Source organism: Thalassospira sp. MCCC 1A02491 (assembly GCF_001613785.1).
In the GTDB taxonomy this organism is placed as follows: Bacteria; Pseudomonadota; Alphaproteobacteria; order Rhodospirillales; family Thalassospiraceae; genus Thalassospira; species Thalassospira povalilytica.
Map to the genome: position 1 here is coordinate 172,351 of NZ_LPVX01000023.1, position 57,671 is coordinate 230,021.

A 57,671-nucleotide genomic window follows, 5' to 3' on the forward strand; every position below is an offset into this window, starting at 1 on the left:
TGTCGGGCGGGTTTCGATGGATGCGATCACGGTTGATATCACCGACCTTCCGGGCAAGCCGCTTAAGGCTGGCGACATGGTATCGCTTCTTGATGACAAGATGACGGTTGACGATGTCGCATCTGCTGCTGGTACAATCGGTTATGAAATTCTAACTTCGCTTGGACATCGCTATCGGCGGGTTTATACAGAAAGCTGATCCATAAAAACTGGCCGAACCACCGGACAATACAATCTTGGCGGGCCGATAACAGGGGACTTCGAAGTACAGATGCCGATCTTTGCGCCGGTTGGGCATATCTTTTTGACCTTTTTGGCCCTTGTTGGTCGCGTGACGGTGTTTGCAGGTCGGACAATTGGCCACATGGTCACCCCGCCGATCTATTTTCGCCTGATCTTCAAACAGATGCGCGAAATCGGCTATTTCTCGTTGCCGGTTGTCGCCATGACCACCCTGTTTGCCGGGATGGTTCTTGCCCTGCAATCCTATTCCGGGTTCTCGCGCTTTTCAGCCGAAAGTGCGGTTGCCACCGTCGTTGTCATTTCCATGACCCGCGAACTGGGACCGGTTCTGGCCGGTCTTATGGTGGCGGGCCGCGTTGGTGCGGCGATTGCAGCTGAAATCGGCACCATGCGCGTCACCGAACAGATCGACGCGTTGGTCACGCTTTCGACCAATCCGTTCAAATATCTGGTGGTTCCGCGCGTTGTCGCGGGTCTGGTTACCCTGCCCGTACTTGTTCTGATCGGCGATATTATCGGGGTGCTTGGCGGATATCTGGTCGGGGTCAACAAGCTTGGCTTTAATGACGGGTCCTATATCCGCAATACGTTCCAGTATCTTGAACAGCTTGATGTGATTTCCGGTCTGGTGAAGGCCGCCGTATTCGGCTTTATCATCACGCTGATGGGCTGCTATCACGGCTATCATTCGCGTGGCGGGGCACAGGGTGTCGGTCAGGCGACGACCAATGCGGTTGTTTCAAGCTCCATCCTGATCCTGATTTCGAACTATATCGTCACCGAACTGTTCTTTACGCGTTAAGGGCCGGACCGCATCATGAGCAATCCCGCCAAGATATCACTGCGTAATGTCCACAAGGCATTCGGCCCGAAAAAGGTTCTTCAGGGCGTCGATCTTGACGTTGCCCCGGGGGAGTCGGTTGCCATTATCGGCGGATCGGGCACCGGAAAGTCGGTAACGCTGAAATGTGTTCTGGGCCTCCTGACCCCGGACCAGGGATCGATCACGGTCGATGGCATTGATATGACCAATGCCAGTCAGGCCGAACGCGATGCGATGCTTGCGAAAACCGGGATGCTGTTTCAGGGCGCTGCCCTTTTTGATTCCCTTTCGGTCTGGGAAAATGTGGCCTTTGGCCTGATCGAAGGCCGTGGCATGAAGCCGCGCGATGCGCGCGACGTTGCCATTGCCCGTCTCGAAGATGTCGGACTGGGATCGGACGTCGCCAATATGTCCCCGGCATCGCTTTCGGGCGGCATGCAAAAGCGCGTCGGACTGGCGCGTGCCATCGCGACAGAACCGGAAATCCTGTTCTTTGACGAACCTACGACCGGTATCGATCCGATCATGGGGGATGTGATCAATGATCTGATCGTCAAATGCACCCGCGAACTGGGCGCCAGTGCGATGACCATTACCCATGATATGGCAAGTGCGCGCAAAATTGCCGACCGGGTCGCGATGCTTTATCAGGGCAAGATCATCTGGGACGGCCCGGTTTCGGAAATCGACACTGCCGATAACCCCTATTTGCAACAATTCGTTGCCGGTGATATCGAAGGTCCGCTTGAACTTGATCTCAAGCATCTTTGATCCTGTCGCACGCGACAGCAATCGCCGTTACGGACATTTCTTTTCTTTGATCTGCGGAGCATTCTGTGGCCAAAACCCAAAGCCGTTTCATCTGTCAGAACTGTGGTGCGGAATACCGCAAATGGACCGGTCGTTGTGACGGATGCGGGGAATGGAACAGCATCGAAGAAGAACGCGTCGAAAGCGGCCCCAAGGCAGCAGGTGGCATTGCCGGGGGTGCCAAGGGCAAAACCATCGAATTCGTCGCCCTTGAAGGCGAAAGTGCAAGTCCCAAACGCATCATAAGCGGCATTGCCGAACTTGACCGCGCCTGTGGCGGGGGGCTTGTTCCGGGATCGGCCCTTTTGGTTGGCGGGGATCCGGGGATCGGCAAATCCACTATCCTGCTTCAGGCCGTTGGTGCGATGGCTGCCAAAAACAAATGTGCCTATATCTCGGGCGAGGAAGCGGTCGATCAGGTCCGCATGCGCGCCGCCCGTCTGGGACTTGAAAAATCCAAGGTCGATTTCGCCGCGGCCACCAGTCTGCGTGATATCATCACAACCCTTGAAGCCAGCAGCCATGACGTCGTGGTCATTGACTCGATCCAGACCATGTATGCCGACACCCTTGATAGTGCGCCCGGCACCGTGTCACAGGTTCGCGCCTGTGCGCTTGAACTGATCCGCCTTGCCAAGCGCAAGGGATTTGCGGTCCTTCTGGTGGGTCACGTCACCAAGGAAGGCCAGATCGCAGGCCCCCGTGTTCTTGAACATATGGTCGATACGGTTCTGTATTTCGAAGGCGAACGCGGCCATCAGTTCCGCATCCTGCGCGCGGTCAAAAACCGTTTTGGGGCGACCGATGAAATCGGCGTGTTTGAAATGGGCGATGCCGGCCTTGTCGAAGTGCCCAACCCGTCTGCGCTTTTCCTTGCCGACCGCGAAGCGCCGGTCAGTGGTACAGCGGTGTTTGCCGGGCTTGAAGGCACACGCCCGATGCTGGTCGAAATCCAGGCCCTTGTGGCCCAATCAGCCCTTGCGACACCGCGTCGTGCGGTTGTTGGCTGGGATTCTGCACGCATGAACATGATCCTTGCCGTGCTGGATGCGCGGTGCGGCCTGCCGCTTAGTCAGTTTGACGTCTATCTGAACGTTGCCGGTGGTTTGCGGGTTGGTGAACCTGCTGCTGACATGGCGGTTGCTGCCGCCCTGATTTCGGCTGTTGCCGATGCACCGGTTCCGGCCGAAACGGTTATTGTCGGGGAAATCGGGCTTTCGGGTGAAGTGCGCCCGGTCGGGCAACTCGAATCGCGATTGAAAGAAGCCACCAAACTTGGCTTTGGCAATGCCTATACCCCCAAGAACGGCACCCAGGGCAAGAAGAAGCTGTCGATCAAGGGTCTGAACCAGACTGAAATCGGTCATCTTCAGGATTTGGTAAACCTATTCGGCGACGATGTCCGCGACAAGGTGCGCCCGCGCGAAGGCATGTATTAAACGCACTTTGCGATATGTGACCTGATCCCGAACACACCCGGACCGACTGACTTACAAGGTTTACGAACTGATGGATTTCTCTGCCCTCCCCGATCTTGGCGCACGCGATGTGTTTGACCTGATTGTTGTCGGTATCCTGCTTGTGTCGGGGGTGTTTGCGTTTTTCCGTGGTTTCATCCACGAAATCCTGTCGATGATGGGATGGTTGGGTGCGGGTTTGTGCGCGCTTTATGGCTATCCAATTGCCCGGCCCTATGTCCGTGATCTGATCCCGTCTGAACTGATTGCCGATCTGGCGACCGGGGTTGGTCTTTTTCTGATTACGTTTCTGATTTTCTCGTTCCTGAGCGGCCGTATCGGACGGGCTGTTCAGAATTCCGGCCTTGATAGTCTTGATAGCACCCTTGGCTTTGTATTCGGTCTGTTGCGCGGCGCGTTGATCGTTTGTATCGGCTTTTTGGCCCTGTCCTGGCTGCTGCCCGCAGATTCGCAACCCGACTGGGTCCGCGATGCCCGGACCCGCCCGGTTCTGGAAGAAGGCGCGTTCCTTATTATGCGCATGGCTCCTGACGAAATTTTCGATACCACCGCCCAAGAGCTTGAGCGCGCACAGCGTCGGGCCGATGCAAACGAGCAAACCTATCGTCAACTTCTTGGTCCGGAACCAAAAGGGACTGGACCCGCGCCCCTAAACGGGTATACAAGGCCCTCGCGCGATGATTTGGATCGCCTGATCGAGGCGACCACTAACGAGTGAGGCGTGTGGGTTTCGTAAAATTACGTTGTCCGTGCGCCACCGGCGAGAGAGCGGAACCCACTCATGCTGACCACCAATCCATTTGATGACGACAAGCTACGTGAAGAATGTGGCGTCTTTGGCGTTTTTGGTACCCCGGATGCTGCTGCACTGACGGCCCTTGGCCTTCATGCATTGCAACACCGCGGACAGGAAGCCGCCGGTATTGTTTCCTATGACGGCGAAGATTTTCCCGCTCATCGGGCCTCGGGCCAGGTTGGCGATATCTTTGGCTCCGAAGATGTGATCAAAAGCCTTCCCGGCCACCGTGCAGTTGGCCATGTCCGCTATTCGACAGCTGGCGGCAAGGGGCTTCGCAACGTGCAGCCGCTTTTTGCCGATTTCGAATTCGGTGGATTGGCGATTGCCCATAACGGCAACCTGACCAACTCGCTTGCGGTGCGTGATCGTCTGGTCAAGCGCGGTTCGATCTTCCAGTCGACCTCGGATACGGAAACCTTCATTCATCTGATTGCAACCAGCCTGTACGAGAAGATCGTCGATCGTCTGATCGATGCGGTTCGTCAGGTCGAAGGCGCCTATTCGCTGGTCGTCATGACCCAGAAGAAACTGATCGGTGTCCGTGATCCGCTTGGTGTGCGTCCGCTGGTTCTGGGCAAGCTCAATGATGCCTATATCCTGTCGTCGGAAACGGTCGGCCTTGATATCGTTGGCGCGGAATTCATCCGCGACGTCGAACCGGGCGAAATCGTTGAAATTACCGAAGACGGCCTGCGGTCGATCAAGCCGTTCAAACCGGTCAAATCGCGCTTCTGCATTTTCGAGCATGTCTATTTCGCCCGCCCCGACAGCATCGTCGAAGGCACAAGCGTCTATGACGTGCGCAAGAATATCGGTCGTGAACTGGCCCGTGAGTCCGCAATCGAAGCCGACGTTGTCGTGCCGATCCCTGATTCCGGCGTTCCGTCCGCATTGGGTTACGCCGAGGAAAGCGGTATTCCGTTCGAACTGGGCATCATTCGTAACCATTATGTCGGCCGTACCTTTATCGAACCGACCGATCAGATCCGCCACCTTGGCGTGAAGCTGAAACATAATGCCAACCCCGGCAAGCTTAAGGGCAAGCGCGTTATTCTGGTCGATGACTCGATCGTGCGTGGTACGACTTCGACCAAGATCGTTGATCTGGTCCGTCAGGCCGGTGCGGCAGAAGTGCATATGCGCATCACAAGCCCGCCCACGACCAACCCGTGCTTCTATGGTGTCGATACCCCGTCCAAAGACAAACTGATGGCGGCAAATCACGACATCGAAAGCATGGCCAAGATCATCGGTGTCGACAGCCTTGCCTTCGTCACCATTGACGGTCTGTATCGTGCGACCGGTCTTCCAGGCCGTGACAATGACAGCCCGGCATTCTGTGATGCGTGCTTTACCGGCGACTATCCAATCCGGCTTACCGATCACAATGCCGAAAACAAGGACCGCAAGCTGAGCCAGCTGGTCGAAAGGCAGTCTGCATGATCGATACAAAGCGCCTTGAAGGACGCGTGGCACTGATTACCGGTGCCTCGCACGGGATCGGTTACGCGGTTGCCAAACGTTTTGCTGCCGAAGGCGCACAGGTCATTGCGATTGGTCGCAATGTCGGCGCGCTTGAAGAACTCAGCGACGAAATCACCGATGCCGGCGGCAAGATCAGCTTGCTGCCGCTTGATCTGACCATGTTCGAAAAGGTCGATGCCATCGGCCCGACCATTTATGAACGGTTCGGCAAGCTTGATATCGTGGTTGGCAATGCGGGTCTTCTGGGCGAAATCGCCCCGGTCGGTCACATCGATACACAGGTTTTCGACAATACGGTCGCAACCAACGTTACGTCGAATTTCCGCCTGATCCGCACAGTCGATAAGCTTTTGCAGCTTTCTGATGCCGGGCGCGCGATTTTCGTGACCTCAAACGCCTCGGCCAAGGGTCGTGCCTTCTGGGGGCTTTATGCCGCCACCAAAGCCGCACTTGAAGCCCTTGTCCTGTCCTATGCCCAGGAGCTTGAGGAAAGCAAGGTCCGCGTCAATCTGATCAATCCCGGTCGTATCCGCACCAAAATGCGCGCCGAAGCCTATCCGGGTGAAGATCCCGAAACGCTGCCCACGCCCGACAGCATCACCGATGTGTTTGTCGATCTGGCAGAGGCCAGCTGTACCAAACATGGCGAAGTGGTCAACGCGTATTAGGCATTCCACATACCGCACCGACAAAGGGCCCCGAACGGGCCCTTTTTTTGTGTTCCTGTTGCGGAATGCAGATTTTCAAAACAATTTTTATGTCCACGACATCAAGCCATTGCGCTTGAGTACCAAGGACCGATAGCATGTGCCCCCAGCAGACACTTATCTGACATAGGGACGCCGATGACACAGGCCTTGAATTTCCGCTTTATTCCATCCTTGGGCACTGTTGCGATTGCCGTTGCCATCGGGGCTGTCATCACCATCAGCACCGCCGATGATGCGCGCGCAACCGACCATAATGGCGCGTCCATTACATTGCCTGAAATGAATGCGGCACGCGGCAAGGACCTGTTTGCCGAACGCGGCTGCGTTGTCTGTCATTCCGTCAACAGTGTCGGCGGGAATATCGGCCCAAGTCTTGATGCGTCGAACATGAATATAGCGCGTGAGCCGTTTGAATTTTTTGCCAGCATGTGGCGCGGGGCCGAGCAGATGCTCCACCTTCAACAGGCCGATCTCGGATATCAGATTGATTTTTCCGGTCAGGACATCGCCGATATTTTTGCCTTTGTTCAGGACGGCGAAATCCAGGAACGCTTTACCGAGGATGACCTGCCCGACCATATCCGTGACATCATTGATAACGGCCCGTCGATCCCGCAAAACTGATCTGAGAAGGCAGATGCATCAAACCGCATGACGCCCGCCAAAAACGCAGCAAAAAGCCGCCCCTGATGATCAAGGGCGGCTTTGGTCGTTCTGGGACAAGAAATCAGGAAACTAGCGTTTCTTTTTCTTGTTGGCATACGGGTTGTCACTGCTGCGCAGATAAATACGGATCGGAACGCCCGGCATATCGAAATCTTCGCGCAGACCATTGATCAGATAACGCGTATAGCTTTCGGGCAGTTCGGCCGCCTTGGAGCAGTTGATAAAGAAGCTTGGCGGACGCGATTTCGCCTGGGTCATGTAACGCAGACGGATGCGACGCCCGGAAATGACCGGCGGCAAATGGCGTTCGGTGGTTGCTTCAAGCCAGCGGTTCAGCTGTGATGTCGGGATGCGGCGGCTCCAGATATCGTGGATATCAAGAACTGTCGGCATCAGACGATCGGTACCACGCCCGGTCAGCGCCGAGAAGGTCAGGACCGGAATGCCTTTGGCCTGGGCAAAGGACACGTCAAGTTTGTCACGCAGTTCCTGCATGACGCCTGCCTTGTCCTTGATCGCATCCCACTTGTTGACCGCAATGATCAATGCACGGCCTTCTTCAAGCACCATGCGCGCGATCGTCAGGTCCTGCTTATCAAGCGTGTTGGTCGCATCAAGCATCAAAACAACGACCTGCGCATAGCGGATCACGCGAAGGGTATCGGCAACCGACAGCTTTTCAACGCGGTCATCGATTTTCTTTTTGCGGCGCATCCCGGCTGTATCGACCAGACGGATCGGACGCCCTTCATAGGACCAGTCGACCGCGATCGAATCACGGGTCAAACCGGCCTGCGGGCCGGTCATGACGCGCTCTTCACCCAGCAACTGGTTCAGAAGGGTCGATTTACCGGCATTCGGGCGGCCGACGATGGCCAGCTGGATCTTGGAGTTATCGCGCGCCCCTTCGACGATCAGTTCGCCGTCTTCGTCTTCGTCATCTTCGCTGAATTCGATTTCATAGGACGGGAATACTTCGCCCTCGTCATCGGCAAAGCCATCGGGATCAATCAGATCATCGACATCGTCATCAGCTTCCTGTGCGGCATCTTCCAATGCCTCGATGGCAGCTTCGCGGGCATGTTGCTTGGCAACGCGCTGACGGTGTTTCCATTCGTCCCAATGCGGTTCAAGAATGTCATACAGAAGCTCGATCCCGAGACCATGCTCGGCCGAGATCGGGGCGACATCGCCAAGACCAAGGCCATAGGCCTCGTAAAGGCCGGGATCCTGATCCTTGCCTTCGTGTTTGTTGGCAATGACGTAAACCGGCTTGTGGCGTTTGCGCAGCCAGTCGGCAAAGTGGTTGTCAAGCGGGGTCAGTCCCGCACGCGCATCAATCAGGAACAGCGCAACATCGCATTCCTCGAACGCCTTTTCACTTTGCTGGCGCATCATGCCTTCGACGGAATCATCGAATGCTTCTTCCAGACCGGCGGTATCGATCACGTCAAAAGACATATCGCCCAGACGTGCCTTGCCATAGCGGCGGTCACGGGTGACCCCGGGCTGATCGTCCACCAGGGCCAGCTTTTTGCCGACCAGACGGTTAAACAGGGTCGACTTCCCGACATTGGGGCGACCGATAATGGCAACTTTAAGCGACATCTGACTTTCAGACTCTCGTTATAAAAGGCGTTATGCGCCGACGGCTTTCACTGCCCTCGGCGCATCGCAAATCCTGCAAGGAAACCTTGCCTAATGTTCGAACTGACTGATCAGCGATATGCGATTAGATCGGCATCCGCAGTCAGGAAGTAAAGGCTGTCACCCGCAACCGAAGGCGGCAATGTGATCGGCCCGGAAAGTTCATCCTTGCCGAGAATGTCACCGCTATATGGGGAAACAGTCATTACTTCGCCCTGCTCGTTACCTACGATCAACCTGTCACCGACCAGTACCGGACCTGTCCAGACAATCGGCTCTTCCTGGTCTTCGGGATCGACAAAACGTGGCAGAACCGTCACCCATTTAACCTGTCCGGTCTTCCGACGCAAGGCAATCAGATCATTTGTATTGGTTAGCAGGTATACGTAATCGCCGGCCACCCATGGTGACTGGATGCCACCGGCCTCAAGTTCCCAGACGCGATAGCCGGTACGAAGGTCAATCGCAACCGTCAGGCCCGAGTTGCTTGTGGCAATCACAAGGTCATTATCAATCACCGGAAGACCGCGGATATCAGCGATTGCCGAAACGGCATCGGTGCGCCCGGCCCCGGCAAGGGCATCAGACCAGATCACCTGCCCGTTTTCCACACGCAGCGCATACATCTCGCCGGTCGAATAGGCCGAAATCACAACGCCCTGATCCACCGCCGGGCTGGCACCACCGATAAAGGCCGCACCCTCGGCTGCACCGCGATGGTTCCAAAGCGTTTCCCCGGTCAAGGCATTGAGCGCGATGGTCTGGTTATCAACAGTGATGGCAAAGACACGGCCACCACGGACGGTCGGCGCAGACCGCATCGGGGCGCTGACCTGGGTGCGCCACAGAACCGTGGCACTTGGCGCATCAATGGCAATGATTTCGGCAAAGCCGGTGGTGGCATAAATAATGCCGCCCTCATAGGCCAGACCGCCACCCAGAAGCGTGCTGTCTTCTTCGTCTTCCGGTGCCAGTTCAAGCGACCAGATTCGTTTTCCCGAATTGGCCGCAAAGGCACGGACTTCGGCGCTTGCATCAATGGTAAAGATCACGCCACGTGCAATGATTGCCTGATTAAGCAGAAGGTTGTCATCCATCGACCCTTCGCCGATATCAATCGACCAGTCCTGCTTGAGAACATCATTGTCCAGACCGACATGGTGCAAGGCATGGCTTGGAATGCCGCCATTCTGCGGCCAGTCGACCATCGGTTCGGGTTCCGGAAGAACAACACGCTGATCAGACAGATCGATATCAGGTTGAACCGTGCTTTGCAGGGCCAGTACCGAAATGCGTTCCCCGGGCAATGGCGGTTCTTCGGTGCCGCCAAGCCAACCCGAACACCCGGCCAAAAGGCCCGTCATCCCCATAACGCACAGAAGTGACTTAATACCGCGTGTGGTCAAAACCGTTTCCCCTGATTCAAGCTGTCATCACGGTGGCCGGGAAACCCGGCCAACCTTGCTGGTCGCAGTTAGGCACCAACGGCCTTGAGAAGTTCACTTGCCCGTGCGCGCATGCCTGACGGAGCTTCGTTATCGTCGGCAATTTCGGTCAGAAGCGGCTTGGCCGCATCGATTTCGCCCGCGGCAATATGCAGCAGCGCAATCATTTCGCGCGCCGAGTAATACCAGGTGTTTTCCGGAACCGCGATCGGCTCAAGCCGGGTGATCAGTTCCTGGGCATTGCTTTCATTGGCGCTGTTCATGGCAATCTGAACGACGGCCAGATCACGATAAACCTGATCGATGTCGGAATTGCCGGCAACTGCTTCAAGTTCGGTCACAGCCGACGGGGTCGCACCAGCGCGCAGATAAACAGCCGCTTTCTGGAAATGGCCCAATGCAACAAAACCGGCATTGCCTTCTGCGATGATCGCATCAAGCGCCTCAAGGGCCGCGTCCTGTTTGTCTTCACCGGCATTTGCCAGTTCAACAGCATTGGCAAGGCGGGTACCATTTTCGATGCTGGTGCTGTGTTCATAGGTTTTCCAGCCTTCACGCCCGGCAACACCCAAAACAATCACAGCAGCAGTGCCGATGACATATTTCCCGTATTTGCGCCACAGCTCTTCTGTGCGTTCGCGCTTCAGGTCTTCTTCGACTTCCTGGAAAATATCAACCACGAAAACGGCTCCAATCCGGTCACAATAAAGCGGGCAACCTGCCCGCTTATCTGAATTAATTCTGGCAAGGATTTAACGCGCCAGCACGCAAGGGGTCAAGTCTGCACAAAGCCAATCCGGGCATTCGGTCGATTATTTTGCCCCATTGCCGTTTTTCAGCCCGATCCGGGCGTCTTTGTCAGCCCCGTGATCGGGTAACAAAGACCGAATTTGCGGCAAAAACGCGGCGCGGTTTCGATTTAATCCCCCAAAGCGGTAAGAATTGCCTGCCAGCGTCATTATTCCCAGCCTGCGGCGCGATATCGCCGCTCTTGCGCCGATGTGGGCCAATACTTGCCCGCGCGCCGGATCCGGCATATCGCGCAGCAATGCAGGCAAAAGCCCCTGAAAACAAACCCGCCACCGCCCATATGACAAAAATGATCCTTCCTTTGGGCAATTCGGCACAGTGATTGCTTTGATAAATCCAAGGGAACAGATTTCACACTGTCACCGGTCAAATTTGCCCGGTGGATGGACGGAGACACCATGAAACGTCGTCAAAAGGTTCAAAACCGACAGGATGCCAAGCGCGTCATTCGACAGCGCATACTGGCCGGGCTGTTTGCCACTTTGCTTGGAACCGGGGTATCAGGCTGTAGCACCACTATGTCCGATGTTGTCGGGACCAGCCTGTTTACCGGCGGGGAATGGTATCTTGCCTTTGACGTTGTCAGCATCATCAACACCGACAAAACCCTGATTGACCATATGGTTTCGCTTTCAACCGGTCAGGATTGCTCAACCATTCGCAAAATTGACGGCAAGTCCTATTGCAAAAAGGACCCGGTACCGGAAACGCCGCTTTATTGCTATCGCACCCTGGCCGCCGTCAGTTGCTATCGTACGCCCGATCCCTATAACACCGGGGCACAAACCGTTGACTGGCCGCCGACCCGTTCGCGCAGCCTCTAGGGCATAATTCACTGAATTATCTGGGATAATCAAACCGGTCACAAATAGTGTGAACCGGTTTTTGTCCATTGCAACTTGAGACGCAGTGCAATCCACGCTACCGTGTCATATGGCTGTCATTTTCCGTTCCCGGATTGTAACAGCCAGACGACCACATTGCCGGAGAATCACATGGGAACACTGTTCGATTTGGCAAAATACCGCAAAGCCAAAAGCTTTGTGCATTTTGACCGGTCCGAACTGATGCGGCTCATGAATACCTATTCCCGTCAGGTTGCAAGCGGCGCCTGGCGCGATTATGCGATCGACCATCTGGACGGGATGGCAATGTTTTCGATCTTTCGTTCCACACACGAAACACCGCTTTTCACCGTGATCAAACTGGGCAGCGAACACAAGAATGCCGGCCAGTATCTCGCGCTTCACAGTGGCGAGCGGATCAAACAAAGTTCTGATATCAGCAACGTGCTAGAGGCCATCGAAAAGCGTGCGCGCAAGGTCGTTCCGCTGTTTAAAAACAATTCCTGACACCCTTCTTCATAACAGCGGACAAAGATAAGAACGTGCGTCCTTCTGCCCTGAAGCTGGTCAGACGGCTGATGATTGCGGCCCTGATCGGCATAAGCTTTGCGGCCATCCCCCACCCCGGACAGGCGCGCCAAATGAGCCGCGACTACCAGACCGGCTATTATGCCTATCGGTCCGGTGATTTTGAACAGGCCCATGACTACTGGCGATCGGCCGCGCAAAAGGATGATCCCTATGCGCAATATGCGCTGGGATTGCTGTATTATCGCGGGGATCTGGGCCAACCCGACTATCAGAACGCGGCAAAGTGGTTCAAAAAGGCCGCACGCGCCAATCATGGTGGTGCGATCTATTATATCGGGCTTCTCTATTTTAACGGTCACGGCCTGCATTATGACCAGTTTCGCGCCACCGAATTTTTCAAACGCGCGCTGAAAACCGATCCGGAAAACGGCGATGCGGCCTATTTGATCGGCGCACAATATTTCCATGGGCGCGGCGCACGGCAAAATTTCATCGAAGCCGCCCACTATTTTGAAATCGGCGCCAAGGCCAACAATCACGCCGCCCAGTTCATGTATGGTGCATTGCTTGAACGTGGCTGGGGTGTGCCGCAAAATCTTGCCGATGCCTATTACTGGCTGCGCCGTTCCGCAAACGGGCCAATGACCTTTCCCGAAGGCGCAAACGAGGCCGAACCACTTGATCCCCAGTCGGCCATAGACGCATTGGAACCAAGATTAAGCATCGACGAAATTCAGCAGGTCGAAAAACGCCTTGCCGGTGACGTGCCCTGGTAAGTGATCAGCTTGGACTTGCCGGCACACTTGCCTGCACATAAGAAACGGGCACCTGCAAAACAGGTGCCCGTGTGATCCTATTTCGGAAGCTTGTAGGCAATCACATAATCGCCCGGCTTGGTGCCGATCGAACCATGACCACCGGCAACGATCAGCACATATTGCGTGCCATCATCGGTTTCATAGGTCATCGGTGTTGACTGACCGCCCGCCGGAAGACGGGCTTCCCAAAGCTGATTGCCATTGGTGGCGTCATAGGCACGGAAATAGTTGTCAACCGCGGCCCCAAGGAAGGCAACACCACCTTTGGTCAGGATCGGACCACCAATCCCCGGCACACCGACTTCGAACGGCAAGGGTAGCGGGGTCATGTCTTCGACCGTGCCGTTTTTGTGCTTATAGGCAATCTCGCCCGTGCGCAGATCAGCACCGGCCACATAGCCCCACGGCGGTGCCTGACACGGGATACCAAGCGGCGACAGGAACGGTCCCATTTCCACGGCATAAGGGGCACCTTCATTTCGGTTAATGCCCATTTCACTGGCCTTTTCGCTGCCGCGGGGCGGAACGGCATCACGCGGGATCAGGCGCGATGTAAAGGCAAGATAGGTCGGCATACCGAACATGATCTGGCGTTCGGGATCAACGGCGACACTGCCCCAGTTGAATGTTCCGAAATTGCCGGGATAGACAAGCGTCCCTTCCAGCGACGGCGGCGTATAGCGACCCTCATATTTCAAACCATGGAACGCAATACGGCATGCCAGCTGATCAAACAGGGTAATGCCCCACATATCCTTGCCCGTAAGCGGTTCGGGCATGAATGTCAGCCCCGATACCGGTTGGGTCGGTGCGGTGTGATCTTCGGGAATGGCCCCACCGGGTGCCGGCACCTCGGTTACCGGAATGATCGGATCGCCGGTACGACGATCAAGAACATAGATATCGCCCTGTTTGGTCGGGCCGACCAGTGCGGGAACGGTTTCCCCGTCTGGTGTCGTGATATCAAGCAAGGCCGGCTGTGCAGGCACATCCATGTCCCAAAGATCATGATGCACCGTCTGGCGCACCCACTGCACCTGACCGGTTTCAAGGCTGAGCGCCACAATCGACGATGAATAGGTTTCCACATTTTCATCGCGGTTCATGCCCAACTGATCGGGAACCTTGTTGCCCAGCGGCACATAGATCATGCCGAGTTTCTCGTCCGCACTTGAAACAGACCAGCTGTTGGGTGAATTGGCGGTATAGGTCTGATCATCCGGGATCGGTTCGGTTTGTTCCGGATTTCCGGAATCCCAGTTCCAGACCAACGCGCCGGTATTGATGTCATATGCGCGAATGACGCCCGATTGCGACTTGGTCGAATAATTGTCATTCACGGCCCCGCCAATGATGATTTTGCCATCAGCAGCAACCGGCGGCGACGTCGAATAATAATACCCCGCCGGGTTATAGGGCATGTTGGTTTCCAGATGCACGGTCCCTTCATCGCCAAATGACGGGCAAACCTCGCCCGTCCGGGCATCAAGCGCAATCAGACGCGCATCCGATGTCGGCAGGAACACCCGTTCGGTACAGGGGCCGGTTTCGGTCGTGGCAGGATCCTTGTAATAGGTCACCCCGCGACAGGTCTGATGCTGCCGGTCGGGATTTTCCGGAACACCCGGATCAAATTTCCATTTTTCCTGTCCGGTTTTGGCGTCAATCGCAATCGCCCAGCTATGCGGGGTGCAAAGATAAAGCGTCTCGCCCACCTTAAGTGGGGTCACCTGATAGGTTGTTTCAGGCACATCACTTGCGCGTTTAAGATCGCCGGTCTGATAAACCCATGCCTGTTCGAGTGATGCAACATTTTCGGTCGTGATCTGATCAAGCGGGGAATAACGCTGCCCATACGGGGTACGACCATATTGATGCCAGTCACCATCGGGGACCGCACCGCCAAATTGCGGATTTTCCGCCACCACATCCGACGGAAGATTGCCTTCGATTTCGTTGGGATTATTCAGCATGGAATAGACAGCAACGATCACGGCAATCACGATGCTGCCTTCAAGGACAAAGGAACGCTTCGCATTTGTTTCCGGCGATCCATTGTCCGTTGGCGCAGCAACAAGTGTTTTGCGAAACACCGGCGTTATCAGCCAAAGACCAATCACCACAATCAGTCCGCCACGCGGGGCCAGTTGCCACCAGTCAAACCCGGTTTCCCAAACAGCCCAGGCCAGACTTGCCAATAAAAACGCACCATAAAACGGCAACAAAACCGGTTTACGCGCAAAGGACAAATACGCTGCCAACAGGAATGCCAACCCGGCAAGCGCGTAATACCAACTCCCTCCGACTGCAATCAGCCAGGCACCACCAACAGAAAGTGCCAGACCGATCAGAGCCAGAAGGCCTGATGTCAGAAGATTAATCATGAGATAGCCCTCGGCTGAATGAGTTCGCCAACTGCCACAACAGACAGTGGCCGGACTGCGGGGTTTAAAAGGGGTTTAGGGATAAACGCCTGCGAACCTTACAAGTTCCTTCGCATGACAAAATGCCCGCCATCAGCCGAGAAACGGCGGGTTTGCTTCATAATGCTGCGGTCAGAATTTTAGTGATGGGTCTCGATGATTGTGCCGGTCTTGACGACTTCAGTGATCGTCACGCCCAGGTTTTCATCAACCACGACAAGTTCGCCACGCGCGACAAGCCGGTTATTGACATAGATATCAACCGGCTCCCCGACCCTGCGATCAAGTTCAAGCACCGCACCACGGGTCAGACGCATCAATTGCGCAACCTGAATCTGGCTTTTGCCAATCACGGTCGAAACGCGCACCGGCACGTCATAGGCAGCACCGATTTCAGATGCACCATGTCGTGTGGAAAACGGATCTTTGTCGTCATCAGCCATGATTTTCGGGCCATCCAGTCAGGTCGGAAGAATCGGGAACCTTGTATCCTAGAGGTTAGCTTTGAAAAAAGTGTTAGCAAGCCCAATCTCCTAAAAAACAGGTGATTGCAGAAATGTATCGACACAATTTCACTGTAGTTTTTTGTATTATAATCCCCTACACAGATGCCCATTGCCGATCCGCACAGGTCGAAACCACGTGATTCAACAGATGTCAGGAACCAACATGACATATGACCGCCAATGGGTGGCAGACGCCATCAGCATGATCGAAGCTGATTTCAATCGTTCTGCCGATACACATCTGATCCGTCTTGATTTGCCAAAACTTGATGGCATCGGGCTGTATCTGAAAGATGAATCGACCCACCCGTCGGGCAGTCTGAAACATCGTCTGGCGCGGTCGCTGTTTCTGTATGGATTGTGCAATGGCTGGATCACCCGGGACACCCCGATTATCGAGGCATCAAGCGGATCAACCGCCGTATCAGAGGCCTATTTTGCCCGTCTGCTTGGCTTGCGCTTCATTGCCGTGATGCCGAAATCGACCTCGCAGCAAAAGATCGATCAGATCGCCTTTTATGGTGGCGAAAGTCATCTGGTTGACCACAGTGGCCAGATTTACGAAGAGTCCCAGCGTCTGGCCCGTGAACTTGACGGTCACTACATGGATCAGTTCACCTTTGCCGAGCGGGCAACCGACTGGCGCGGCAACAACAACATCGCCGAAAGCATCTTTGACCAGCTCAAACGCGAACCCCATCCGGTGCCGCGATGGGTTGTGGTCGGGGCCGGCACGGGCGGCACATCATCGACCATTGGCCGTTATATCCGGTATGGGCGCACACTGGGCCAGGGGTGCGAACTGTGCGTCGCCGATCCTGAAAACTCGGTCTTTTATGATGCATATGAAACGGGTGACTGCTCTGTCACCGGAACGACAGGATCACGGGTCGAAGGCATTGGCCGCCCGCGCGTCGAACCCAGCTTCAACCCGACCGTGGTTGACCGGATGTATCGCATTCCAGATGCCGCAAGCTTTGCCGCACTTTATTATCTCGAACGGCATCTTGGCCGACGCTGCGGCGGGTCGACCGGCACCAACCTGATTGCGACCCTGTCACTGATCACTGAAATGAAAAAGGCCGGACAAACCGGATCGGTTGTGACCTTGCTGTGCGATGGCGGGGATCGTTATCGCGACACATACTACAACCCGGACTGGATCAAGGCGCAGAATATCGATCTCGCCCCATGGATATCGGCCCTTGAACAGTTTGATACGACCGGACTTTTTGAAATGCCGCTCGATCACAAGATCGGTTATAGCAAAACCGGATAAGCATGCACTTACAAGCGACATAACATTTCCAAGGCCGGGTTGATCACGAACCCGGCCTTTTGCTTTTGCCCGAACCGGTTCGCCAGTTTCTCACAGTTTCATTGTCTCTCCGTCGGAATGCATCGCACTGTTTCAAACGAGGCATGTCATGACAACAGAGAGAATTGGCGGCATAGAGCTTTATATCGAGAATGTGGACCTCGAAAATTCCGGCCGGACACAAAAGGTTTACGGGACGAATTGCGCGGATGATTTCTGGGCTTTGCTGTCAAATGAACGCTCTGCATTTGCCTATGTCGACTATCTTTGGGTGCCGCCGGACCTCAAACGCAACACATCCCAAAGCAACCGGGCCCTGTATGCATGGCGCGGAGATACACGAAGCCCCGACGAGATTTTTGGTCATGGCTTTTCACGCCGAGGCACATCCCCGGCAACGCCTGCCATTGTCTATCGCAGAGGCGATCAGGACCTTGCGCATTACACGGCCGTGTGCCTTTCGGGGACGCATGAAATCGGTGCCCTTTTCCCGCCCAAGGTTCCCGGTCAGCCGGAACCGGCTGCCGAAACATGGGTTTATTGTGTACGATTGCAGGGATACTGGTGCCCGACTTATTCGATCCAGCAGAACGTCTTTAACAATGCCGCCAGGTTCGGGGCAACCGAACGCCAGATGGCGCGACAGAACCTTTATGCCCGTGAACTTGCGGTTCTTAATGTCCCCTATAAGGACGTCGTCGCCGCCATACGGGTTCGCCGTGATTGGGCTGGTGCGGGATATGATGCAGGCGGCACTTTTACCTATCTCGAACTCAGAAAGAACCAGTGGGCAACAACGGAAAACAAGGCCTTTGCCGACCGCATCGGGAACTGGTTGACGAACAACCACTTACTCAACACCCAAAGGGCGCTGCCTACCCCGTGACTAAAAACATGGTGGGTCCGACCAATGTTGTCCGGACCCGCCAGAAAGAATGTGACACCGGATCAGGATGCGACCAGCGCACCGGATGCAAGGGTGTCTTCAAATCCTTCGACCGATTGCTCATAACCGCTATCGGACTTGTTTGTACCGACCAGCTTTCCCGATAGGTCTTTGAGACTGGATAAAAGTGTCTGATCACGTGCCTGCTGTTCTTCGGCCTTCTTGCGCAGTTCTGTCTGATTGACAGCAGCCTGCCGTGCGATCCAGGCCGCATCATCCTTGGCAAGTTTTTTAGCCGTCGCCTCGCCGATGATGATCGCACCGGAAATTTCACTTTGCGCGACGGACACTTCTTTGCCACCTGTTTCGACTGCGGTGCAGCTTTGTGCGACACGACTAGCAATGGCGCAAAGCTGATCGGTCTGGGTTTCGGTTCGAAAAGATGCAAGATCGGCCCTATACGCCGTCGCATAATCATTGGCCAGATCGCCAAGTGTGCTGCTCATTTCAGGGTCTCCTTTGATAGTGTGGATACACCAGAAGACGGGCAGCCCGGTCACCATGTGAGGTGCCGGATAAAAAAAGACGGGCGGTAAAAACCGCCCGTCAGGCAACACAGGGAAAGCTTCTCAGGGAGGAGAGACAACACTTAGCCGCTGACAGTAATCTTGCGCGGCTCGGGTTTCTGTTCCGCTACTTTGGGGAGAGTAAGGACCAGAACACCGTTCTTGAATGATGCGGTAATGTTATCAACATCAATCGTATCATTCAGGCGGAACGACCGTTTGAAACTGCCATAGCTGCGTTCGATGACGCGGGCACCTTCGTTTGATTCACGGGTGGATTTCTTTTCACCGGTGATGGTCAGAACACCTTCAAGGACCGACACATCAACATCATCCTGTTCCACACCGGGAAGTTCGGCGGACAGTTCGATATGATCATCGGTTTCGTGAACATCGATACGCGGGTTCAAAAGGGTTTTCGCCGCTTCCTTGTCATCGGCAAAAGCCTGTGACGAGGTTACGCGATCCCCAAAGATCGAACCGATCATGCGATCAAAATCACGGGAAATAAGCGAGAAAGGATCACCATAGGTCGGTGCAGATGCAAGACGACGTGCGGATCCATTAAGAGTCTGAAGACCAGTCATAATTACCCTCCGTTACAGACGAGTATTCTTGCGCCATCGGTCCAGACCAGGCTGCAACCTTGACGCGTATCAGGGCACCATGCCCCTTTGCAAACTTGAGATAGAGCACAGGAAATTTTCCGCAAGTGGGCCTGCGCATTTTTTTGATATTTTTTGCAGCCCGCCCTGATCGCGTCCTCGGCATCATCCCCGGTCGCATCCACCTAACCCGTTAAACAGCCTGTCATTTTTGACAAAATCCAAAACAGAGACTGGCACTCCCGTGTCTGGCGGATTAGCTTCTTTGCATTGTTTGTCGGTCCGAAGGTCGACCTCCCTGATAAGGATGAACCATGAGTACTCTTTTTTCACCGCTGTCACTTGGCAAGCTGGCCCTTGATAACCGCGTAATCATCGCACCGATGTGCCAGTATTCCGCAGATAACGGCAAAACCACCGACTGGCACCCGATGCATCTGGGCAACCTTGCCCAGTCCGGTGCGGGATTGCTGATCATTGAAGCAACCGCTGTCGAACCGGAAGGCCGGATTACCTATGGCGATGTCGGACTTTGGGATGACGAAACCGAAGCCGCCCTTGCCAAAACCATTTCCGCCGTGCGCAGCCATTCCGACATGCCGATTGCCATTCAGCTGGCCCATGCCGGGCGCAAGGCGTCCTGTGAAAAGCCGTGGCTTGGTGGACATGCCATTGATCCCGACCATGCCAATGGCTGGCAGGTTTGTGCACCGTCGGCTGTTCCATTCCGTGATGGCGACCCGATCCCCGAAGCCCTGAGCAAATCGCGGATTTCCGAAATCGTGCAGGCCTTTGTCGAAAGCGCCAAGCGCGCTATTCGCATCGGCTTTGACGCGATTGAAATTCACGCGGCACACGGATATCTGCTGCATCAGTTTTTGTCACCGCACGCCAACAAGCGTGACGACGAATATGGCGGATCGTTTGAAAACCGCACCCGTCTTGTGCTTGAAGTCTATGACGCCCTTCGCGCCGAAGTCGGTACCGACTACCCGCTTGGCATCCGTATTTCGGCAACCGACTGGGTTGATGGTGGCTGGGATATCGATCAAAGCGTCGAACTGGCAAAGCTTCTTGAAGCACGCGGATGCGACTTCATCGATGTGTCTTCCGGTGGCCTGCATATTGATCAGAAAATCCCGCTTGGCCCGAACTATCAGGTCCCGTTTGCAGCCCGCATCAAGGCCGAAACCGGCATGACCACCATCGCTGTCGGCCTGATTACCGAAGCCGAACAGGCCGAAGCCATCACCTTTACCGGTCAGGCCGATGCCATCGCCCTTGCGCGCGGCATTCTCTATGATCCGCGCTGGCCATGGCATGCGGCAGCAACCCTTGGCGCCGAAGTCAAAGCAGCCCCGCAATATCTGCGCTGCCAGCCGCGCAGCCTGAAGAAACTGTTCGGCTGATCCCCGTCGGGTAAAGCCCTACCCGCAAAAACTAGACGATCGGATAGGTTTTCTTGATGTAGGTCAAGGCTACCTATCCGACCTTTCCCCTACTTTGGCAACATTCTGAAATCATTCAAAACAGCGCGCCTGTTACACGGTGCCTGCCAATTTCTGCCAAGGACCGGGAACGTGAAATCTGTATTGCGCGCACTTGTTATCGGCTGTTGCATGACGCTGACTGTCACTGGCGCGCGCAGTGCCGAAATCCTGATTTCGACCGAAAACACCGCCGATCATTTCCAGACCATTTTCCTACAGAAATTTGCCGCAACCCTGAATGCCGAGATATCCGAACACAGGTTTCGGGTCATTCATTCGGCCCAGGCCTTCAAGGACCGCGATGTCGCCGAGGCATTATCGACCGGACGGATCGCAATGGCCGCCCCGGGAATCTGGCACCTTGGTCGATTTTCGACCGACCTCAATGCGCTTTTATTGCCCAGCTTCATGGGGCTCGGCTCTGCTGATGTGCGCAAGATTGTCGATGGCGATTTCGGAACGCGATTGAACCAGTCCCTTGAAAAGAACCTTAATGTCCGGGTTCTGGGACGCTGGCTTGATCTGGGACCGGCCCATATTTTTACCCGCAACATTGCGGTCAATCATTTCGGGGACCTTCGCGGATTGCGCATCCGCTATGCCGGGGGCGAAGGCAATGCCTTGCGGCTTAAGGCCATGGGGGCCATTCCTGTGCTGATCCCCTGGCCCAACGTTCCCGACGCCCTTGATCGCAAGGAAATAGACGGTCTTCTGACCACCACCAGCACCGTGGTCAGTGCCGCCCTTTGGAAGCACGGCATTGCCCATGCGTTTCTGAGCTATTCCTATTATCCGTTTTATGTACCGCTGATTTCCCATGATGTCTGGGCCCGGCTGAAACCGGCAACGCGTAATATCATCTTGCGGGTTTGGGAAAAAATGGTTGATGGCGGCCGGAAACTGGCGGTCACGCACCAACAGGCATCCCTGATTACCGCGGCACAAAACAATATCGACATTGCCGACCCGGGTATGACCGAACGCCAGAAGCAGCGCCTTGTGCTGCTTGCCCATCAGGGGGAGCTCGCCGCGACAGCAGGCATATCGCAATCTGCCGTTCGCACCCTGACCCAGATCGCGGGACAACCGTAATGCCGGTAAAAACCACATATCCCGGCTGGCGGCGCATCCTTGACGAACAGTTCCTGAGCGTCTTTTTGTCGATCGGATTGCTCCTTGGCGTGTTGTTCCTGATGGCCTGGCAGACGGTCTCAGAACGGCAAACCGCCCGTCAGCGTGCGATCGATACCACCGGCTTTGCCATCACCACCTATGGCGACAATCTTTCAAGCATCCTGATCAAGGCTGACAACACCGCGCTGATGGCGGCACGCGAAGCGGTGATTGTTCCCGATTTTGATCTTGAACGTCATCTGTCAACCATGATCAAGGATGACAACAATCTGGTAGGGTATATCCTGCTTGATGCGGCGGGCAGGATTGCCCATGACTTCACATTTTTTGATTTTGATAAAACCGTCCTTCCGGTTTCGGAAATCATTGCACGCCATCGCGATGACTGGATCGAACCGGCCTTTCGCGCCACTTCGACCCTTGGCCTGAAATCTGGATATCTTGCTGTTGAACGCGGCATCTGGTCGCCGAACGGCACGTTTCTTGGCGTGATCATGATCTTTCTGGCGATTGAAAACCCGTATGAGGACACGCCGCTTGAACGGTTCCTTTCCGGATCACGGATGCGGGTTGCGCCCCTCAAAACCGATGATCTTCTGGCCGAAGTCCAGTCGCCCCATATCGGAACCACCGACTGGTTTTCCGCCCGTCAGGAAGAAGCATTCTGGGATCTGAATGCCGACAGCGACAAGATCGATATGGGGGGTGTTGCCCTGTTTGGGGATTTTGTGCTGGCGCGCAAGAACCTTGATGGTCTTCCGATCACCATTTACATGCAGGTACCGATCAAAAGTTTCATGGGCAACTATGACACCACCCGTCAGACCGCACTGATTGCATCGGGCGTGGTGATTGCCGTGACCCTGTTTCTGTTTTTGCAAATCCGCATTGACCGCAAAACCAAACGCCGCAATGAACGCAAGCGCCTTGAACTCGACAAGCGGCTGCAATTCGCCCTTGATAGCACCGGTCAGGGTCTTTGGGACTGGGATTTCGCCAAGCAGCAGGGATACTATTCCGATAACCTGTACCGATTGATGGAAATCCATCACGGCGAAGTCTGCCTGACCTTTGACAGCTTCAAGGACCGCATTCATGCCGATGACCGCAAACAGTTTGATGCAGCCATCGCCGAACATATCAGCGGCAACAAACCGGCCTTTGAAATAGAAGTCCGCATGCATGTCGGATCGGAAGATCAGTGGAACTGGTTCCATCACAGCGGGTCGGTCATTGAATGGGACCGCAATCGCGCCCCCAAACGGATGATCGGCCTGCTCAAAAACATCCACCATCAGAAACTCAAACGGATCGACCTTGAATTCAAGGCCCGCCATGACCCGCTAACCGGGCTTCTGAACCGCACCGCGTTCGAGGATTATGCCCGCCGTGTTCATGCCTTGTCCCTGCGCACGAACCGGCCTTATTGCATGGTGATGCTCGACATTGATCACTTCAAAAAGGTCAATGACACGTTCGGACATGATTGCGGGGATATTGTTCTGAAACGGATATGCGAAATCACGTCACGCGCCCTGCGGTTTGAAGAGGAAAAGCTGTTCCTCCGGCTTGGCGGCGAAGAATTCGTGATCTTGCTGCCGCAAAATGATTGTGGTGCCGGGGCAGCTGTGGCCGAACGTATCCGGAAAAATGTCTGTGCAGAACCGATCCTGGCGGATGGCCATCACATCGACATTACCATCAGCGCCGGTGTTGCCGCCCATCGCGACAACGAACTTCCCGACATCACGCTAAGGCGTGCCGACTGGGCCCTTTATCAGGCCAAGAATACTGGCCGCAACCGGGTATTTCGCGCGCCGGGCACCACCGATGTCAGCTTCCCGGATTCCGAGACCATGAGCGACACGGTGTAGTGATCTGTTGACCCGAGCAAACGGGAATTTGCCGCCCTATAGCAAACGTCCCCTTGAACAGGTCCATTACGCCCCACCCGACCAGATACTGCTTGCTGGCCCGTCATCACGCGTCGCGTTTCATACGCCTGTCTTGTCGCAAACATATGAAGTGCCCCAACAGAAAAGGGCCCCGCAAATGCGGAGCCCTTCCTGTAGTGCAAGGTCGGTAGGTGTAAGGCTTAGAAGCCCATGCCACCCATACCGCCCATACCACCCATGCCACCCATGTCAGGTGCGCCGCCAGCCGACTTGTCTTCCGGCTTTTCAGCGATCATGCATTCGGTGGTGATCAGCAGACCAGCGACCGATGCTGCGTCCTGCAGGGCAGTACGAACAACTTTGGCCGGGTCGATGATGCCAGCTTTGATCAGGTTTGTGTATTCGCCTTTCTGGGCGTCATAACCGAACTCGACGTCATCCTGCTCAAGCAGTTTGCCAGCAACAACCGCGCCGTCTACGCCAGCGTTGGTTGCGATCTGACGAACCGGTGCCTGAAGGGCACGGCGAACGATGTCAACACCGATGGTCTGATCATGGTTTTCGCCTTCGAGACCTTCGAGCGCCTTGACCGAGTACAGCAGAGCCGTACCACCACCAGCAACGATGCCTTCTTCGACAGCCGCGCGGGTTGCGTGCAGAGCATCGTCAACACGGTCTTTACGTTCTTTAACTTCGATTTCCGAAGCACCGCCGATTTTGATCACTGCAACACCGCCAGCGAGTTTCGCGAGACGTTCCTGCAGTTTTTCACGATCGTAATCAGAGGTGGTTTCCTCGATCTGGGCGCGGATCTGACCAACACGTGCTTCGATCTGTGCTTTCTCACCGGCACCATCAACGATGGTGGTTTCTTCTTTGGTGATGGTGACAGATTTCGCGGTGCCAAGCATATCAAGCGAAACGTTTTCCAGCTTGATGCCGAGATCTTCGGAGACAACCTGACCACCGGTAAGGATGGCGATGTCTTCGAGCATTGCTTTACGACGGTCGCCGAAGCCCGGAGCTTTGACAGCAGCGATTTTCAGGCCACCGCGCAGCTTGTTGACAACCAGGGTTGCCAGAGCTTCGCCTTCGATGTCTTCAGCAATGATCAGAAGCGGCTTGCCGGACTGAACGACCGACTCAAGCAGCGGAAGGATCGGCTGAAGCGAGGAGATTTTCTTGTCGAACAGCAGGATGTACGGAGCATCCATTTCTGCGACCATTTTCTCCGGGTTGGTCACGAAGTACGGCGACAGGTAACCACGGTCGAACTGCATGCCCTCGACAACGTCGAGTTCGGTGTGCAGGCCCTTGGCTTCCTCAACGGTGATAACGCCTTCGTTGCCAACTTTTTCCATGGCTTCGGCGATCATTTCGCCAACTTCACGGTCACCGTTTGCAGAGATGTTACCAACCTGTGCGATTTCGTCGCGACCGGCAACTTTACGTGCACGGCTCTGGATGGATTCGATGACTTTTGCGGTTGCAAGGTCGATACCGCGTTTCAGGTCCATCGGGTTCATGCCGGCAGCAACGGACTTGTTGCCTTCACGAACGATTGCCTGTGCCAGAACGGTTGCGGTCGTGGTGCCGTCACCAGCCAGATCGGCGGTTTTCGACGCGACTTCGCGAACCATCTGTGCGCCCATGTTTTCGAACTTGTCGGTCAGTTCGATTTCTTTGGCGACCGAAACACCGTCCTTGGTTACGCGCGGCGCACCAAAGGATTTTTCGATAACAACGTTACGACCTTTCGGGCCGAGCGTCACTTTGACGGCATCAGCGAGAATGTCGACACCGCGCAGCATTTTGGAACGTGCGTCGGTGGAGAATTTTACTTCTTTAGCAGCCATAATATTCTTTCCTCTCTATGAGACGGATGAACGTGGACTTAAGTCACCCAAAGGGCTGACTTATTCCATGATGCCCATAATGTCGGACTCTTTCATGATCAGCAGCTCTTCGCCGTCGACCTTGACTTCGGTGCCCGACCATTTGCCAAACAGGACTTTGTCACCTGCTTTGACGTCGAGGGCTACGACCGAGCCATCATCTTTGCGAACGCCAGAACCAACAGCGACGATTTCGCCTTCCTGCGGTTTCTCTTTGGCGGTATCCGGAATAATGATGCCACCGGCAGTCTTGGTGTCGGACTCGACACGACGTACCAGTACTCGATCATGCAGCGGACGGAACTTCATTTTAGACAACTCCGTGTTAAAGCTAAGGCTCGTTTAAAACTACGACTAACCGGGATGAGCCCGTATTAGCACTCACCCCCGGCGAGTGCTAACAGCATTTATTGAAGTGCCTGTTCAAAGTCAATAGGAAGATGCAAAAAGACGCAGAACTGTCACGATTTTTGCGCAATTATGGCCGCTTGAGGCGCGCGAAAAACCGCCATGTGCGACGGGGTGGTGATCACAACATTTTCCGATCACCGACACAACCCCTTGCCGTAAAATAATGCGGGCCCATCCGATCACAATGGGCAACAGCAGAATCGCTGAAAAATATTTATGCCCCCCTGATTAGGGTTCCCGGCGGCCTATCATTCGGGTGTGCCCTCACGTCCGGCACCGGGATCGGTCATTTCAGGTCGAAATAACGTCCAAGCAATTCCGGCTCGTCAAAATGGCGTCGACCGACAAAGGCCGTTGCATGATGCCCCCACTGGCGCATGGCGCCGGGCTTATCAATCCCCAACGGCCACAAGATAAACCGTTCCAGCCGTTCGGTGCCGGGGACAAAACCGTCTTCGTCATACAGGCTGGCAAACCCTGTCCCATCGCCAAGTGCAAGACTGCCAAGCTGATGCTCTGCCACAAGGGAGGAGGCAACAGTGCGATTTGCCTCATATTGATCACGGGCCGTAACCGCCATCAGATAGTGACTGACGGCATTAATCCACAGAATCGGCCGGGCCAAAACCGATGATGCCACTGCCCCGGCCGGACTTTCCGCCGTTTCGCGGATGTCGCCATCTTCGGGGGCTTCAATCCGGTACACAGAGGGACTTGGGAAAAACAGGTGATAACAACCACATCCGTGAATGGTATCGGCAATTAATGGCGCTCCCTTCTCATCAAGGGTCACCCGCCAGATCAGGGCATCAAGATGCCCGGCAAGAATGTCAAACATGCCCTGTACCGGGCGCTCCGGAAACCAGACAGTATAGATGATTTGCGGATGCCATTGATCATTGAACCAGGTGTGACCAAGCCGATAGAAAATCGTTGGCTGATCAATATCGACATGCGCAACCGCCGCTTTGGCCGATAGTGACGGATGCCCGATCCGGTCGCTGTCAGACTGTACCCGGACGCGAAATTCGGGCGCATAGGCCCGGGCGATATTTTCAAGCTCCATCGCTGTTGGAACCAGCCGGCCAAATGCGTCCTTTCTGATGTCCTTTATGGCAAGGGTCGCAGCCCCGCCATCGTTCAGGCCCGACAGTTGATAGCTTTCCCATGCGCCAAGCCCAATCAACGCATCCGGCCCAAGGTCAAAACTGCCCAGATTGTCGCGCTTCCATCCCTCGTAACCAAAATGGGCTGCAAAAGCCGTCAACGGGTAAAACCCGGCGATCCGCTGAAAATCAAGATAGTCGTCCGGAACGAAAACCGACTTCGACAGAGCTTGATAATCAGCCATATCCAGTTGTGCTGCCATCTGGTCTGCGCAGTCTTCAATACGCGCAAGTGATGACATTGACGCATCGCCACGATTACGAAACTCCGAAGCCCGCGCCGCACGATCAAGCCCACGCATTTGCGCTACCCAATCGGCAAAAAGCACATCAGCCGCCTGCCCGCCTGCGACCGCAGCGCCAACCTGTTTGCCCATCAGCACCGAATTGCGATTTGCGCGCAAGAACGGGAACGCTGGCATTTTGCTGGTGGACGCGTTTCTTATGCCGTGACTGGCGACAGCGTGATCAAAATCGGTAAGTTGTTGTGCGCAAACCGGTACGGATGTTGCGACATCACCCTTTTGCTGGCTTGCACATGCGCAAAGCAAGCTCAGAAGCACAATGCTCATATAGTGCGAACGAAACTTCATTTGTTTCTCCGTCACTGTTGTTGCCCACCCATTTGCGTGCCTGACCATTGGTGCGCATGAACAGGCTTGTTTTAAGGGTGTTACTTTTTCTCTTTTATACCTGATGGCAATATCAGCATGAAAACAGGCAATCCAAGAAACTTTATGTAGTAGCGCCACCAATTTCGCGATTTGGTGTATCTGGCCTTGGTCGATATGAAGCGAGGATGCCACCAATAGGTTTTAAATGTCCGATAGCGGAATTCGTAGTGTTCTGGCACAGATGTCCCAAGATATCGGCTGACAAGATTATCGACCAGATAGCGTGGATAAACCGGGTTCAAAATATCCAGCCAGGTGTTCAGCTTCGGCGCCATGGCCGGGTTGAGGCGGAACAATTTGACCTTGACCAAAGGGCATTTCTTTTTCTTCCACACGACAGGGAAGAAAGCACTGGAAATCATCACATCGTCATGGAACCAACCGCAATAGGTACCTGACCTGTACCCCTCTGCATGCAGAAGGTCAGAAATTCCGAACTCGTACTTGTAAACGATGTCACTCTTGCATGTTTCTTGTTCAACCCGGTCCCAGAAATCTGCAAATTTCGGGTCTGACAGAACATTACGCCGAAAGGCAACAAAGTAACTATTGAGGCTGTAATGTCGTTTTTTTCGAAGGTGGGTTCCTGTGAGGCCCCAAAAATCGACATCTCGTTGATCCATCGCCTCAAACACGTCTTTGAAATCGGCAATCGGCCCGAAACACGAGTCATTCATAATAATGACTTCGTCATAGTTCGGCAGATCATCTTTCACCGCGGCCAATGCAATTTTCCAACTGCCAAAATCGTACATGCCATGGCTTTTGGCATGCACGCATTCTGCCAAGTCGCTTATCTTTCTTACCTCGTTATCGGGAAGAGCACTGTCGGAGACAAAAATGATACGGTCCGCATATGGCGCAACCCCGTCGAGCAAGCGCAAAACATACTCGTCGATAACTGCATCTTTATAATAATGCGCAAATGCGATAAGCCGTTTCATCTATTACTCGTCACCCGATTTGTTGCTGAATTCTGTATAAGGCCCAATCCATGAAGTTTGAAGCCCTTGAAATTCCGGATGTAAAAGTTCTTTACCCAAAGCAGTTTGGTGACGAGCGCGGGTTCTTTTCGGAAACTTATAGCCAAAATGCCTTCAGCGCTGCGGGAATCGAGGAAGTTTTTGTCCAGGACAACCACTCTCTATCACGTGACACAGGGGTCCTGAGGGGCCTGCATTATCAGTGTCCGCCCTTCGCACAAGACAAACTGGTTCGTGTCGTGCGTGGTCGTATTCTTGATGTTGCCGTTGATATCCGCGCGCATTCAAAAACGTTCGGCAAATGGGTTGCGGCTGAAATCAGTGCGAAAAAGTGGAACCAGATTTTCGTGCCAAAAGGATTTGCCCATGGCTTCGTAACCTTGGAGCCAGATACGGAAGTTACCTATAAAGTATCCGCACCCTATGCACCCGAGACAGAACGTTCCATTAAATGGAACGATATCGACCTTGCGATCAAATGGCCATTTGATGCCAGCGAAGTGACACTCTCCGCCAAAGATGCAGAAGCAATGACATTTGCTGAATACAGAAATGATCCAGCCTTTTAGGTCCCGTCATATTTGATCGAGCGTCTTGAGAACCGTCTGCAAATAGGTTTTGTAAGAGCTGGCCCCAAAAGATCCGATCAACTTCTCGAACTGATCGACCGATATCAAGCCGCTGCGTAGTGCTATTTCTTCCGGGCATGCAATCTTGAGGCTCTGACGGTTTTCTACCGTGCGGACAAAGTTTGCCGCATCAAGCATTGCACCATGCGTTCCCGTATCAAGCCAGGCATAGCCACGCCCCATTTTCTCCACGCGAAGCTGACCACGTTCGAGATACGCCTTGTTCACATCTGTGATTTCAAGTTCACCGCGTGCAGATGGCTTAACGGAACGTGCGATATCAACAACATCCTGATCGTAGAAATAAAGCCCGGTAACGGCATAGTTGGACTTTGGCTCCGCCGGTTTTTCCTCGATATCCAGGGCAACGCCATTCCGGTCAAACTCGACAACACCGTAACGCTCGGGATCCTGCACAAAATATGCAAAAACGGTTGCCCCTTCTTTCTGTGCCATCGCATTGGCGAGCAAATCCGTAAGCCCGTGACCGAAATAGATATTGTCGCCAAGAATAAGGCAACAATCATCATTTCCAATGAAGTCTGCCCCAACAATAAAGGCATCAGCCAAACCGCGCGGTTCAGTTTGCACCGCGTACTCCAGTTTCAATCCCCATTGGCTTCCGTCACCCAACAGTTCCTTAAATAGCGGCACATCACGAGGAGTACTGATGACAAGAATTTCTCTGATCCCCGCCAACATCAGGGTAGTCAGCGGATAATAAATCATCGGCTTGTCAAAAACCGGCTGCAGTTGCTTTGAAACCACAAGCGTCGAAGGATGCAAACGGGATCCCGTCCCACCAGCCAAAATTATTCCCTTACGCATGCGCATAGCCTTTCTTAAGCTCGGATATTACGGTCGCAAGACTTTCCGAAACCAGCGGCATTTGCATTCCGAAAGTCTTTTGGAATTTAGCGGTCGACAAGACGGAATAACCGGGGCGTTTTGCAGCAGTTGGATACATCTCGGATGTTATCGGCAATACTTCGCAACGACCACCAGACCAATCCGGACCAAACACCTCAAGCCCTGTTGACTGAACAAGTTTTGCAAATCCCCACCAGGTCATCGGATCATCGGAAACCAGGTGGTAAGTCCCGAACCCTTTGAAATCACGGTCGACAATTTGCGGAACCATCTTCAGCAAAACTTTGGCGATATCATGTGCGCTTGTCGGACATCCGGTTTGGTCATTCACCACTTTGATTTCGGCGCGGCTGCCCATCAGGTTCAGCATCGTTTTGACGAAATTCTTACCGTAGGCGCTATATACCCACGACGTCCTGAATATCACATGAAACGGGTTTGCCTGTTGCAAATCAAGTTCCCCTGCCAGCTTGGTTTCACCATAAACACCAAGCGGCGAAACGTCGTCATCTTCGCAATACGGTGCGGTCGCAGTGCCGTCAAAAACATAGTCGGTCGAAAAATGAACGATCGGGATCCCTTGCCTTGCCGTTTCCTCAGCCATAACCCGAACAGCCGTTTGATTGATTGTTCGGGCGGTTTCCTGATCACTTTCGGCTTGATCCACAGCTGTATAGGCGGTTGCGTTAATGACAAGGTTCGGGCGCGCGGTCCTGATAACCTCCAGAAGGTTTGACGGGTTCTCGATATCGCATCTGCTACGCCCGAAAAAATCAAGACTGATGTCTGGATATTCCTTGCCAAGCTGCGCAAGGCAGGTCGCCAACTGTCCATTTTGGCCAAACACTAACGCCTTAATCATTTGAAACGCTCACAGCTTCGCCCAACCGCTCGCCATTGTATTTATTGTTAAGGATTGGCTCCCACCAGGAACGATTGTCGACATACCATTGCACGGTCTGGCGCAAGCCGGTGTGGAAACTGTATTTGGGCGTCCAATCCAGTTCCTTTTGCATCTTCGACGGATCGATTGCATATCGCCAGTCATGCCCGGGGCGGTCCGACACATATGAAACAGCATCTTCGAATGAACGCGCAACATGCTCCGGCACCAGGGCTTTCACGGTTTCAAAAATGGCGCGAACAACGTCGATGTTTTTTACTTCATTGCAGCCGCCCACGTTGTATTTCTGACCAACCTTCCCTTTGGTAAGGATTGTGAACAACGCCTCTGCATGGTCCTCCACATGGAGCCAATCCCGTGTATTGAGTCCTTTGCCATATACCGGCAGTTTTTTTCCATGAAGTGCGTTCAAAATCATCAATGGAATCAGCTTTTCAGGAAACTGATACGGCCCATAGTTGTTCGAGCAGTTGCTGATGACGACCGGCAAACCATAAGTATGGTGCCATGCACTGACCAAATGATCCGAACTGGCTTTGCTTGCCGAATAGGGTGAACTTGGTGCATACGCCGTTTCTTCGGTAAACAGCCCATCATCGCCAAGCGATCCGTAAACTTCATCGGTGGATATGTGATGAAACCTGAAGGCGCTTTTTTCCGCTTCGAGCAACGCATCAAAATATGCGCGGGCCACTTCAAGCAACGTGAACGTTCCGACAATGTTGGTTTCAATAAAGGCAGCCGGCCCATCAATCGACCGATCAACATGACTTTCAGCTGCAAGATGCATGACTGCAGTCGGCTTGAATTCTTCAAATATCTTTGTAACAGCCTGCTTGTCGCAAATATCTTCCTTGCAGAACCGATAGTTTGGCAACCCGGCCACACTATCCAGCGTCCGCAAATCCGCAGCATAGGTTAGTTTATCAAGGTTCAGGACTTCACACTTTTTGTCACGGACCAGAAGGCGACAAACGGCAGAACCAATAAACCCGGCACCACCAGTTACGATAACTCTCATCTTGAACTCTTTGCCTGCAAATCTGCGTTAAGACCGTTCCATGTTTTCGGAAACAACCGGAAAACCGATGGAAACTCCATTCAATTTGCCGTCGATCAACTGATCATTTTGATAACAGCTTTGTTGGCGTACTTGAAAATGTTTTTGTGCGGAACGAAGCAACAGGCCAACCGGTTTATGATCGTCATAAACTGGCATTTTTGACGGCTTCCAACAAAAAAGCCGGACGCAGTTGCATCCGGCTTTGGTTTTTCGAAAATCGCCGATTACTCAACCGTTACCGATTTCGCAAGGTTGCGGGGCTGATCGACGTCCGTGCCCTTATGGACGGCAACGTGATAGGCCAGCATCTGAACCGGGATGGTATAAAGGATCGGGGCGACGAAATCGGCGACCTTTGGCAGTTCAACCGTTGCCGATGCCATATCGCCAAGCTTGGAAAGCCCCGGCCCGTCCGAGATAAAGATCACCCGTCCGCCACGTGCAGCAGCTTCCTGCATGTTTGATGCGGTTTTTTCAAACAGCTCGTCAGACGGGGCAATAACAATGATCGGAACCGACTGGTCGATCAGGGCAATCGGTCCGTGCTTCATCTCGCCTGCGGCGTAGCCTTCGGCGTGGATATAGGAAATTTCCTTGAGCTTGAGCGCCCCTTCCATCGCAATCGGATAGCCAAGCCCGCGACCGAGATACAAAACGTCCCGGGCATCGGCGATATCAAGTGCGAGCTTCTTAAGCGCCTCGTCATGATGCAGGACTTCGGCTGCATGTTTGGGCACTTCGGTCAGCGCATTGACGATGGCGGCTTCTTCGTTCTTGGCAAGGGTGCCGTTTTCACGGCCAATGGTCACGGCCAGACATGCCAGAACCGTAAGCTGCGTGGTGAATGCCTTGGTCGAGGCAACACCGATTTCCGGGCCCGCATAGGTCAGAAGAACCACGTCACTTTCGCGTGCAATCGTGCTTTCAGGCACATTGACGATGGAAACGATTTTCTGGCCTTTGGATTTCGCATAGCGAAGGGCTGCGAGCGTATCAAGCGTCTCGCCCGACTGCGAAATAAACAGGGCAACCCCGCCCTTTGGCAGCGGCGGGCAGCGATAGCGGAACTCGGATGCCACATCGACATCAACGCCCAGACCAGCATACCGTTCGATCCAGTGTTTTGCCACCAGACCGGCATAGAATGATGTGCCGCAAGCAACAATCGTCAAACGGGTCGCATCGGCAAACGAAAACGGCATATCAGGCAGCTTGATCGTCTGGGTTGCCGGGTTGATGAAGGCATGCAGGGTATCGCCAATCACGGCTGGCTGCTCAAAGATTTCCTTCTGCATGAAGTGATTGTAATTACCCTTGCCCATCATGGCGCCAGATACGGCCGACAGCTTGGTCTCGCGGGTGACATCAACATCATTTTCGTCGCGGACCTGAACGCTGTCACGGGTCATTTCGACCCAGTCGCCTTCTTCAAGGTAAATCAGCTTGTTGGTCAGATGCGACAGTGCCATGGCATCCGATCCCAGATACATCTCGCCTTCGCCCAAACCAACCGCAAGCGGCGTTCCACGACGTGCGCCAAAGATCACATCGTGATGCCCGGCAATCATGATCACCAGCGCAAAGGCACCTTCGATCCGGTGCAGGGTGGCGGCAACCGCATCACGCGGTGATTTGCCCTGATCGAGGAAATCGGACACCAGATGCACGACAACTTCGGTATCGGTTTCGGTGGCAAAGGCACGGCCCTTTGCCGACAGTTCCGCCTTGATATCCTGATAGTTTTCAATGATGCCGTTATGAACAACCGCAACCTTGCCGTCGGTGTGCGGATGGGCGTTGTTTTCGGTTGGCACACCATGGGTTGCCCAACGGGTGTGACCGATCCCGACATCACCGGCAAGCGGGCTTTGTTCCAGGCGGTTGGCAAGATTGATCAGCTTGCCTTCCGCACGGCGGCGTTCGATATCGCCATTGACCAGCGTTGCAATCCCGGCACTGTCATAGCCGCGATATTCAAGGCGTTTGAGGCCTTCCAGAATACGTTCGCTGACGCTGTCCTTGCCGATAATCCCGATAATGCCGCACATTTTTGTTACGTTCCTGCTTCAAATCGCTTGTCATATCATATGCACCGGCTGCACCGGCGCACGACACATTCAAATTCTGACTGCCGGTCTATTTCTTGCCGGTCAGGGCGCGCATCTTTTCGCGAAACTTCGCAGCCCATCCGGCCTTTTCAATCCGCTCCGCCCGGGTCAGGGTCAAGGCATCTGCCGCAACCTTGCCGGTAATCGTGCTGCCCGCGCCAACAATCGCGCCATCGCCAATTTCAACCGGCGCCACCAGGGCCGAGTTTGACCCGATAAACGCACCGGCCCCGATATCGGTATGCTGTTTGCGATAACCGTCATAATTGCACGTGATTGTCCCGGCACCGATATTGGCCTTGGCTCCGACACGGGCATCACCGATATAGCTCAGGTGATTGACCTTGGCCCCGTCTTCGACAACCGCCTTCTTGATCTCGACAAAGTTGCCAACCTTGGCACCCGCGCCGATTTCCGCCCCCGGGCGCAACCGCGCATAAGGCCCGATATCAGCAGCATCGCCTACGACACAGCTTTCAAGATGACTGAACGCCTTGATCACGACGTTATCGCCAACCGTCACCCCCGGACCGAAAACCACATTCGGCTCAACAATCACATCACGGCCAAGCTTGGTATCTGCACACAGGAAAACCGACGCCGGATCAATCAGGGTCGCCCCATCATCCATCGCCGCCTTGCGCAGGCGATCCTGCATGATGGCCTCGGCGACCGAAAGCTGCGCACGGGAATTGACGCCAAGTGTTTCTTCCTCGTCGACCTCAACCGCGACACAGCGCTGCCCGTTTTCACGGGCCACCGCCACCGCATCGGTCAGGTAATATTCATCCTTGGCATTGGCGTTATCAATCGCCTCAAGGGTCGCAAGCATGTCTTCGGCGCGGAAACACATCACACCGGAATTGCAGAAATTGATCGCACGCTGATCGGCGTCACACTCCTTGTCTTCGACAATCGCCAGAAGCGCGCCAGATGCCGTGTCCGTTACCAGACGGCCATAGCCGGTCGGATCTTCGGGACGGAAACCAAGTACTGCAACCGCGTGATCACCTGCTTCGCGTGCGGCTACAAGCCGTTCAAGCGTTTCAGCCGTAAAAAGCGGACTGTCGGCATAAAGAACAAGAACATTGCCCGAAAGCCCCGCCAAGGCTTCGCGCGCAGCCAGGACGGCATGGGCTGTTCCCAGGCGGTCCGTCTGCTCGAAAGTCGGATGCGGGGCGACCGTTTCGACCAGTTTGGGCATGTCCGGCCCGACCACAACCATGGTTTTACCGGCATTGAGCTTTGCCGCCGTATCAATCACGTGATTGACCATCGGTTTGCCGGCAACCTTGTGCATGACTTTGGGCAATGCGCTTTTCATGCGCGTTCCCATACCGGCGGCCAGAACGACAACACTTAACTCAAGTGACATTTATCAATCCGCTTGCTGCATTTTTGGTGCAGCATCCCCTGTTCGTGCTGCGCGCAGATCGCTTGTGACTGCACGGCTATCTGATTTGCAGCAAGTCTTAGAACATATTCCATCCGGGCAAAAGCCCATAAAGAATCACGTTTTGTTACCGCCTGTTAGCGGATGTTACCGTTTGTTAATGGCACCAACTCGGTTAAGGTCCTCTGAATCTGTCGCCACAAATTCATCCCCTCGTATCGGAGCCCCAATCCAATGGCAAAATTCATTATGTTTGATCTCGACGGAACCCTGATTGACGGGGTCGATGATCTTTTGGTTGCAATGAATGGACTGCTTGATGCCCACGGGCTTGATGCACTTGGCCGTCACGATCTTGAAGCGATGCTTGGTGATGGCACATGGATGCTGACCAAGCGCGCCTTTGCCGCACGTGGTCAAACGCCGGATGACGCGACACTTGATGAACTCAATATCGACTTCAACAACCGCTATGTTGAAACCGATTACGCCTATACCCGTCTATACGAAAATGCCGAAACCGTGCTGCGCCAACTCAAAGCAGATGGCTGGACCATCGCGCTGGCATCCAACAAGCCCGAAGGCCCGTGCAAAGCGATCCTGGCCAAACTTGGCGTCGCCGATCTGTTTGCGGTCATCGCCGGTGGCAATTCATTTGAAGTCAAAAAGCCCGACGGACGCTTTCTTGAATTTGTTCTGGGCAAACTCGGTTTTGACCGCTCCGCCGATACCGCCATCATGGTCGGCGACCATGCCAATGATGTGAATGCGGCCGGCGCGGCTGATATCCATGCCATCGCCGTTGCCTTCGAAGTCGATGCTACCCGTGCGAATTCACTGGGTGCCGATGCGGTGGTTACGGCTTATGAAAACCTGCCCTACGCCATCAAATCCATCACCGGGCTTTGAGTTGCCTGAAACACCCAAGCATCAAGCTTCTTGGAGCATCCCCCATGCATTCATTCCAGCGCGTCGGGCATTTCTGTCTGCTGGTCTGTGCGGTCTTGGCTTTTTCCCCGGCCGCACTTGCACAGCAGCCTGATCAGGGACACGCGGACACGGACGGACTTGTGCTGGATTGGGCATCCAGTCGCCAGGGGCAAGTTCCGGATCAAACCGTCGCGGTTGCACACACCCCGTACCAATGGGAACTTCGCACCAGTCAGGGCACGCAAACCCTGTTCATTCGCGACCGGAATACTGGCGATGAAATTGCCGAAGAACTTGGTTGTTTCATGTGCGAAGGCGACGATGACAATTGCATTCAGGACGGCATCTTTGTCCTGACGCAACCCGGTATCAAAGACACAGCCGCCTTCCTGCTGGTTTGTCATCAAGGCGCACATTCACAACGCGCCCGACTGATTGCCCCGGCACAGCAATCCCCCCCCGTCATTGATGTGACCGGTGCCTATTTCGTGGATTGGGAACTTGTCGACGGCACGCTCTTGATCACCCATGACGGTGACGCGCCCAACAGCGTCATCTGGCCACAGCCTTGAAAGAACCACACCCAGGCCACTACCACCCTGAGTGGAATAAAGAGCAGATTTGAGACGAAGAGCGAGAATACCGGTTGCTGCGTCCCAACAAAGCAAATTATAACTTGCAGCATCAAACCTTCTTGAACATGCCATCAAGTGAAGATTCATAATTTGATATGAGTGATATGCAAAATTTTGATTACACTGGCAAAGATAACCTCGACATCATGTCTTTTGCTAATAATTACAACAACTTTCTGACTGAACTCGTTGAGTCTCATGCTCCCAAGACCGGGACTCTTCTTGATTTTGGCGCAGGCACTGGCTTTTTTGCTAATCGTGTTGCAGGAACAGGCCGAAAGTTAGTTTGCGTGGAGCCAGATACTCTGCAAGCCGATGAAATCCGTACAAAGGGATTCAATGCATTTGCCCGCAGCGAAGACTTGGCAGATCAGAGCGTTGATTTTTCCTATAGCCTCAATGTGTTAGAACATATTGAAGATGATAGTGCGGCTATGCGTGAGATTTTCCGTGTACTCAAACCCGGGAGCTTTTGCGTAATCTATGTTCCTGCCATGCCTTGCCTATACTCGTCTATGGACGAAAAAGTTCAGCATTTTCGGCGTTACACACGTAAAGAACTTAGCGGAAAGCTCTCCAATGCGGGATTCGACGTCATGAATTGCAGATATGCAGACATTCTTGGTGTACCTGCCACCCTGGCATACAAAGTATTCGGCAGCAAATCGGGTGACGTCTCACTAAAAGGTCTCATTGCATATGACCGTGTTGCTTTCCCAGTTAGCAAGGCTCTCGATACAATAACTCATCGCATTGCCGGTAAAAACGTTCTCGCCGTTGCCAGGAAGCCAATGTGATCAAACTTGGCGATTAAAAAATCGACAAGCCAGATACCAACCCAAACCAGCGCAAGGCTGTATGGGACGATAATTGGGAGGTTATAGCGGTACAGACTTACCGATAGTGCCGCGTTAACCGCTGCCATAAAGAACACCGGCAGAAAAATAAACATCCCGCGGCGCCAAAAGTCTCCTTTTGCGAACAACATAACCGCAGCAACACATGGTACCGCCAACATCGCAACGACATGACCAACAAATATACCACGCCACAAAAGTAACAGCGTCACAGCAATGAATTTAATTGGCATTGCAAACACATATTCGGAAAGCAGATAAGCTCCTGCTTCCAGTATCGTCCGCCCCTCGTTGGCCAAGCGATCAAGGACATCACGGCCGTATTCATAGTAGCTACCCTCGTTCCATCCGAGCGCCACTAGAGCCTCAGCCCCAAACAGCCGCTGAGCGCCGGACAGGGGCAGATAATATATCCAACCTATTCCCCATTCCCTCCAACTCATCAAATTGAATGCAAGCCGGTGGGATAAGGATGACACCAGATAGCTTCCCTGGCTCATTGCAAATGTATCGAGCACAAAGACACTTCGCAAAACCATCGGCAACAAAACGCTTGTGAATGCCAGTAGAAACACCGTAGTTGCTTTGGCAGCAACACGCCCGTTTTGCTTGTACAGAAAGACAGAAATAACCGGAAAAACCGCCAAACCCACCGGTAACAAAAGCCATACAGGCTTTACAAGCACCAGAAGCCCGCAGCATACACCAGTCATTGCCCATCTGAAGAATTTCGCCGGGTTGTCATAGGCATAAGCTCATGCTGCCATAAACAAGCCTCCAAGCATCAAATAACCCGGCTCGCTCAATGGCGAAGAGACATACAAATACGTGTCGTTAAATGCCAATGATGCGACAAGGCAGAGCCAAGCTGCTATAATATTCTGGCTAAAGAAAATCCAACCAACAAATAATACACACAAATGAAAGATCACGGTTTCTGTGAAACAAATGGCCTTGAGAGACCAAAGCTCCTTTCCACAAACCTCATCAACAGCGCCAATTGCAATACAAACGAGGTCACGATAGGTCTCGTCATTCAAGAAAGCAGCAAGGGCAATCTCGAATGCTGTAAAGACACCGCCTGCATAAAAACCGGGTGTTGGCACATGATCTACCCGATATCGTTCTGGCGAAAGAACCCCGTGCTGATAAACGTTCAAACCAGCTGATGCATAACGCGGTAAATCCGGTTGAACATTGGCCCCTGAGCCTAAAATCCTGCCTCCGACGATCAACAGCAGACACCCGAGAAGCAACATATTTGCCGCAAGCTTAAACATAGCACTGTGACTGTTTCGCTAATCTAAAAACCTTTGAATTACTTCTATAGCGTCAGGGAAACCTGCTGTCTGCGAAAACCGTCCTGTCCTAAAAGTAAACCGGTCAGCAAATAAACTGCTAACCGGTTCAGTGTGCGCCGGGTCTAATTCACCCAGGCCCTCAACGAGAGCACTTCAACTAATCGGCACCAAGTTTCAATCAGTGACTATCTTTGGGGATTTCCTTGCCACGATGACCGACAAGGAAGTCGAAGTCGGCACCGCGGTCGGCACCGATGACCGACTTGTAATACAGTGATGCATAGCCGCTTTGGGGAACCGGAATGGTGTTTTTCCATTCCTTAAGGCGCTTGGCCAGTTCCTCGTCACTGATATCAAGATGCAGACGACGGTTGGGCACATCCAGTTCGATCATGTCGCCGTTTTGCACAACGGCAAGCGGCCCGCCTGCTGCGGCCTCGGGCGAGGTATGTAGGACCACCGTGCCATAGGCCGTGCCGCTCATGCGCGCATCAGAGATACGCACCATATCGGTAATGCCCTTGCGCAGCACTTTGGGCGGAAGGCCCATATTGCCGACTTCGGCCATGCCCGGATACCCTTTGGGACCGCAATTTTTCAGAACCATGACGCAGGTTTCATCGATATCAAGGTTCTCGTCATAGATCTTGGCCTTGTAATCATCGATGTCTTCAAACACCACCGCACGGCCACGATGGGTCAGAAGCGCCGGCGTTGCCGCAGACGGTTTAAGCACTGCCCCATTCGGGGCAAGGTTGCCCTTGACCACGGCAATACCACCGCTTTCGGTCAGTGCCTTGTCAAACGGGCGGATCACATCATCGTTCCAGTTACGGACATCCTTGACCTGATCCCACATGGTTTCGCCCGACACCGTCAGGGCATCATTGTGAAGCATCCCCGCCTCGCCCAAGGCCTTTATCACGACGGGCAAACCACCGGCATAGAAGAATTCCTCCATCAGGTATTTGCCCGATGGCTGAAGGTTCACAATGGTTGGGATATCACGGCCAAGGCGATCCCAGTCATCAAGGGTAAGGTCAATGCCGACACGTCCGGCAATGGCGAGCAAATGGATCACCGCATTGGTTGATCCGCCAATCGCGCCATTGACACGAATGGCGTTTTCAAACGCTTCCTTGGTCATGACGTCGGACGGTTTAAGATCATCCTTGACCATCTGAACAATGCGACGTCCGGTGATATGCGCCATCACGCGGCGGCGGCTGTCGACAGCCGGAATGGCCGCATTCCCCGAAAGCGCCATGCCAAGGGCCTCGGCCATGCTGGCCATGGTCGATGCGGTGCCCATGGTGTTGCACGATCCTGGCGAACGCGACATGGCGATTTCAGCTTCAAGGAAGTCTTCGGTGCTGATCTTGCCGGCCTTGCGGTCCTCGGACAGCTGCCAAAGCGACGTCCCCGAACCGATATCCTGACCGCGCCATTTGCCATTCAGCATCGGCCCACCGGTCACAACAATCGCCGGGATATCAACACTGGCCGCCCCCATCAGAAGCGACGGCGTCGTCTTGTCACAGCCAACCATCAGAACCACACCGTCAAGTGGCGTACCACGCAGGGCTTCCTCGACATCCATGGCCGCAAGGTTACGGAACATCATTGCCGTCGGACGCAGCGTGCTTTCACCGGCCGAGAAAACCGGGAATTCAAGCGGCAAGCCGCCTGCTTCGTAAATGCCATGTTTGACCCTTTCGGCAAGATCGCGCAGATGGGCATTGCACGGGGTCAATTGCGACCAGGTATTGCAAATCCCGATGACCGGGCGACCATCAAACAGGTCCGAGGGCAGACCCTGGTTCTTCATCCAGCTGCGGTGATAGATATTGTCCTTGCTGGTTCCGCCGAACCAACCTTCTTGTGACCGCAAAACGCGCGGCCATGGTGCCGGTTTGAACTTCGTCATGCCCGAATTCCTTTTTGACTTATTATCGAGACGGGTCCGAAAACATGCGGCCGGGAAAACCGCATCGGGGACAAAGAACGACACATTCTGGCAACCAGCCGGCCTTGCTGGCAGATATGATCCAGAAATATGCCGTTCCGCGTCATCGTATTGTTAGGCCTTGTTCTTGTTGTAGACATCAAAGATCACAGCAGCGAGAAGCACCAGACCCTTGATCACCTGTTGCCAGTCGATACCGACACCGATGATCGACATGCCGTTATTCATGACACCCATGATCAGTGCACCAACCACAGCCCCGATCACCTTGCCAACACCGCCCGACATTGACGCGCCACCAATAAAGACCGCGGCAATAACATCAAGCTCGAATGCAAGACCGGCTTTCGGTGTTGCCGTATTCAGGCGCGCGGCAAAGACCAGCCCGGCAAGGGCGGCCAGCATGCCCATATTGGCAAAGGTAAAGAAGGTCAGGCGTTTGGTATTGATACCCGAAAGCTTTGCCGCCTTTTCATTGCCACCCAGCGCATAGATGCGACGCCCCAGGGTCGTTGAATTGGTGATAAAGGTGAAAATCGCGATCAGAAGCGCCATGATGATCAGAATGTTGGGCAAACCGCGATAGGTCGACAGCAGATATGTAACAAACAGGATGGCCAAACCCGCAACCGCATGTTTGACAACAAAGAATGCCATGGGTTCATCCACCGCAGCAAACTTTGCCTGTTTGGCGCGTGCACGCAGACCAAGGATCGGCAACAACGCCGCCAGCACCACACCGATGGTCATCGAAAAGACGTTAAAGCGGCCTTCGATAAACCCGTCAAAAATATCGGGCAGGAAGCCCGAAGACATTGCCTGGAATTCGGACGGGAACGGACCGACCGAGGCCCCGCCAAGCAGGGCCAGTGTCAGGCCCTTGAATACCAGCATCCCGGCAAGCGTAACGATAAAGGACGGGATGCGCCAATAGGCCACCCAATAGCCTTGGGCGGCACCAATGATCGCCCCAACCACCAGGCAGGCCGGAATGACAAAGGCCGTCGGCAGGTCCCAGTTCACAATCATTACCGCGGCAAGTGCGCCGACAAAGCCGACAACCGAGCCGACCGAAAGGTCAATATGCCCGCCGACAATCACCAGCAACATGCCAACAGCCATGATGATGATATAGCTGTTTTGCAGGAACAGGTTGGTCAGGTTGACCGGTTTGAGCATGATGCCGTCGGTCAGAACCTGGAAGAAGGCAAGAATGGCAACCAGCGCAACAACCATTCCATATTCGCGAATATGGGTGCGCAAATAGTAGCCGATTGATTTGTTATCCGTATCCGTCATTGTCCGTTCCTCACGCTTTCAGGATCATGCGCATGATTGCTTCCTGGCTTGCATCCTTTGCTGCAAGCTGCCCTTTGATCTCACCTTCGTTCATCACATAGATGCGATCGCACATGCCCAGAAGCTCCGGCATTTCCGACGAGATCATGATGACCCCCTTACCGTCGGCTGCCAGCTGGTTGATAATCGTATAAATTTCGTATTTCGCACCGACATCGATGCCGCGCGTCGGTTCGTCCAGAATCAGGACTTCGGGGGCGGCAAACAGCCATTTTGACAAAACGACCTTCTGCTGGTTCCCGCCTGAAAGATTGACGACCTTCTGACCGACATTCGGCGTGCGAATATTGATTTTCTTGCGGTAATCCTCGGCAACGGATCGTTCGGCCCCGTCATTGAGCACCCCCCGTTCCGACACCCCGCCCAGATTGGCCAATGTGATGTTGGTTGTGATGCTTTCATCAAGGATAAGACCCATTTCCTTGCGGTCTTCGGTCACATAAGCAAGCCCCGATGCAATCGCCTTTTCAACGGTCGATACATCAACAGGTTTGCCCTTGATCAGAACGTCACCCGAAATATCGGTGCCATAGGATTTGCCAAAGATGCTCATGGCAAGTTCGGTGCGCCCTGCCCCCATCAGTCCGGCAATCCCGACAACCTCGCCTGCGGCAACGTCAATACTGACATTATCGACGACCTTGCGTTCGGGATGCAGCGGATGGGTTGCCGACCAGTTGCGGACCTCCATCAGTTTTTCCGTGCTGATATTTGGCGTCCGTTCGGGATAGCGGTGCGCCATATCACGGCCGACCATGTCCTTGACAATATCGTCTTCGGTAATGGTGCCGGCCCGCGCATCAAGGGTTGAAATCGATTTGCCATCGCGAATGATCGTGATGCGGTCGGCAACGCGATTGATCTCATTCAGCTTGTGCGAAATCAGGATCGATGTGATGCCCTGTGCCTTGAATTCCAGCAACAGATCCAGAAGCTTCTGGCTGTCATTTTCCTGCAAGCTGGCGGTCGGCTCGTCAAGGATCAGAAGCTTGACCTTCTTGGACAGCGCCTTGGCAATTTCAACCAGCTGCTGTTTGCCAACACCGATATTTGTCACCAGCGTTGCCGGATTTTCCTTAAGCCCGACCTTGGCAAGAAGTTCGCCCGTGCGCGCAAAGGTCGCAGGCCAGTTGACCACGCCATTTTCGGCAATTTCATTGCCCAGAAAGATGTTTTCGGCAATCGACAGCAACGGCACAAGTGCCAGTTCCTGGTGAATGATGATGATGCCGCGTTCTTCGCTGTCGCGGATATCCTTGAATGCCTGAACGCCGCCATCATAAAGAATATCGCCTTCATAGGTCCCATGCGGATAAACCCCGCTCAGAACCTTCATCAGGGTCGATTTACCCGCGCCGTTTTCGCCGCAAAGCGCGTGGATTTCACCACGTTCAACCTTGATGCTGACATCATCCAGCGCCTTCACACCCGGAAAGGTCTTGGTGATGTTCTTCATTTCCAGGATGGTATCCATCCGGTCCTCCCACTACTGTCACGGGACTGACAGCACCTTTATCTACTTGGTCTTTGTTGTCCTGGATTTCAGGAAAAATCCCGGGCCCCTTCAAAGGCCAGCCTTATGGGCAATCGTTCATTGAAACCGGCCGCCCGGCCACCTTGCGAAGACAGTCTTTCAGACGATGGAACCCGGCGGGATGCCATCGGCACCACACCGGGTTCGACCGAGATTTGCAGACTTATTTTACTTCGTCTTCGGTGTAATAGCCCGAACCAACCAGGATTTCTTTCCAGTTGGATTTGTCGACCATCACCGGCTCAAGCAGATAGGAAGGAACAACCTTGACACCGTTGTCATAGGTTTTGGTGTCATTGATGGTCGGCTCACGACCGGCAAGAACATCATCAACCATCGAAACGGTCACACGTGCAAGTTCGCGGGTATCCTTGAAAATGGTGGAATACTGTTCGCCTGCCAGGATCGATTTGACCGACGGCAGTTCGGCATCCTGACCGGAAACGACCGGCATTTTCATATCGCCCGAACCGTAACCGACACCTTTGAGCGACGACAGAATACCGATCGACAGACCGTCATAGGGCGACAGAACGCCATCAATCTGTTCATCGGTGTAATAAGCCGACAGAAGGTTATCCATGCGGGCCTGTGCAACCGCACCGTCCCAGCGCAGGGTGCCGACCTTGTCCATGCCCATCTGGCCGGATTTGATCACGATATCGCCGCTGTCGATCAGCGGCTGAAGAACCGACATCGCACCGTTATAGAAGAAGTAGGCATTGTTATCATCGGGCGATCCGCCGAACAGTTCGACATTATAGGGCGGCTCACCCGCAGCGGCCAGACCATCGACCAGCGAGGTTGCCTGCTGAACGCCGACCTTGAAGTTGTCAAACGTGGAATAGTAATCGACATTCGCACTTTCGCGGATCAGACGGTCATAGGCAAAGACCTTGATCCCTGCTGCTTTGGCATTTTCCAGCGCATTCGAAAGAGTGGTCCCGTCGATCGCCGCAATCACCAGAACATCAACGCCTTTGACGATCATGTTTTCGATCTGGGAAAGCTGGTTCGGAATGTCGTCTTCGGCATATTGAAGGTCGGTTTTATAGCCAGCGGCTTCAAACTGTTCGACCATGGAATTGCCATCAGAAATCCAGCGTGCCGAAGATTTGGTCGGCATTGCGATCCCGACATAGCCTTTGTCAGCAGCATGTGCATAGCCGCCGGAAATCATCGGGCTCATCATTGCGGCCGCGCCAAAGGCGACCCCTGCCATTACGGCACTGAGACGTTTCATTGCTATCCTCCCTACAAGACACAGCATATCAGCTATTTTTTTGTGCCCGACTTTCCCAGGCAGATTTCGCCCGAATATGTCGTGTCTTTGTTTTCAATTGATAATGCATCCCATTTCCCAAAGGACACGGCGACATTATTCAGACCCTCAACATAACAATCAAATAAGTAATTTCGAAACTTGCATATCAAAATTGATATACTAAAATCCCGGCACAGAGGGGGCGCATCATGACCGAGTTTCGCAATAATCAGCCGCTAAGTTCTGCCAAATCCCTGCTTTTCAGGTCCGGGAACCTGTTTCAGCGCGGCCTGAAACTCAGCCACCTGCGCATGATCGTCGCGATGGAGGAAACCGGACAAATCAGTCTGGCGGCCGACATGCTCAAAACATCCCAGCCCGCGGCATCACGGCTGTTGTCGGAAATGGAAACCATCCTTGAAGCCCGGCTGTGCGTGCGCAGCCCGCGCGGCATTGAAATGACCAATGCGGGGCGTGCACTTGCGCGGCGTGCGCGCAGCATGCTGATTGAAATCCGCGAAGCCGAACGTGAAATCGAAGACATCAAACATGGCGGCGGCACCGTTTTTGTCGGGGCGGTGACGGCCGCGGCTGTCGATCTGGTTGTGCCCGCCATTCGCAGTGTCCAGTCGGTCAATTCCCTGTTGGAAGCCCATGTCAGCGTTGGTCCGTCAAATTTGCTGATCAAGGATCTTCTGGCCGGCGATCATGATTTTGTCATCGGGCGTGTCCCCGAAGATATGGACCCGCGCCAGTTCAATATCCGCGAAATCCGAAGCGAGAAGATCCGCCTGATGGTGCGGACCGGTCATCCGTTACTGGATGCAACAACCCCGATCACATTGGCCCGGCTTGCCAAATTTGAATGGATATTGCCCCCGCCGGGCAACCTGATGCGTCGCACGATCGAGGATGTGTTTATTTCGCGCCATCTGCCACTGCCTCATTCAAGTCTGAACTCGGCATCATTGCTGGTGACGCTTGCGACCCTTGCCGATACGGATGCCATTGCACCGATGGCCGAAGAAGTCACAAGCCTGCTTTCAAGCGGCGGCCTGATTACCGAATTGCCATTTGACGGCATGATCGAAATCAAACCCTATAGCCTGATCACGGCACGCGGCCACCGGTTATCCCCGTCGGCCCAGCTTGTTTCCGATCATGTGCTGGCCCGGATCGAAAAACCGAACAGCTAAACCAATATTGTCACCCGCCCCAATCAGCGCGATATATCAACACAGTGATTGTGGTTAATGGCTGTGCGGATGTGTCAAAGTCGCGTAAACTCCTGTCACACAACAAGATACGTTCTGATCGAGAAGCATAGATGCTGCGCATTACACGAAATCCCGGGGCCCTGATCGCAATCTGCGCTGCACTTGCGGCATCGCCGGTTCTGGCATCAGGCAATGAGGAGCCGCAATCAGACGGTCCGGCCTTTGCCCTGATGGATTTGCGCGGCACAACGGCATGGGCGATCAGCACCTATCAGTGGCTTGAGCCGAGCGAGGATGCACTTGATGCCGTGATCGGTTCGGTGGGCAAAGGCCCAATGCGGCTTGATCTCGTCATGGACAATATTGTCCCGTCCTATTGTGAAATGCGCCCCGATCCGCAAATCTGCGACGGGCCGGGAAATCCGGTTTCCTGGCTTGAAGATGTTCCGCAAACCATCTGCATGGAAATTCCGTCACCGGTTCGCGCCCGTCACCGGGGGATACTGGCAAACGCCAGCCAGCTCTGTCTTGAACCGACCAGCAACCTTGCCTTTCCCAAGGACTGGCCGGAAGGCTCATCCTGGTCACAAATCCATCTGCATCAAACCGTGACCCCGACAAAAGTCACCGTCGATCAGGATACGGCAACAATCGAACTTGTGGTTTCTGATGCGATTGCCACCCGTCTGGCGACCCTGTCCGAACAGGGATACGGCCCGGTTCAGATCGGCTGGGATCAGGCAACATTGCGCAAGACCCTTGGTCCGCAACTTGATCAGTTCATTGCCGGTGACGATGAAAATTGCACCTTCCTTCAGCGCAATCTTGATCCGTCGGGGCTTGGCTATCTGGTGCTTGATGGCAAGCTTGCGCGTGTTTCGCTTTATGCGGATGAATATGATGTGGCCACCAGTCTGGTGCGCACGTCCCAGGGCGTTTCACTGGGATCGACCCGCGAAGACGTTCATGCCGCCTTTGGCAATGCCGAACTGGTCGAGGAAGAACACGAATATCTGGGTGCGGATGCGCGCTATATCACCTGGTGGTCCGATGCTGCAAAATCACGGGGCATCCGGTTTGAATTCAACGAAGACGGGGTTGTAACCGCAATCCATGCCGGGAACGAGGCCATCACCCTGGTCGAAGGCTGCTCCTGACTTTTTCAAAGGCGGCCCTGGCCGACTGCCCACAGCCCCCTCATTGTTTCCCCCACCCCTAATTCATTGAAAGATCGACGCTTTTCCTTTGGCGTTGACAAGCATCCCCAACGCCTTCAAAAGCGCATTCCGCACGGCTCCTGTGCGGATCAAAAACCAACAACAATATTGCCATCACCTCGCCGCAAAGCATGACCAAAAGGCCTGCTCGCGGAGACAAACACGAATGCAAACGCCGATAACGTCCAACCTTGTTGTCATTACCGGGGGCCCCGGTTCTGGCAAGTCCACCCTGATCGAATATCTTCATGCACAGGGTTATGATATCTGCCCTGATGTGGCGCGCCCGCTGATTGCCGAACAGCGCGAACGCGGCGGCAATGCCGTGCCCGGTGAAGATGATGATGCCTTTGCCGGATTGATGACCCGGCGGGCCATTCGCGCCTGGCAGAACGGTATGGAATGCCACCCGCGCACCGTTTTCTGTGACGGCGCACTTCCCGATATTCTGGCCCATCGCCGGCTGGCAAAACTGCCCGATGATGCCGCCCTGATGCGGACGATCAAGATGTATCGCTATCGGCGTTGTGTCTTTGTCCTGCCGCCATGGTCGGAAATTTATCATACCGATGAAATCCGGACACAGGACTTCGCCAGAAGCGTCAAAACATATGTCCGCCTGTGCCAGGCCTATATCGAATGCGGTCATGAACTGATCGAAATTCGTAAAGGCCCGGTTCAACAGCGCGCCGCCCAAATTCTGTCCCGACTGAAACTCTAAGCGATATCTGATGACCAAATCCCGCCTTCGCCCTGCCCTGAAGATCAACCACATCCCTGCGATCACCGGCATGATCGCAATGATCGCAACCACCCTGCTCGCCCCAATGGCACAGGCTGCGTGCTATGACTGGCCTTTGCGGGAATATCGCGGTGAATTTGCCTATGACGGTGACACCATCTATGTCGCCATTCCGGGTCTTCCGGGCGAAATTGCCAATATGTCGGTGCGCGTGCGCGGGGTTGATACGCCCGAAATTCGCGGCAAATGCGAAAGTGAAAAACAACTGGCCCAGCAGGCCCGCGATTATGCGCGCAAGCGCCTGAAAACCGCCAAGGCCGTTGAATTCTGCGAACCGGAATGGGGACGCTATGGCGGGCGCGTGGTGGCATCGGTCCGCATTGATGGCAGCCCGCTTGATCTTGAACTGATCGATAACGGATTTGCCCGCCCCTATGACGGCAAAACCAAACGCCAGCCATGGTGTCAGAGCTAAGTTCAATTTGGCCTGTCAGACCGTCACATTGGTGTGAAGCCACTGGACAATCGCGATAATCCGACCATCTTTGGGGACAACAAATCAAACTTCCCGACGACCAAAGATGTGAAGTGACCGAATATGAGCAAATATCACAAAGACCCGGATGCGATTGCCGATCTGTCCCCGGAACAATATCACGTGACACAGGAAAACGGCACCGAACCGCCGTTTCGCAATGATTTCTGGGATCACAAGGAAGACGGGCTTTATGTCGATATCGTATCGGGCGAACCGCTTTTCACATCGCGCGACAAGTTCGATAGCGGCTGTGGCTGGCCCAGTTTTGTGAAACCGGTCGAAAGCGACCATATCGTCGCGCGCGAAGACAACACCCACGGCATGCGCCGCATCGAAGTCCGGTCAAAACATGGCGACAGCCATCTGGGTCATGTCTTCCCCGATGGGCCACGTGATCGTGGTGGATTGCGATATTGCATCAATTCGGCGTCGCTTCGCTTTATCGCAATCGACGATCTTGAGGCCGAAGGATATGGCGATTACCGCCATCTGTTCGAATGATCAGACAAAAAAGACCGGCAACTGGCCGGTCTTTTTTATTGGTATGACAAATAGCCCGCCCGGTTAAAAATCACCCGGCGCGCATTGCAAACAGGTCAGGCCCATATCGCGCCATTTATCAACCACGCGCCTGCGATCATCAACCACCAGCCACGGATTGAACCCATCGGCAATGATTTGGGCCAGAAGATCTTCCTTGACCTCCTCATCACTGCGGTGATCGGCATCGATGGGACGCAGATACATGCCGTCAAACGGGATATTATGGGCACGAAGCCAGGCTTCGGACCGATGTTGCCAACCTGCCGGGCGGCCAGAACAGATCACGATCGCATGCCCGGAAGCATGAAGAATGCGCAACAGCCGTTCGATATTTTCAATCGGTTTGGCATGGTCCATCGCATCAAAAAACGCATCCCACTGTTTTTCCACACCATGAACCAGATGCCCCAATTCATCGGCATCGAAATGCGCTAGTGTTCCATCCATGTCAAACACCACCGCATCGCGCAGATCGGCTGAATTCGGGCGGGTTTGGTGCGCATCGGCCTGTGCCATATTCACGCGGAGATCTCCTTGATCAGGGTTTCGGTCAGATTTTCATATTCCCATCCGGACTTGACCGAACGGAACAGGATCGGGGTGGCATTGGGCACACGCGGCCCGTCGGCCTCAAACCCGGTCATGTAAAGGATGCAGCGCGCCACCCCGGAATGGGCAACAATCACCGTTAGGTCATCGCTGACTTCTGCCAGTGCCTGTTGCATGGCAAATGAAACGCGCTGACACATGGCATCAAATCCTTCGCCATTGGGCGGGGTGTCAAAGCGCGGGCACAGTTCGGCAATCGGGCGACCTTCAAGATCGCCCCAATGACGTTCGCGCAAACCGTCAAGCACCCTGGCCTCGTAATCAGGCAGAACAAGGTTGGCGGTTGTGCGTGCGCGGTCTTGCGGGCTGACATAAACCGCGCGCCAGCTTGCCTGTGCCATCAATGGTGCAATGGCAAGGGCCTGTTCGCGGCCGGTTTCATTTAATGGCGGCTCGTTCGATCCGGCAATGATCCCTGCGCGGTTGGCATCGGTTTCTCCGTGCCGGATGAACACAAACGGCAATTTCGGAAAATCGAACTTTTCAGCAGCATAAATCATGGTCAGGCATCACCCGTTTGAACGTCGAAATGGATCGCAACCCATTACAAATAAAACCGATCAGCAAGCTGTAGCCGCCCGTCGAACCCGTCGACAAGACCAAAATCCTCGGGACAGCTGGTAAAAAGCGGCACGACCTGCATGGCGTGGCACTGATTGGCAAGCTCGATCACGTGCCCGGCCAATGGATGCACGTTCCAGCGCCGGAAATGCGCATGGCCTTTTTCAACCATCTTGCGGGCCTCGATCGGCATGAACCCGGTAAAGATCACATGCGCACTTGATCCCAGCCGTCCGGCATCACGCCATTTGTCAATCAGTTCACGCGCCTTGCCAAATGTCGCGCACGGCGCGTGACATAGCAGCAATCTGGCATCCGGATTGAAATGCTTTGCCTTGTCCTTAAGACCGCGCAAACGGCGGATCGCATCGCCATTCACATAATCCGAACCATGGGTATCAAGCACCTGCTTGACCTGCCCGTAACACCGATCATCCATCGACCAGTCGGTCAGACCGTGGTTTTCAAACAGCAAGGCCATTTCGGCGGCCCGGCCGCTGGGCGGCACGGGAAACAGGATCTGCCCGTCAAGCTTGGTCATGGTGGTCAGAAGACTGTCGATACGGACCTGCTGGGTCAGTTGTTCCATGCCATAGGATGCATCAAGCATCACCGTCGCCGCATCGGGCGGCGTGTCATACAGGAAATAATCGGACTCATGGCAGAAATCGCCGGAATACAGCACCCCGCCACCCAGTTCAAAATGCAGCCACACCCCGCCAAAGGAATGGCCGGTGCGCCCGGTGGTGACGGTAACCCCATCAACCTGGATTTCCCCGCATGGCGGCAATGGAATGACTTTCGCACCCTTTGGCAGGGAACGCGCGGTGACTTCGGTGCAATAGATCGGTAATCCCGCCGCGACAATTTCCTCGGCCGCACCGATATGATCGATATGGTCATGGGTGATGAAAACGGCGTTAACTTTATTAAGCCAGGCCGGATCAAATCCCTGATCACTTTCGGGACCAACCCCGCAATCAAGCATCCAGCGCCGGTTAAAGAATTCCAGTCGCAAAGAGGCAGGGCCCTTTTCACCAAGACCCGAAAGAACACGCATCCGGGCTGACATCAGGCGACCTCACCGGCAAGGCGGTCAAAGACCCAGCCATCGGCAACCTTGAGCCCGACCGGCTCCCCGACCCGCGCCCGACGATTGGCATAGACCGGCAGGGTATGCTCATCATCAATGCGCACCGAAAGCCGGAACCGCCCGCCCAGATAAACGCAATCCTCGACCTTGCCGCGCAAGGGTGCCTCATCTTCGACCCAGACATCTTCGGGACGCAGGCAAAGGCCCGCCTGCCCGTTGATATGCTCGCTACCGGCCAGTTTCGGGCATACGCGTGCGGCAATGCGGGTATCGCCAAGCTTCACCGAACATGTGCCACCATTTTCGACCTCAACCCCGGTGATCGGCAAAACCGACCCCGCCCCGACGAAGCCCGCGACCATGCGATCGGCCGGTTCGCGATACAGGGTTTCGGGGGCCGCCATCTGGCGAATATGGCCCATGTCCATCACCGCGATCCGGTCGGCCATTGCCATGGCTTCGGCCTGATCATGGGTGACGTAAATCATCGTTGCCCCGGTACGGCGATGGAAATCAAGAAACGCCTGCTGCATGGTTTCGCGCAAATGAACATCAAGGTTCGCAAGCGGCTCATCCAGCAACACCGCACGCGGTTCCATCACCAGACAACGTGCCAGTGCCACACGTTGGCGCTGCCCGCCGGAAAGTTCGGCCGGGCTGCGATCCGCAAACGGGCCAAGGGCCACGATATCAAGTGCCTCAGAGATGCGGCGATCGCGATCTGCGCGGTTCATGCCGCGCACTTCAAGCGGATAGCCGACATTGCGCGCAACCGACATATGCGGCCACAGGGCATAGGATTGAAACACGATACCAAGATTGCGGTCCTCGGGACTGACCATCACGCCCTTGGCCGGATCGGCAACCACCTGCCCGCCGATTGATATTTGCCCCTCGCCCGGTTCTTCAAATCCGGCCAGCAGTCTAAGCAGCGTGGTCTTGCCGCAGCCCGACGGTCCCAGCAGGGCAACAAATTCCCCATCCGAAATATCAAGCGATACCTGATTAAGCGCACGGTAATCGCCAAAGCATTTGGTAATGCGCGAAAGATTTATGTCTGCCATGGCACAACTCCCTTGGGCAAACGACGCGATGCAAGCTGAAAACAGCTCATCAACGCGATCACAACCAGCACGACCAGTACCGCCACGGCGGATGCCAGAACGGTGTCGCCACTGTCATCAAGATTGAAAATCAAAACACCCAGCGTCTCGTTGCCCGCCGACCACAAAAGGGCCGAAACCGTCAGCTCGTTAAACGCAGTCAGGAAAACCAGCAAAGCCCCGGCTGCTGCGCTTGGTGCGGCCAAGGGCAACAACACATCGCGCAATCGACGGCCAAGCCCGGCACCGCAGGCTTGCGCTGCTTCTTCAAGGGCCGGGTCAAGCTGGGTGAAACTGTTCATCACCGGGCGCAACGCAATCACAAGAAAGCGCGCCAGATAGGCAATAAAAATAATGCCAAGCGTGCCATACAGGCTGATTTCGATCACCGGAACCTTGATGAACAGCAAGATGCACGCAATCGCCAGAACCACGCCGGGCAACGCATAGGGGACTTCGATCAGAAGATTGATCAGCTTGGTCAGTTTCGATGGTTTGCGCACCATCACATAGGCCAGTGGCAAGCATACCAGAACAAGCATCACCGCCGCGCCCGCCGACAACAGGAAACTGTTATGGAATGCGCGGATGGTTGACGGCTGCACAAACAGCACCTGGTTAAAGGCATCAAAGCTGAAATTGGTGAAATCAAGCTTCACGCCAAAGGCCGGCACCAGTGAGGTTGCAATCAACGCCATCAACGGCACCACCAGAATGGCAATCAGAACCGCCCAAAGGACGGTTTCAACCAACGAACGGCGCGCCCCCAGACGGATATCAAGCGGACGTCCGACCATCCCCATCAAACGGTAATCGCGGTTGGCAAGCAGCCGGTGGTGAATGGCGACACCGCAAATGGCAATCGCGCCAATCAGCATGGCAAGAACCGATACCTCGCCCAGAACCGACGGGCCGAACCCGGCCAGTTTCTGATAGATCAGGGTCGGCAATGTCGGGTAATTGGCCGGAATGCCCAGCATTGCCGGGATACCAAAATTGCCAAGTGCCGTGACAAAGGCCATCGCAGTTCCGGCAATCAACCCGGGGCTGGTCAATGGCAGGATGATCTGCCACCACAAACGCCCGCCGCGCGCACCGGCAAGCCGGGCGGCTTCAATCTGTTCACGCGGGATCATGCGCAGATTGGCGCGAAGGGTCAGAAACACGATCGATGCGTGCTGGATACCCAGCAAAAGCGCGATCCCCTCGGCGGAATAAAGCGGCTGTGGCGATCCCATGGGTGGTGCCATGCCAAAGGCATTTAAAAGCGCACTGCTTGGCCCGGTCAGTTGCACCCAGCTAAGGGCTGTGATCTGTGGGGGGATCATCATCGGGATCATGAAACAGAAAACCAGTGCGGCCTTGGCGCGCACATCGGTCAGTGCGACCAGAAAGGCAAATGCCCCCCCGATCACAAGCGAAATGATCGTTCCAAGCCCTGCGGTATAAAGGCTGTTGGCGGTTGCCTGCCATGTTGCGCCCGATCCCAGAACATCCCGGAAATAATCAAGCGACGGCACGCCACCGACAAACACCCCTTCAAACGCCAGGCGGACAATCGGCAGAATGGAAATCACGAATACCGGCAACAGCAACCAGTAAAGCAACCGGTCCGAAGACCGGTTGCCTGTGGATCTGGTCATGATGCCAGGCAGAGCGCCGCGAAGGCGACCTGTTGCCTGCATTACTCAGCCCCGAAGATATCAGCGAATTTCTTTTTGTTCGCTTCAGCCTGTTCAAGGGCGATGGCCGGGTTGAAGTCCATCAGTTTGATGTCCTTGCGCGCCGGGAAACCTTCCGGCAGGGCCATGTCGTTACGGGCCGGGATATAGCCCATATCAAGAACAAGTTTCTGACCGGCATCGGACAGAACGAAATCAACGAACTTGTGCGCGGCATCAACGTTCTTGGCGTCTTTCATGATCGCGACCGGCTCGGTCACATAGGTGACACCTTCTTTCGGGAAGACGAAATCAACCGGCGACCCTTTGGCTTTGCCACGGATGGCAAGGAAATCAACAACCACGCCGTACGGCTTTTCACCCGATGCAACCGCCTTGAAGACGCCACCGTTACCGCCCTGAGCGCGGGCTTCGTTGGCGGCCAGTGCCTGATAGTAATCCCAACCCAGATCCTTGTTCTCGGTCAGGGTCGAAAGATGGATCAGGGCCGCACCGGAATAAAGCGGGCTTGGCATGACAATCTGGTTTTTCGCCGATGCATCCGAAAGATCCTTCCACGAGCTCGGTGCCTTGGCTGCGGTATTGTAAACAATGCCCGTCGTGATCAGCTTGGTGGAGTAGTAATAGCCTTCGGCATCATAAAGCGCGCCTTCATAGGCCTTGGCTTCCGGCGATTTGTACGCTTGCAGCAGGCCTTCCTGCTTCATGCCTTCCAGCGTTACCGTATCGGCAATCAGAAGAACATCCGGGCGCGGGTCGCCTGCGGCGATCTCGGCGCGCAGTTTCGCCATCAGTTTGGTGGTACCGTCACGGACCCACTCAACTTCGATATCCGGGTTGGCAGCCATAAAGGCATCAACAGTGGTCTGGGCATCCTGGTTGGGCTGGCTGGTATAGACAACAAGCTTTTCCGCAGCCTGGCCAGCAACCGGCAGCATCATCGCCGCAGTCGCGACAGCAGCAAGAAGAACGTTACGCATGATCGGCATCCCCTAGTCGGAAAGAAGGTTTCGTTCGAAAACATTTCGATCCGGAAGCTATATGGATTTCGATAACAGTTGTGTGACAACACCAAGAATTAAATGTTTCAACAGGCAAACCGGGCTTTTCAGTTACAATCCGGCCTGTCTATACTCGGAACACAAACGAAACCATGCCTTTCGAACGAAAGAAATAAACGTGTCCGAGATCCCAGATCCTGTTCCGCTTGACCGTCGTCGTGACCGTATCGTCGCGCTTGTGAAATCCTGTGGCTTCATGGCGGTCGAAGAATTGGCGCGCCGGTTCAATGTATCGGTCCAGACCATCCGCACCGATTTGCGCGATCTGCAGGAACAGGGGCGCGTGTTTCGCCGTCACGGCCTTGCGGGCCCCGCACCTGATCCGGATAACTCGGCCTATGAAAAGCGCGAAGTCTGGAACCGATCGGGCAAGATGGCGATTGCCGCCAAGATCGCCGAACTGATCCCTGAGGGCTGCACGATTGCGATTGGCACCGGCACCACCGCCGAACTCGCCGCCCAGCATCTTTCATCGCATCGCAATTTGACCGTACTGACCAACAACCTGCATGTGGTGCTGACCTTGCAAAACGCCCCCAATGTCACGCTTCGGCTTGCCGGTGGTACGGTCCGCACCCGTGATCTTGATATCATCGGAGCCGATAGTGCTGACTTCTTTGGCGGGCTTCGCGCCGATTACGGAATTGTAAGCGTCGGCGGCATGACCGATGACGGCGATCTGCTTGATTTCAATATGGATGAAGTTCGCGCAAGGCGCGCACTTGTCAGCTGTTGCGACCACGCGATCCTGATGATCGACGAAAAAAAGGTCGGCCGCAAAGCGCTTTGCCGTGACGGCCACGCCAGCGATTTTCAAACGGTACTTCTCAACAGTGCACCCGGCAATGCCCTGCAACGCGCATTGGTCAAGGCGCGGTCTCAGATTGTCGTGGTCAACTGACGCCGAAACAAAACTGCTTTATTGGCACGCCATGGTTGCTTCCTCGCTCACCACCAGATCACCTTCGACATGAAGGGTATGGTTCGGGGCGACAGCGGCCCAGCTTTCGGTATCGGTATCAAGCGGTTCGGACACGACAATCACGTGATCGTCGCGTTTGCGCCAGTAAAGGGATGGCGGTTTGTCGTCGCTGGCGTGGCGGATGGCGCAGACGCTTTTGCCGTTCGACAGGCAAGCAGTGAAACGGAACGGGGCGGTTGCGCCGCGTATCTTCATTTCATTTTCGACGACTTCGATGGTACGGCGGATCGCGCGGTGCGGGTCTTCTTTCAGACCAAGTGTCAGCATCAGGCAAAAGATCAGCTCGCTATCGGTGGATCCCTGCCGGCCGGCATAGAATTCATCCTCGATCATGTTTTCAAGCGATCGGCGCACCAGCGGGTAATCGCCGATCTGACCGTTATGCATGAACAGATATTTGTCATGAGCAAAGGGATGGCAATTGGTGCGGCTGGTATGCGTGCCGGTC

Annotated in this window: 56 protein-coding genes (2 of these 56 only partly in view); 26 read left to right on the plus strand and 30 right to left on the minus strand. The window is 54.5% G+C overall.

Going from position 1 to position 57,671, the window contains the following annotated elements:
- The 8 genes from alr to AUQ42_RS08395 form a co-directional block, all read left to right on the plus strand.
- A protein-coding gene (gene alr / locus AUQ42_RS08360) for an alanine racemase (protein ID WP_068518614.1) crosses the window boundary here: on the plus strand, positions 1–199 show its 3' end. Its footprint begins 923 nt before the window's first position; the window shows 199 of its 1,122 coding nt (coding positions 924–1,122); its start codon lies off the left edge, out of view; its stop codon occupies positions 197–199.
- Positions 200–271: 72 nt separating this feature from the next.
- On the plus strand, positions 272–1,045 hold the full coding sequence (locus AUQ42_RS08365; RefSeq protein WP_068518615.1) for an ABC transporter permease: 774 nt from the start codon (positions 272–274) through the stop codon (positions 1,043–1,045).
- Positions 1,046–1,060: 15 nt separating this feature from the next.
- Positions 1,061–1,837 carry an ABC transporter ATP-binding protein gene (locus tag AUQ42_RS08370; protein ID WP_068518616.1) on the plus strand — a complete coding sequence of 259 codons (777 nt, stop codon included), beginning with the start codon at positions 1,061–1,063 and terminating at the stop codon, positions 1,835–1,837.
- A gap of 65 nt (positions 1,838–1,902) precedes the next feature.
- Positions 1,903–3,315, plus strand: coding sequence for a DNA repair protein RadA (radA, locus tag AUQ42_RS08375; RefSeq protein WP_068518617.1), 1,413 nt, complete (start codon positions 1,903–1,905; stop codon positions 3,313–3,315).
- Between the two features lie 70 nt (positions 3,316–3,385).
- On the plus strand, positions 3,386–4,072 hold the full coding sequence (locus tag AUQ42_RS08380; RefSeq protein WP_068518618.1) for a CvpA family protein: 687 nt from the start codon (positions 3,386–3,388) through the stop codon (positions 4,070–4,072).
- A gap of 63 nt (positions 4,073–4,135) precedes the next feature.
- Complete coding sequence (purF, locus tag AUQ42_RS08385) at positions 4,136–5,596, plus strand: amidophosphoribosyltransferase (RefSeq protein ID WP_068518619.1); 1,461 nt, start codon at positions 4,136–4,138, stop codon at positions 5,594–5,596.
- Positions 5,593–6,306: an SDR family NAD(P)-dependent oxidoreductase gene (locus tag AUQ42_RS08390; RefSeq protein ID WP_068518620.1), complete on the plus strand. Its 714-nt coding sequence runs from the start codon at positions 5,593–5,595 to the stop codon at positions 6,304–6,306. Before purF ends, AUQ42_RS08390 begins: the two co-directional genes overlap by 4 nt.
- A 177-nt stretch (positions 6,307–6,483) precedes the next feature.
- Positions 6,484–6,972 carry a c-type cytochrome gene (locus tag AUQ42_RS08395; RefSeq protein ID WP_228196609.1) on the plus strand — a complete coding sequence of 163 codons (489 nt, stop codon included), beginning with the start codon at positions 6,484–6,486 and terminating at the stop codon, positions 6,970–6,972.
- A gap of 111 nt (positions 6,973–7,083) precedes the next feature.
- Here the strand turns inward: AUQ42_RS08395 and der are convergent, their stop codons facing one another.
- From der to AUQ42_RS08410, 3 genes are all read right to left on the minus strand, one after another.
- Positions 7,084–8,622, minus strand: a complete 1,539-nt coding sequence (gene der, locus AUQ42_RS08400; protein ID WP_068518621.1) for a ribosome biogenesis GTPase Der — start codon at positions 8,620–8,622, stop codon at positions 7,084–7,086.
- A 110-nt stretch (positions 8,623–8,732) separates the two neighbouring features.
- A complete protein-coding gene (locus AUQ42_RS08405) occupies positions 8,733–10,067 on the minus strand; it encodes a PQQ-like beta-propeller repeat protein (RefSeq protein ID WP_228196610.1) in 1,335 nt (444 codons plus the stop codon).
- A gap of 68 nt (positions 10,068–10,135) precedes the next feature.
- Positions 10,136–10,786 (minus strand): tetratricopeptide repeat protein, encoded by a 651-nt coding sequence (locus tag AUQ42_RS08410; protein WP_068518623.1) that lies wholly within the window; start codon positions 10,784–10,786, stop codon positions 10,136–10,138.
- A 528-nt stretch (positions 10,787–11,314) separates the two neighbouring features.
- On the opposite strand from AUQ42_RS08410, the gene AUQ42_RS08415 reads away from it, so the two are divergent.
- From AUQ42_RS08415 to AUQ42_RS08425, 3 genes are all read left to right on the plus strand, one after another.
- The gene (locus AUQ42_RS08415) at positions 11,315–11,740 is read left to right on the plus strand and encodes a hypothetical protein (RefSeq protein WP_068518624.1); all 426 of its coding nucleotides are present in this window, start codon (positions 11,315–11,317) and stop codon (positions 11,738–11,740) included.
- Between the two features lie 171 nt (positions 11,741–11,911).
- Positions 11,912–12,268, plus strand: a complete 357-nt coding sequence (locus tag AUQ42_RS08420; protein ID WP_068518625.1) for a DUF2794 domain-containing protein — start codon at positions 11,912–11,914, stop codon at positions 12,266–12,268.
- A 35-nt stretch (positions 12,269–12,303) separates the two neighbouring features.
- On the plus strand, positions 12,304–13,068 hold the full coding sequence (locus tag AUQ42_RS08425) for a tetratricopeptide repeat protein (protein WP_231856716.1): 765 nt from the start codon (positions 12,304–12,306) through the stop codon (positions 13,066–13,068).
- Positions 13,069–13,145: 77 nt separating this feature from the next.
- Here AUQ42_RS08425 and AUQ42_RS08430 read toward each other — a convergent pair whose 3' ends face one another.
- Both AUQ42_RS08430 and fliN read right to left on the minus strand, forming a co-directional pair.
- Positions 13,146–15,494, minus strand: a complete 2,349-nt coding sequence (locus tag AUQ42_RS08430; protein WP_068518626.1) for a glucose/quinate/shikimate family membrane-bound PQQ-dependent dehydrogenase — start codon at positions 15,492–15,494, stop codon at positions 13,146–13,148.
- 179 nt (positions 15,495–15,673) lie between these two features.
- A complete protein-coding gene (gene fliN, locus AUQ42_RS08435; protein ID WP_068518627.1) occupies positions 15,674–15,976 on the minus strand; it encodes a flagellar motor switch protein FliN in 303 nt (100 codons plus the stop codon).
- 226 nt (positions 15,977–16,202) lie between these two features.
- Between fliN and AUQ42_RS08440 the strand changes: the two genes are divergently transcribed.
- The gene (locus tag AUQ42_RS08440) at positions 16,203–17,318 is read left to right on the plus strand and encodes a PLP-dependent cysteine synthase family protein (RefSeq protein WP_068518628.1); all 1,116 of its coding nucleotides are present in this window, start codon (positions 16,203–16,205) and stop codon (positions 17,316–17,318) included.
- A 148-nt stretch (positions 17,319–17,466) separates the two neighbouring features.
- Positions 17,467–18,243 carry a hypothetical protein gene (locus tag AUQ42_RS08445; RefSeq protein ID WP_156480855.1) on the plus strand — a complete coding sequence of 259 codons (777 nt, stop codon included), beginning with the start codon at positions 17,467–17,469 and terminating at the stop codon, positions 18,241–18,243.
- Between the two features lie 62 nt (positions 18,244–18,305).
- Here AUQ42_RS08445 and AUQ42_RS08450 read toward each other — a convergent pair whose 3' ends face one another.
- Entirely contained in the window at positions 18,306–18,749 is a 444-nt protein-coding gene (locus AUQ42_RS08450; RefSeq protein WP_068518630.1) for a hypothetical protein, read from the minus strand.
- A 143-nt stretch (positions 18,750–18,892) separates the two neighbouring features.
- Positions 18,893–19,396, minus strand: a complete 504-nt coding sequence (locus AUQ42_RS08455; RefSeq protein WP_068518631.1) for an Hsp20/alpha crystallin family protein — start codon at positions 19,394–19,396, stop codon at positions 18,893–18,895.
- Between the two features lie 332 nt (positions 19,397–19,728).
- Here AUQ42_RS08455 and AUQ42_RS08460 point away from each other — a divergent pair, with 332 nt between their 5' ends.
- The 3 genes from AUQ42_RS08460 (at position 19,729) to AUQ42_RS08470 (ending at position 23,912) form a co-directional block, all read left to right on the plus strand.
- Positions 19,729–20,823 carry an NADH:flavin oxidoreductase/NADH oxidase gene (locus AUQ42_RS08460; RefSeq protein WP_068518632.1) on the plus strand — a complete coding sequence of 365 codons (1,095 nt, stop codon included), beginning with the start codon at positions 19,729–19,731 and terminating at the stop codon, positions 20,821–20,823.
- A 171-nt stretch (positions 20,824–20,994) separates the two neighbouring features.
- Positions 20,995–21,996: a TRAP transporter substrate-binding protein DctP gene (gene dctP / locus AUQ42_RS08465; RefSeq protein WP_156480856.1), complete on the plus strand. Its 1,002-nt coding sequence runs from the start codon at positions 20,995–20,997 to the stop codon at positions 21,994–21,996.
- Complete coding sequence (locus AUQ42_RS08470; protein WP_068518634.1) at positions 21,996–23,912, plus strand: sensor domain-containing diguanylate cyclase; 1,917 nt, start codon at positions 21,996–21,998, stop codon at positions 23,910–23,912. Before dctP ends, AUQ42_RS08470 begins: the two co-directional genes overlap by 1 nt.
- 221 nt (positions 23,913–24,133) lie before the next feature.
- Here AUQ42_RS08470 and groL read toward each other — a convergent pair whose 3' ends face one another.
- The 4 genes from groL to AUQ42_RS08490 all read right to left on the minus strand — a co-directional run bounded on the left by groL (position 24,134) and on the right by AUQ42_RS08490 (position 29,023).
- A complete protein-coding gene (gene groL, locus AUQ42_RS08475; protein WP_068518635.1) occupies positions 24,134–25,789 on the minus strand; it encodes a chaperonin GroEL in 1,656 nt (551 codons plus the stop codon).
- A gap of 60 nt (positions 25,790–25,849) precedes the next feature.
- Positions 25,850–26,137, minus strand: coding sequence for a co-chaperone GroES (gene groES / locus AUQ42_RS08480; protein ID WP_068518636.1), 288 nt, complete (start codon positions 26,135–26,137; stop codon positions 25,850–25,852).
- A gap of 388 nt (positions 26,138–26,525) precedes the next feature.
- On the minus strand, positions 26,526–27,998 hold the full coding sequence (locus AUQ42_RS08485) for a hypothetical protein (RefSeq protein WP_068518637.1): 1,473 nt from the start codon (positions 27,996–27,998) through the stop codon (positions 26,526–26,528).
- A gap of 80 nt (positions 27,999–28,078) precedes the next feature.
- A complete protein-coding gene (locus AUQ42_RS08490) occupies positions 28,079–29,023 on the minus strand; it encodes a rhamnan synthesis F family protein (protein ID WP_068518638.1) in 945 nt (314 codons plus the stop codon).
- Positions 29,024–29,073: 50 nt separating this feature from the next.
- On the opposite strand from AUQ42_RS08490, the gene rfbC reads away from it, so the two are divergent.
- Positions 29,074–29,631 carry a dTDP-4-dehydrorhamnose 3,5-epimerase gene (rfbC, locus tag AUQ42_RS08495; RefSeq protein ID WP_068518639.1) on the plus strand — a complete coding sequence of 186 codons (558 nt, stop codon included), beginning with the start codon at positions 29,074–29,076 and terminating at the stop codon, positions 29,629–29,631.
- Between the two features lie 6 nt (positions 29,632–29,637).
- On the opposite strand, the gene rfbA is transcribed toward rfbC, so the two are convergent.
- The 6 genes from rfbA to glmU all read right to left on the minus strand — a co-directional run bounded on the left by rfbA (position 29,638) and on the right by glmU (position 36,011).
- The gene (gene rfbA, locus AUQ42_RS08500) at positions 29,638–30,519 is read right to left on the minus strand and encodes a glucose-1-phosphate thymidylyltransferase RfbA (RefSeq protein ID WP_082817793.1); all 882 of its coding nucleotides are present in this window, start codon (positions 30,517–30,519) and stop codon (positions 29,638–29,640) included.
- Positions 30,512–31,423, minus strand: a complete 912-nt coding sequence (rfbD, locus tag AUQ42_RS08505; protein ID WP_068518641.1) for a dTDP-4-dehydrorhamnose reductase — start codon at positions 31,421–31,423, stop codon at positions 30,512–30,514. The genes rfbA and rfbD overlap by 8 nt, the downstream gene beginning before the upstream one ends.
- The gene (gene rfbB, locus AUQ42_RS08510; protein WP_068518642.1) at positions 31,416–32,486 is read right to left on the minus strand and encodes a dTDP-glucose 4,6-dehydratase; all 1,071 of its coding nucleotides are present in this window, start codon (positions 32,484–32,486) and stop codon (positions 31,416–31,418) included. The genes rfbD and rfbB overlap by 8 nt, the downstream gene beginning before the upstream one ends.
- Positions 32,487–32,513: 27 nt before the next feature.
- The gene (locus tag AUQ42_RS15785) at positions 32,514–32,684 is read right to left on the minus strand and encodes a hypothetical protein (protein ID WP_156480857.1); all 171 of its coding nucleotides are present in this window, start codon (positions 32,682–32,684) and stop codon (positions 32,514–32,516) included.
- Positions 32,685–32,752: 68 nt separating this feature from the next.
- Complete coding sequence (glmS, locus tag AUQ42_RS08515) at positions 32,753–34,576, minus strand: glutamine--fructose-6-phosphate transaminase (isomerizing) (protein WP_068518643.1); 1,824 nt, start codon at positions 34,574–34,576, stop codon at positions 32,753–32,755.
- An 88-nt stretch (positions 34,577–34,664) separates the two neighbouring features.
- A complete protein-coding gene (gene glmU, locus AUQ42_RS08520; RefSeq protein WP_068518644.1) occupies positions 34,665–36,011 on the minus strand; it encodes a bifunctional UDP-N-acetylglucosamine diphosphorylase/glucosamine-1-phosphate N-acetyltransferase GlmU in 1,347 nt (448 codons plus the stop codon).
- A 252-nt stretch (positions 36,012–36,263) separates the two neighbouring features.
- Between glmU and AUQ42_RS08525 the strand changes: the two genes are divergently transcribed.
- From AUQ42_RS08525 to AUQ42_RS08535, 3 genes are all read left to right on the plus strand, one after another.
- The gene (locus tag AUQ42_RS08525; RefSeq protein WP_068518645.1) at positions 36,264–36,938 is read left to right on the plus strand and encodes an HAD hydrolase-like protein; all 675 of its coding nucleotides are present in this window, start codon (positions 36,264–36,266) and stop codon (positions 36,936–36,938) included.
- Between the two features lie 44 nt (positions 36,939–36,982).
- Positions 36,983–37,531 carry a hypothetical protein gene (locus tag AUQ42_RS08530; RefSeq protein WP_068518646.1) on the plus strand — a complete coding sequence of 183 codons (549 nt, stop codon included), beginning with the start codon at positions 36,983–36,985 and terminating at the stop codon, positions 37,529–37,531.
- Positions 37,532–37,689: 158 nt separating this feature from the next.
- Positions 37,690–38,391, plus strand: a complete 702-nt coding sequence (locus AUQ42_RS08535; protein WP_068518647.1) for a bifunctional 2-polyprenyl-6-hydroxyphenol methylase/3-demethylubiquinol 3-O-methyltransferase UbiG — start codon at positions 37,690–37,692, stop codon at positions 38,389–38,391.
- Here AUQ42_RS08535 and AUQ42_RS08540 read toward each other — a convergent pair.
- The 6 genes from AUQ42_RS08540 to chvE all read right to left on the minus strand — a co-directional run bounded on the left by AUQ42_RS08540 (position 38,340) and on the right by chvE (position 45,854).
- Positions 38,340–39,164, minus strand: a complete 825-nt coding sequence (locus AUQ42_RS08540; protein WP_068518648.1) for a hypothetical protein — start codon at positions 39,162–39,164, stop codon at positions 38,340–38,342. The two genes, AUQ42_RS08535 and AUQ42_RS08540, sit on opposite strands and share 52 nt — an antisense overlap.
- 42 nt (positions 39,165–39,206) lie before the next feature.
- On the minus strand, positions 39,207–39,731 hold the full coding sequence (locus tag AUQ42_RS08545) for a hypothetical protein (protein ID WP_068518649.1): 525 nt from the start codon (positions 39,729–39,731) through the stop codon (positions 39,207–39,209).
- Between the two features lie 199 nt (positions 39,732–39,930).
- On the minus strand, positions 39,931–41,679 hold the full coding sequence (gene araD, locus AUQ42_RS08550) for an L-arabinonate dehydratase (protein ID WP_068518650.1): 1,749 nt from the start codon (positions 41,677–41,679) through the stop codon (positions 39,931–39,933).
- Positions 41,680–41,832: 153 nt separating this feature from the next.
- The gene (gene mmsB / locus AUQ42_RS08555) at positions 41,833–43,017 is read right to left on the minus strand and encodes a multiple monosaccharide ABC transporter permease (RefSeq protein ID WP_068518651.1); all 1,185 of its coding nucleotides are present in this window, start codon (positions 43,015–43,017) and stop codon (positions 41,833–41,835) included.
- Positions 43,018–43,027: 10 nt separating this feature from the next.
- Positions 43,028–44,551 (minus strand): multiple monosaccharide ABC transporter ATP-binding protein, encoded by a 1,524-nt coding sequence (gene mmsA, locus AUQ42_RS08560; RefSeq protein ID WP_068518652.1) that lies wholly within the window; start codon positions 44,549–44,551, stop codon positions 43,028–43,030.
- 223 nt (positions 44,552–44,774) lie between these two features.
- The gene (gene chvE, locus AUQ42_RS08565; protein ID WP_068518653.1) at positions 44,775–45,854 is read right to left on the minus strand and encodes a multiple monosaccharide ABC transporter substrate-binding protein; all 1,080 of its coding nucleotides are present in this window, start codon (positions 45,852–45,854) and stop codon (positions 44,775–44,777) included.
- Positions 45,855–46,084: 230 nt separating this feature from the next.
- Between chvE and AUQ42_RS08570 the strand changes: the two genes are divergently transcribed.
- The 5 genes from AUQ42_RS08570 (at position 46,085) to msrB (ending at position 50,090) form a co-directional block, all read left to right on the plus strand.
- The gene (locus AUQ42_RS08570) at positions 46,085–47,071 is read left to right on the plus strand and encodes a LysR family transcriptional regulator (RefSeq protein ID WP_068518654.1); all 987 of its coding nucleotides are present in this window, start codon (positions 46,085–46,087) and stop codon (positions 47,069–47,071) included.
- Positions 47,072–47,202: 131 nt separating this feature from the next.
- Positions 47,203–48,249, plus strand: a complete 1,047-nt coding sequence (locus tag AUQ42_RS08575; protein ID WP_068518655.1) for a hypothetical protein — start codon at positions 47,203–47,205, stop codon at positions 48,247–48,249.
- Positions 48,250–48,475: 226 nt separating this feature from the next.
- Entirely contained in the window at positions 48,476–49,030 is a 555-nt protein-coding gene (locus tag AUQ42_RS08580) for an AAA family ATPase (RefSeq protein ID WP_068518656.1), read from the plus strand.
- Between the two features lie 10 nt (positions 49,031–49,040).
- A complete protein-coding gene (locus tag AUQ42_RS08585; RefSeq protein WP_231856717.1) occupies positions 49,041–49,526 on the plus strand; it encodes a thermonuclease family protein in 486 nt (161 codons plus the stop codon).
- Between the two features lie 123 nt (positions 49,527–49,649).
- Positions 49,650–50,090 carry a peptide-methionine (R)-S-oxide reductase MsrB gene (gene msrB / locus AUQ42_RS08590; protein ID WP_068518657.1) on the plus strand — a complete coding sequence of 147 codons (441 nt, stop codon included), beginning with the start codon at positions 49,650–49,652 and terminating at the stop codon, positions 50,088–50,090.
- Positions 50,091–50,153: 63 nt separating this feature from the next.
- Here the strand turns inward: msrB and AUQ42_RS08595 are convergent, their stop codons facing one another.
- Genes AUQ42_RS08595 through AUQ42_RS08620 form a run of 6 tightly spaced genes read right to left on the minus strand, consistent with a single transcriptional unit; the run spans position 50,154 to position 56,160 of the window.
- Complete coding sequence (locus tag AUQ42_RS08595) at positions 50,154–50,648, minus strand: polynucleotide kinase (RefSeq protein WP_068518658.1); 495 nt, start codon at positions 50,646–50,648, stop codon at positions 50,154–50,156.
- Positions 50,649–50,650: 2 nt separating this feature from the next.
- Positions 50,651–51,241 carry a histidine phosphatase family protein gene (locus tag AUQ42_RS08600; RefSeq protein ID WP_068518659.1) on the minus strand — a complete coding sequence of 197 codons (591 nt, stop codon included), beginning with the start codon at positions 51,239–51,241 and terminating at the stop codon, positions 50,651–50,653.
- Positions 51,242–51,285: 44 nt separating this feature from the next.
- Complete coding sequence (locus AUQ42_RS08605) at positions 51,286–52,374, minus strand: MBL fold metallo-hydrolase (protein ID WP_068518660.1); 1,089 nt, start codon at positions 52,372–52,374, stop codon at positions 51,286–51,288.
- Entirely contained in the window at positions 52,374–53,459 is a 1,086-nt protein-coding gene (locus tag AUQ42_RS08610) for an ABC transporter ATP-binding protein (protein WP_068518661.1), read from the minus strand. Before AUQ42_RS08610 ends, AUQ42_RS08605 begins: the two co-directional genes overlap by 1 nt.
- Positions 53,447–55,141, minus strand: a complete 1,695-nt coding sequence (locus AUQ42_RS08615; protein ID WP_231856718.1) for an iron ABC transporter permease — start codon at positions 55,139–55,141, stop codon at positions 53,447–53,449. The genes AUQ42_RS08610 and AUQ42_RS08615 overlap by 13 nt, the downstream gene beginning before the upstream one ends.
- Positions 55,142–55,182: 41 nt before the next feature.
- Positions 55,183–56,160: an ABC transporter substrate-binding protein gene (locus AUQ42_RS08620; RefSeq protein WP_197460808.1), complete on the minus strand. Its 978-nt coding sequence runs from the start codon at positions 56,158–56,160 to the stop codon at positions 55,183–55,185.
- Positions 56,161–56,359: 199 nt separating this feature from the next.
- Between AUQ42_RS08620 and AUQ42_RS08625 the strand changes: the two genes are divergently transcribed.
- Positions 56,360–57,142 carry a DeoR/GlpR family DNA-binding transcription regulator gene (locus AUQ42_RS08625; protein WP_068518663.1) on the plus strand — a complete coding sequence of 261 codons (783 nt, stop codon included), beginning with the start codon at positions 56,360–56,362 and terminating at the stop codon, positions 57,140–57,142.
- Between the two features lie 18 nt (positions 57,143–57,160).
- On the opposite strand, the gene AUQ42_RS08630 is transcribed toward AUQ42_RS08625, so the two are convergent.
- Positions 57,161–57,671, minus strand: partial view of a class II glutamine amidotransferase gene (locus AUQ42_RS08630; RefSeq protein ID WP_068518744.1) — the 3' portion only. 266 nt of this gene lie beyond the right edge of the window; the window shows 511 of its 777 coding nt (coding positions 267–777); the start codon falls outside the window, past its right edge — the gene reads right to left on this strand; the stop codon is at positions 57,161–57,163.

Excerpts from the sequence above, each read along its gene's own strand:
- AUQ42_RS08595 (WP_068518658.1), bottom strand. The coding sequence starts at position 50,648 with ATGGCACAGGCCGATGCGCACCAAACCCGCCCGAATTCAGCCGATCTG.
- rfbB (WP_068518642.1), bottom strand. The coding sequence starts at position 32,486 with ATGAGAGTTATCGTAACTGGTGGTGCCGGGTTTATTGGTTCTGCCGTT.
- araD (WP_068518650.1), bottom strand. The coding sequence starts at position 41,679 with ATGACGAAGTTCAAACCGGCACCATGGCCGCGCGTTTTGCGGTCACAA.
- AUQ42_RS08450 (WP_068518630.1), bottom strand. The coding sequence starts at position 18,749 with ATGAGCAGCACACTTGGCGATCTGGCCAATGATTATGCGACGGCGTAT.
- der (WP_068518621.1), bottom strand. The coding sequence starts at position 8,622 with ATGTCGCTTAAAGTTGCCATTATCGGTCGCCCCAATGTCGGGAAGTCG.
- AUQ42_RS08525 (WP_068518645.1), top strand. The coding sequence starts at position 36,264 with ATGGCAAAATTCATTATGTTTGATCTCGACGGAACCCTGATTGACGGG.
- AUQ42_RS08535 (WP_068518647.1), top strand. The coding sequence starts at position 37,690 with ATGAGTGATATGCAAAATTTTGATTACACTGGCAAAGATAACCTCGAC.
- glmS (WP_068518643.1), bottom strand. The coding sequence starts at position 34,576 with ATGTGCGGCATTATCGGGATTATCGGCAAGGACAGCGTCAGCGAACGT.
- rfbC (WP_068518639.1), top strand. The coding sequence starts at position 29,074 with ATGAAGTTTGAAGCCCTTGAAATTCCGGATGTAAAAGTTCTTTACCCA.
- AUQ42_RS08490 (WP_068518638.1), bottom strand. The coding sequence starts at position 29,023 with ATGAAACGGCTTATCGCATTTGCGCATTATTATAAAGATGCAGTTATC.
- AUQ42_RS08610 (WP_068518661.1), bottom strand. The coding sequence starts at position 53,459 with ATGGCAGACATAAATCTTTCGCGCATTACCAAATGCTTTGGCGATTAC.
- AUQ42_RS08420 (WP_068518625.1), top strand. The coding sequence starts at position 11,912 with ATGGGAACACTGTTCGATTTGGCAAAATACCGCAAAGCCAAAAGCTTT.
- chvE (WP_068518653.1), bottom strand. The coding sequence starts at position 45,854 with ATGAAACGTCTCAGTGCCGTAATGGCAGGGGTCGCCTTTGGCGCGGCC.
- AUQ42_RS08620 (WP_197460808.1), bottom strand. The coding sequence starts at position 56,160 with ATGCGTAACGTTCTTCTTGCTGCTGTCGCGACTGCGGCGATGATGCTG.
- AUQ42_RS08470 (WP_068518634.1), top strand. The coding sequence starts at position 21,996 with ATGCCGGTAAAAACCACATATCCCGGCTGGCGGCGCATCCTTGACGAA.
- AUQ42_RS08575 (WP_068518655.1), top strand. The coding sequence starts at position 47,203 with ATGCTGCGCATTACACGAAATCCCGGGGCCCTGATCGCAATCTGCGCT.
- AUQ42_RS08600 (WP_068518659.1), bottom strand. The coding sequence starts at position 51,241 with ATGATTTATGCTGCTGAAAAGTTCGATTTTCCGAAATTGCCGTTTGTG.
- AUQ42_RS08540 (WP_068518648.1), bottom strand. The coding sequence starts at position 39,164 with ATGACTGGTGTATGCTGCGGGCTTCTGGTGCTTGTAAAGCCTGTATGG.
- AUQ42_RS08485 (WP_068518637.1), bottom strand. The coding sequence starts at position 27,998 with ATGAAGTTTCGTTCGCACTATATGAGCATTGTGCTTCTGAGCTTGCTT.
- AUQ42_RS08530 (WP_068518646.1), top strand. The coding sequence starts at position 36,983 with ATGCATTCATTCCAGCGCGTCGGGCATTTCTGTCTGCTGGTCTGTGCG.
- rfbA (WP_082817793.1), bottom strand. The coding sequence starts at position 30,519 with ATGCGTAAGGGAATAATTTTGGCTGGTGGGACGGGATCCCGTTTGCAT.
- AUQ42_RS08440 (WP_068518628.1), top strand. The coding sequence starts at position 16,203 with ATGACATATGACCGCCAATGGGTGGCAGACGCCATCAGCATGATCGAA.
- AUQ42_RS08585 (WP_231856717.1), top strand. The coding sequence starts at position 49,041 with ATGACCAAATCCCGCCTTCGCCCTGCCCTGAAGATCAACCACATCCCT.
- AUQ42_RS08395 (WP_228196609.1), top strand. The coding sequence starts at position 6,484 with ATGACACAGGCCTTGAATTTCCGCTTTATTCCATCCTTGGGCACTGTT.
- glmU (WP_068518644.1), bottom strand. The coding sequence starts at position 36,011 with ATGTCACTTGAGTTAAGTGTTGTCGTTCTGGCCGCCGGTATGGGAACG.
- AUQ42_RS08365 (WP_068518615.1), top strand. The coding sequence starts at position 272 with ATGCCGATCTTTGCGCCGGTTGGGCATATCTTTTTGACCTTTTTGGCC.
- AUQ42_RS08370 (WP_068518616.1), top strand. The coding sequence starts at position 1,061 with ATGAGCAATCCCGCCAAGATATCACTGCGTAATGTCCACAAGGCATTC.
- AUQ42_RS08390 (WP_068518620.1), top strand. The coding sequence starts at position 5,593 with ATGATCGATACAAAGCGCCTTGAAGGACGCGTGGCACTGATTACCGGT.
- AUQ42_RS08455 (WP_068518631.1), bottom strand. The coding sequence starts at position 19,396 with ATGACTGGTCTTCAGACTCTTAATGGATCCGCACGTCGTCTTGCATCT.
- groL (WP_068518635.1), bottom strand. The coding sequence starts at position 25,789 with ATGGCTGCTAAAGAAGTAAAATTCTCCACCGACGCACGTTCCAAAATG.
- AUQ42_RS08570 (WP_068518654.1), top strand. The coding sequence starts at position 46,085 with ATGACCGAGTTTCGCAATAATCAGCCGCTAAGTTCTGCCAAATCCCTG.
- rfbD (WP_068518641.1), bottom strand. The coding sequence starts at position 31,423 with ATGATTAAGGCGTTAGTGTTTGGCCAAAATGGACAGTTGGCGACCTGC.
- mmsB (WP_068518651.1), bottom strand. The coding sequence starts at position 43,017 with ATGACGGATACGGATAACAAATCAATCGGCTACTATTTGCGCACCCAT.
- groES (WP_068518636.1), bottom strand. The coding sequence starts at position 26,137 with ATGAAGTTCCGTCCGCTGCATGATCGAGTACTGGTACGTCGTGTCGAG.
- AUQ42_RS08415 (WP_068518624.1), top strand. The coding sequence starts at position 11,315 with ATGAAACGTCGTCAAAAGGTTCAAAACCGACAGGATGCCAAGCGCGTC.
- AUQ42_RS08460 (WP_068518632.1), top strand. The coding sequence starts at position 19,729 with ATGAGTACTCTTTTTTCACCGCTGTCACTTGGCAAGCTGGCCCTTGAT.
- fliN (WP_068518627.1), bottom strand. The coding sequence starts at position 15,976 with ATGGCTGATGACGACAAAGATCCGTTTTCCACACGACATGGTGCATCT.
- purF (WP_068518619.1), top strand. The coding sequence starts at position 4,136 with ATGCTGACCACCAATCCATTTGATGACGACAAGCTACGTGAAGAATGT.
- msrB (WP_068518657.1), top strand. The coding sequence starts at position 49,650 with ATGAGCAAATATCACAAAGACCCGGATGCGATTGCCGATCTGTCCCCG.
- AUQ42_RS08380 (WP_068518618.1), top strand. The coding sequence starts at position 3,386 with ATGGATTTCTCTGCCCTCCCCGATCTTGGCGCACGCGATGTGTTTGAC.
- AUQ42_RS08545 (WP_068518649.1), bottom strand. The coding sequence starts at position 39,731 with ATGTTTAAGCTTGCGGCAAATATGTTGCTTCTCGGGTGTCTGCTGTTG.
- AUQ42_RS08605 (WP_068518660.1), bottom strand. The coding sequence starts at position 52,374 with ATGTCAGCCCGGATGCGTGTTCTTTCGGGTCTTGGTGAAAAGGGCCCT.
- AUQ42_RS15785 (WP_156480857.1), bottom strand. The coding sequence starts at position 32,684 with ATGCCAGTTTATGACGATCATAAACCGGTTGGCCTGTTGCTTCGTTCC.
- AUQ42_RS08615 (WP_231856718.1), bottom strand. The coding sequence starts at position 55,141 with ATGACCAGATCCACAGGCAACCGGTCTTCGGACCGGTTGCTTTACTGG.
- AUQ42_RS08430 (WP_068518626.1), bottom strand. The coding sequence starts at position 15,494 with ATGATTAATCTTCTGACATCAGGCCTTCTGGCTCTGATCGGTCTGGCA.
- AUQ42_RS08445 (WP_156480855.1), top strand. The coding sequence starts at position 17,467 with ATGACAACAGAGAGAATTGGCGGCATAGAGCTTTATATCGAGAATGTG.
- AUQ42_RS08580 (WP_068518656.1), top strand. The coding sequence starts at position 48,476 with ATGCAAACGCCGATAACGTCCAACCTTGTTGTCATTACCGGGGGCCCC.
- mmsA (WP_068518652.1), bottom strand. The coding sequence starts at position 44,551 with ATGGATACCATCCTGGAAATGAAGAACATCACCAAGACCTTTCCGGGT.